This is a genomic window from Granulicatella sp. 20925_1_28 (genome assembly GCF_041433575.1).
Taxonomy (GTDB): domain Bacteria; phylum Bacillota; class Bacilli; order Lactobacillales; family Aerococcaceae; genus Granulicatella.
On record NZ_JAPWBS010000001.1, the window covers coordinates 288358 to 345746 of the forward strand.

Annotated in this window: 55 protein-coding genes (1 of these 55 running past the window's edge); 2 read left to right on the top strand and 53 right to left on the bottom strand. The window is 39.9% G+C overall.

Annotated features, from left to right (window positions below; translation table 11 throughout):
* From O3793_RS01310 to O3793_RS01480, 35 genes are all read right to left on the bottom strand, one after another.
* Positions 1-5: the 5' end (the start) of a Cof-type HAD-IIB family hydrolase gene (locus tag O3793_RS01310; RefSeq protein WP_371445012.1), read on the bottom strand. The gene continues 817 nt to the left of window position 1, outside the view; 5 of the gene's 822 nt are visible here — the first part of the coding sequence; its start codon is at positions 3-5; its stop codon lies off the left edge, out of view.
* A 130-nt stretch (positions 6-135) separates the two neighbouring features.
* Positions 136-3705 carry a chromosome segregation protein SMC gene (gene smc / locus O3793_RS01315; protein WP_371445014.1) on the bottom strand — a complete coding sequence of 1190 codons (3570 nt, stop codon included), beginning with the start codon at positions 3703-3705 and terminating at the stop codon, positions 136-138.
* Positions 3706-3722: 17 nt separating this feature from the next.
* A complete protein-coding gene (rnc, locus tag O3793_RS01320) occupies positions 3723-4433 on the bottom strand; it encodes a ribonuclease III (RefSeq protein ID WP_371445016.1) in 711 nt (236 codons plus the stop codon).
* Between the two features lie 114 nt (positions 4434-4547).
* Complete coding sequence (hflX, locus tag O3793_RS01325) at positions 4548-5750, bottom strand: GTPase HflX (RefSeq protein WP_048713784.1); 1203 nt, start codon at positions 5748-5750, stop codon at positions 4548-4550.
* A gap of 1 nt (position 5751) precedes the next feature.
* Positions 5752-6693 carry a tRNA (adenosine(37)-N6)-dimethylallyltransferase MiaA gene (gene miaA, locus O3793_RS01330; RefSeq protein ID WP_371445018.1) on the bottom strand — a complete coding sequence of 314 codons (942 nt, stop codon included), beginning with the start codon at positions 6691-6693 and terminating at the stop codon, positions 5752-5754.
* Positions 6683-7411 carry a glycerophosphodiester phosphodiesterase gene (locus O3793_RS01335; protein WP_371445020.1) on the bottom strand — a complete coding sequence of 243 codons (729 nt, stop codon included), beginning with the start codon at positions 7409-7411 and terminating at the stop codon, positions 6683-6685. The genes miaA and O3793_RS01335 overlap by 11 nt, the downstream gene beginning before the upstream one ends.
* Positions 7408-9129, bottom strand: coding sequence for a DNA repair protein RecN (recN, locus tag O3793_RS01340; RefSeq protein ID WP_371445022.1), 1722 nt, complete (start codon positions 9127-9129; stop codon positions 7408-7410). Before recN ends, O3793_RS01335 begins: the two co-directional genes overlap by 4 nt.
* Positions 9130-9132: 3 nt before the next feature.
* Positions 9133-9948, bottom strand: coding sequence for a TlyA family RNA methyltransferase (locus O3793_RS01345; protein WP_048713769.1), 816 nt, complete (start codon positions 9946-9948; stop codon positions 9133-9135).
* Between the two features lie 9 nt (positions 9949-9957).
* Positions 9958-10836 carry a polyprenyl synthetase family protein gene (locus O3793_RS01350; protein ID WP_371445024.1) on the bottom strand — a complete coding sequence of 293 codons (879 nt, stop codon included), beginning with the start codon at positions 10834-10836 and terminating at the stop codon, positions 9958-9960.
* Positions 10837-10840: 4 nt separating this feature from the next.
* Positions 10841-11053: an exodeoxyribonuclease VII small subunit gene (xseB, locus tag O3793_RS01355; protein WP_371445025.1), complete on the bottom strand. Its 213-nt coding sequence runs from the start codon at positions 11051-11053 to the stop codon at positions 10841-10843.
* Complete coding sequence (xseA, locus tag O3793_RS01360; RefSeq protein ID WP_371445027.1) at positions 11053-12387, bottom strand: exodeoxyribonuclease VII large subunit; 1335 nt, start codon at positions 12385-12387, stop codon at positions 11053-11055. The genes xseB and xseA overlap by 1 nt, the downstream gene beginning before the upstream one ends.
* Positions 12388-12390: 3 nt before the next feature.
* Entirely contained in the window at positions 12391-13239 is an 849-nt protein-coding gene (gene folD, locus O3793_RS01365) for a bifunctional methylenetetrahydrofolate dehydrogenase/methenyltetrahydrofolate cyclohydrolase FolD (RefSeq protein ID WP_371445029.1), read from the bottom strand.
* Between the two features lie 637 nt (positions 13240-13876).
* Positions 13877-14338, bottom strand: a complete 462-nt coding sequence (nusB, locus tag O3793_RS01370; RefSeq protein WP_371445031.1) for a transcription antitermination factor NusB — start codon at positions 14336-14338, stop codon at positions 13877-13879.
* Positions 14338-14727 carry an Asp23/Gls24 family envelope stress response protein gene (locus O3793_RS01375; protein WP_371445033.1) on the bottom strand — a complete coding sequence of 130 codons (390 nt, stop codon included), beginning with the start codon at positions 14725-14727 and terminating at the stop codon, positions 14338-14340. The genes nusB and O3793_RS01375 overlap by 1 nt, the downstream gene beginning before the upstream one ends.
* 100 nt (positions 14728-14827) lie before the next feature.
* A complete protein-coding gene (locus O3793_RS01380) occupies positions 14828-15892 on the bottom strand; it encodes a M24 family metallopeptidase (protein WP_371445099.1) in 1065 nt (354 codons plus the stop codon).
* Between the two features lie 86 nt (positions 15893-15978).
* Complete coding sequence (gene accA, locus O3793_RS01385) at positions 15979-16746, bottom strand: acetyl-CoA carboxylase carboxyl transferase subunit alpha (protein WP_371445035.1); 768 nt, start codon at positions 16744-16746, stop codon at positions 15979-15981.
* Complete coding sequence (gene accD, locus O3793_RS01390; RefSeq protein WP_371445037.1) at positions 16743-17603, bottom strand: acetyl-CoA carboxylase, carboxyltransferase subunit beta; 861 nt, start codon at positions 17601-17603, stop codon at positions 16743-16745. Before accD ends, accA begins: the two co-directional genes overlap by 4 nt.
* Positions 17604-17628: 25 nt before the next feature.
* On the bottom strand, positions 17629-18999 hold the full coding sequence (locus O3793_RS01395) for an acetyl-CoA carboxylase biotin carboxylase subunit (RefSeq protein WP_371445039.1): 1371 nt from the start codon (positions 18997-18999) through the stop codon (positions 17629-17631).
* 4 nt (positions 19000-19003) lie between these two features.
* The gene (gene fabZ, locus O3793_RS01400) at positions 19004-19426 is read right to left on the bottom strand and encodes a 3-hydroxyacyl-ACP dehydratase FabZ (protein WP_192831712.1); all 423 of its coding nucleotides are present in this window, start codon (positions 19424-19426) and stop codon (positions 19004-19006) included.
* A 33-nt stretch (positions 19427-19459) separates the two neighbouring features.
* Entirely contained in the window at positions 19460-19918 is a 459-nt protein-coding gene (gene accB / locus O3793_RS01405) for an acetyl-CoA carboxylase biotin carboxyl carrier protein (protein ID WP_371445041.1), read from the bottom strand.
* Between the two features lie 3 nt (positions 19919-19921).
* Positions 19922-21157, bottom strand: coding sequence for a beta-ketoacyl-ACP synthase II (gene fabF / locus O3793_RS01410; protein ID WP_371445042.1), 1236 nt, complete (start codon positions 21155-21157; stop codon positions 19922-19924).
* A gap of 20 nt (positions 21158-21177) precedes the next feature.
* Entirely contained in the window at positions 21178-21909 is a 732-nt protein-coding gene (fabG, locus tag O3793_RS01415) for a 3-oxoacyl-[acyl-carrier-protein] reductase (RefSeq protein WP_285252242.1), read from the bottom strand.
* A 4-nt stretch (positions 21910-21913) separates the two neighbouring features.
* Positions 21914-22867, bottom strand: a complete 954-nt coding sequence (gene fabD / locus O3793_RS01420) for an ACP S-malonyltransferase (RefSeq protein ID WP_371445045.1) — start codon at positions 22865-22867, stop codon at positions 21914-21916.
* Between the two features lie 81 nt (positions 22868-22948).
* Complete coding sequence (gene fabK / locus O3793_RS01425) at positions 22949-23902, bottom strand: enoyl-[acyl-carrier-protein] reductase FabK (RefSeq protein WP_048783962.1); 954 nt, start codon at positions 23900-23902, stop codon at positions 22949-22951.
* Positions 23903-23924: 22 nt separating this feature from the next.
* Complete coding sequence (locus tag O3793_RS01430; RefSeq protein WP_048712258.1) at positions 23925-24155, bottom strand: acyl carrier protein; 231 nt, start codon at positions 24153-24155, stop codon at positions 23925-23927.
* A gap of 25 nt (positions 24156-24180) precedes the next feature.
* Positions 24181-25131 (bottom strand): beta-ketoacyl-ACP synthase III, encoded by a 951-nt coding sequence (locus O3793_RS01435; RefSeq protein WP_371445048.1) that lies wholly within the window; start codon positions 25129-25131, stop codon positions 24181-24183.
* A gap of 5 nt (positions 25132-25136) precedes the next feature.
* Positions 25137-25598: a MarR family winged helix-turn-helix transcriptional regulator gene (locus tag O3793_RS01440; protein WP_048783958.1), complete on the bottom strand. Its 462-nt coding sequence runs from the start codon at positions 25596-25598 to the stop codon at positions 25137-25139.
* A gap of 246 nt (positions 25599-25844) precedes the next feature.
* On the bottom strand, positions 25845-27431 hold the full coding sequence (locus O3793_RS01445) for an amidohydrolase (RefSeq protein WP_371445050.1): 1587 nt from the start codon (positions 27429-27431) through the stop codon (positions 25845-25847).
* Position 27432: 1 nt separating this feature from the next.
* Entirely contained in the window at positions 27433-28521 is a 1089-nt protein-coding gene (locus O3793_RS01450) for a spermidine/putrescine ABC transporter substrate-binding protein (protein ID WP_048712267.1), read from the bottom strand.
* A 72-nt stretch (positions 28522-28593) separates the two neighbouring features.
* Positions 28594-29553, bottom strand: a complete 960-nt coding sequence (locus tag O3793_RS01455) for an ABC transporter permease (protein ID WP_371445053.1) — start codon at positions 29551-29553, stop codon at positions 28594-28596.
* A 6-nt stretch (positions 29554-29559) separates the two neighbouring features.
* Positions 29560-30618: an ABC transporter permease gene (locus O3793_RS01460; RefSeq protein WP_371445055.1), complete on the bottom strand. Its 1059-nt coding sequence runs from the start codon at positions 30616-30618 to the stop codon at positions 29560-29562.
* A 1-nt stretch (position 30619) separates the two neighbouring features.
* Complete coding sequence (locus O3793_RS01465; protein ID WP_371445057.1) at positions 30620-32170, bottom strand: ABC transporter ATP-binding protein; 1551 nt, start codon at positions 32168-32170, stop codon at positions 30620-30622.
* Positions 32171-32274: 104 nt separating this feature from the next.
* Positions 32275-33336, bottom strand: coding sequence for a BMP family protein (locus tag O3793_RS01470; protein WP_371445058.1), 1062 nt, complete (start codon positions 33334-33336; stop codon positions 32275-32277).
* Positions 33337-33454: 118 nt separating this feature from the next.
* Entirely contained in the window at positions 33455-35902 is a 2448-nt protein-coding gene (locus tag O3793_RS01475; RefSeq protein ID WP_371445060.1) for a DNA translocase FtsK, read from the bottom strand.
* Positions 35895-36209, bottom strand: coding sequence for a DUF1033 family protein (locus O3793_RS01480; protein WP_371445062.1), 315 nt, complete (start codon positions 36207-36209; stop codon positions 35895-35897). Before O3793_RS01480 ends, O3793_RS01475 begins: the two co-directional genes overlap by 8 nt.
* 98 nt (positions 36210-36307) lie before the next feature.
* Between O3793_RS01480 and O3793_RS01485 the strand changes: the two genes are divergently transcribed.
* Together O3793_RS01485 and yidC are read left to right on the top strand one after the other, a co-directional pair.
* The gene (locus O3793_RS01485; protein ID WP_371445064.1) at positions 36308-36580 is read left to right on the top strand and encodes an acylphosphatase; all 273 of its coding nucleotides are present in this window, start codon (positions 36308-36310) and stop codon (positions 36578-36580) included.
* Positions 36581-36648: 68 nt separating this feature from the next.
* Positions 36649-37578: a membrane protein insertase YidC gene (gene yidC, locus O3793_RS01490; protein ID WP_371445065.1), complete on the top strand. Its 930-nt coding sequence runs from the start codon at positions 36649-36651 to the stop codon at positions 37576-37578.
* Between the two features lie 250 nt (positions 37579-37828).
* On the opposite strand, the gene O3793_RS01495 is transcribed toward yidC, so the two are convergent.
* The 18 genes from O3793_RS01495 to O3793_RS01580 form a co-directional block, all read right to left on the bottom strand.
* Entirely contained in the window at positions 37829-39556 is a 1728-nt protein-coding gene (locus O3793_RS01495; protein WP_371445101.1) for an ABC transporter ATP-binding protein, read from the bottom strand.
* Positions 39543-41309, bottom strand: coding sequence for an ABC transporter ATP-binding protein (locus tag O3793_RS01500; RefSeq protein WP_371445067.1), 1767 nt, complete (start codon positions 41307-41309; stop codon positions 39543-39545). Before O3793_RS01500 ends, O3793_RS01495 begins: the two co-directional genes overlap by 14 nt.
* Positions 41310-41422: 113 nt before the next feature.
* Positions 41423-42760 (bottom strand): MFS transporter, encoded by a 1338-nt coding sequence (locus O3793_RS01505; RefSeq protein WP_371445068.1) that lies wholly within the window; start codon positions 42758-42760, stop codon positions 41423-41425.
* 98 nt (positions 42761-42858) lie between these two features.
* Positions 42859-44295 (bottom strand): signal recognition particle protein, encoded by a 1437-nt coding sequence (ffh, locus tag O3793_RS01510; protein WP_371445069.1) that lies wholly within the window; start codon positions 44293-44295, stop codon positions 42859-42861.
* Between the two features lie 17 nt (positions 44296-44312).
* Positions 44313-44651 carry a putative DNA-binding protein gene (locus O3793_RS01515; RefSeq protein ID WP_371445071.1) on the bottom strand — a complete coding sequence of 113 codons (339 nt, stop codon included), beginning with the start codon at positions 44649-44651 and terminating at the stop codon, positions 44313-44315.
* Between the two features lie 143 nt (positions 44652-44794).
* The gene (locus tag O3793_RS01520) at positions 44795-45211 is read right to left on the bottom strand and encodes a hypothetical protein (protein ID WP_371445072.1); all 417 of its coding nucleotides are present in this window, start codon (positions 45209-45211) and stop codon (positions 44795-44797) included.
* Between the two features lie 91 nt (positions 45212-45302).
* Complete coding sequence (locus O3793_RS01525; protein WP_371445073.1) at positions 45303-45839, bottom strand: TIGR00730 family Rossman fold protein; 537 nt, start codon at positions 45837-45839, stop codon at positions 45303-45305.
* Between the two features lie 53 nt (positions 45840-45892).
* On the bottom strand, positions 45893-46672 hold the full coding sequence (locus O3793_RS01530) for an inositol monophosphatase family protein (protein ID WP_005605229.1): 780 nt from the start codon (positions 46670-46672) through the stop codon (positions 45893-45895).
* Positions 46672-46953 (bottom strand): UPF0223 family protein, encoded by a 282-nt coding sequence (locus O3793_RS01535; RefSeq protein WP_048711176.1) that lies wholly within the window; start codon positions 46951-46953, stop codon positions 46672-46674. The genes O3793_RS01530 and O3793_RS01535 overlap by 1 nt, the downstream gene beginning before the upstream one ends.
* Positions 46954-47759: 806 nt before the next feature.
* Entirely contained in the window at positions 47760-48674 is a 915-nt protein-coding gene (locus O3793_RS01540) for a pseudouridine-5'-phosphate glycosidase (protein ID WP_371445075.1), read from the bottom strand.
* Entirely contained in the window at positions 48671-49624 is a 954-nt protein-coding gene (locus O3793_RS01545; RefSeq protein ID WP_371445076.1) for a carbohydrate kinase family protein, read from the bottom strand. Before O3793_RS01545 ends, O3793_RS01540 begins: the two co-directional genes overlap by 4 nt.
* A gap of 248 nt (positions 49625-49872) precedes the next feature.
* A complete protein-coding gene (lpdA, locus tag O3793_RS01550) occupies positions 49873-51279 on the bottom strand; it encodes a dihydrolipoyl dehydrogenase (RefSeq protein ID WP_371445078.1) in 1407 nt (468 codons plus the stop codon).
* A gap of 78 nt (positions 51280-51357) precedes the next feature.
* Positions 51358-52983, bottom strand: a complete 1626-nt coding sequence (locus O3793_RS01555) for a 2-oxo acid dehydrogenase subunit E2 (protein ID WP_371445080.1) — start codon at positions 52981-52983, stop codon at positions 51358-51360.
* Positions 52984-53065: 82 nt separating this feature from the next.
* Positions 53066-54043, bottom strand: a complete 978-nt coding sequence (locus tag O3793_RS01560) for an alpha-ketoacid dehydrogenase subunit beta (RefSeq protein ID WP_048709580.1) — start codon at positions 54041-54043, stop codon at positions 53066-53068.
* A 2-nt stretch (positions 54044-54045) separates the two neighbouring features.
* On the bottom strand, positions 54046-55152 hold the full coding sequence (gene pdhA, locus O3793_RS01565) for a pyruvate dehydrogenase (acetyl-transferring) E1 component subunit alpha (RefSeq protein ID WP_371445081.1): 1107 nt from the start codon (positions 55150-55152) through the stop codon (positions 54046-54048).
* A gap of 308 nt (positions 55153-55460) precedes the next feature.
* Positions 55461-56519: a DNA polymerase IV gene (gene dinB / locus O3793_RS01570; protein WP_371445083.1), complete on the bottom strand. Its 1059-nt coding sequence runs from the start codon at positions 56517-56519 to the stop codon at positions 55461-55463.
* A 94-nt stretch (positions 56520-56613) separates the two neighbouring features.
* On the bottom strand, positions 56614-57054 hold the full coding sequence (locus O3793_RS01575; RefSeq protein WP_371445085.1) for a hypothetical protein: 441 nt from the start codon (positions 57052-57054) through the stop codon (positions 56614-56616).
* 137 nt (positions 57055-57191) lie between these two features.
* Positions 57192-57389, bottom strand: a 198-nt coding sequence (locus O3793_RS01580) for an LPXTG cell wall anchor domain-containing protein (RefSeq protein WP_371445086.1), incomplete at its 5' end; no start/stop codon positions are given.

Genomic DNA, 57389 nt, shown 5'->3' on the forward strand with positions numbered 1-57389 from the left:
ATCAACTATAAAACTCCTTTAAGCATTTCTGCTTTCATTATACGCTCATTGTACATATCTAGTATATTATACCACAAAACACATCATTTCGTATTGAAAAATAAGAGGCAGCACGCATTTGCCACCTCTTATTTTCTATTTTGCTTCTTCTAATTCATCGAAGTCTTCAAACTTAACTGAAGCAAGTTTTGAGACCCCAGATTCTTGCATCGTTACTCCATACAATACATCGGCTTCTTCCATCGTACCACGGCGGTGCGTAATTACGATGAATTGCGTACGGTTTGTAAATTCTTTTAGGTAACGACCATAACGCGCTACGTTTGCCTCATCCAGTGCTGCTTCAACCTCATCGAGTAAGCAGAACGGAACTGGCTTCACTTCTAAGATTGCAAATAGTAATGCAATCGCAGTAAAGGCACGTTCCCCACCAGAAAGTAGACTGAGTGATTGAAGCTTCTTACCAGGTGGTTGAGCGATAATCTCAATCCCTGTCTCAAGTAAGTTATCCGGATCCGTTAACTCAAGCGTTGCACGTCCACCACCAAATAAGCGTGGGAATGTGCGCTCAAACTGAGTACTTACGGCATCAAAGGTTGTCTTGAAGCGTGTAGTTACTTCTTCGTCCATTTCCGTAATCGTTTCTTCTAGCGTTTGTTTGGCTTCTAGTAAATCCTGTTGTTGCGCTGTTAAGAAGGTAAATCGTTCCTGTACCGCCTCAAACTCTTCAATCGCTAACAAGTTTACCGCACCCATTTGTTCGATTTGTTGTTTTAAGCTACGAACGAGTTTCGATGCTTCTTCAATCGACATGTCTAGTGTTGTTTTAGCAATTGCTGCTTCAAACGTCAATTCGTATTCTTCACTCAAGTACGTTAATTTTTGGTCAATCGAGATTTCAAAACGATTTGCTTTCGTTTCTAATCGTGTTTGATTTTTCAACTGGTCTTGTAATTGATGTTGCGCTTGAGTTCTAGCAGCTTCTGACTGTTTTACATGAATTTCAAGGGCAGCACGCTCATCACGTAATTCCTTAATCAGTGCATCTAATTCATCCACTTGACCTTTTAACGTATCAAACTCTTCTTGAATCTTCGCATAAATTGCTTCGTCTTCCTCTTGATTACGAGACTGCTCCGATTTCTTAGAATGTAATAATTCAATTTGATCTTCTAAGCGAGTTTTTTGAAGTTTCGTTTGATGAATTTCACGCTTTTCTTGGTTAAATTGCTCTTGAACACGAGCACGATTCGTACCAAGTTCTTGCAATTCTTTTTGTTTTTCTTGAATTTGTTGAGTCTTATCTTCATTCGATAATTGAAGGTAATCCAATTCTTTCTTCAAGGATGCATTTGCTTTTTGAAGAGCCACCAATTTCTCATGGTTTTCAACATATTGCTCTTCCAATTGCTCATATGCTTCAATGAGTTCATCCATTTCAAATTGGTTTGCTTGTTGAATACGTTCGTGCTTTTGAACTTCTTCAAGTGCAAATCTTGATTGGAATTCTAATTGGTTGAGAGTTTGTTCCAATTGAGTATGACTCGCATTTAATTCGCGATACTCTTCTTCTAACTTGTTCTTTTCAGCTGTCACTTTTTGGAACTGTGCTGATAATTTTTCGTATTCAGCCTTTGCTTCTTCAAATTGCTTTGTCACTGTTTCTAGTTGACTGTTACGACGAACGAGTGACTGTTGACCAGAGTTCTTAGAAGCTCCCCCTGTCATCGAACCTCCCGCGTTTACGACATCCCCTTCAAGTGACACAATACGATAGCGATAACCGAGTTGTTTCGCTAATAGTTGTGCTACTTGTAAGTTTGTCGTTACAAGAGTTGTTCCAAGTAAATTTTTGATAATAGAAACATATTTTTTATCTGATGAAACAAGTTCGCTTGCAATACCAATAAATCCGTCGACTTTTTTCGCTTGGTTCAGAACTGTATCTGGTACTTGTTTTTCTTTAATAATTGATAATGGTAAGAACGTTGCACGTCCTAGACGATTCGTCTTCAAGTACGTAATCGCTTTGGCAGCAGCCTTTTCATCCGTTACTACAATATGCTGGCTCGTCGCTCCTAGCGCGATATCAATAGCTGTTGTTAATTGTTCATCTACACGGATCAGTTCCGCTACAGAATTGACAACACCCGGTAAATCCGTTTTGTGTTTAAGAACTTCACGAACCCCTTGATAGTAACCAGCGTAGTCTTCAGAAACTTGTTTTAAGCTTCGAACCGTTGCTTGTAATTGTTGAAGGTGGCGTTCTTTTTCCATCCCTTCGCTAGAAAGAGTTGCATGTTTCTCATTCACTTTTGCTAATTTTTCTCTTAGCTGCGAAAGTCGTTTTTCAGAAGCAGCTTCTTCTTTAGTGAGTTCTTCAATTTTCTCAACAAAATGATTTGCTTTTTCTTCTAAAGCACGATGTTCTTCATCAAAAGAATCAAAACGCTCTGTCATTTTCTCTTGAGTGTTTTGGTTTACTTCCATTGACTTCTCAAGGTTTTTTTCTTGGTTGAGTAAACGTGAGATTTCTTGTAATTGCTCAATATAACGATTTTGAAGCTCTTTAACGCTTTCCTCGTTACTTTGACTTAATTGGTCTAACTCTTCTACTAATTGGCTCCAAGCCTCTTCTACGTTCTTTAATTCAACCTTACGCTCGACTTGATTCTTTTCAAGAACTACTAATTTTTCTTCTACTTCTTCTAACTCACGAAGAGCCGCAGCCAGTGCTTCTTGATTTTCTTCATCACTTCGTTCAGCGAATTGACGACGTTGCTCGAAGACTTTCCGTTGACCATCCAATTGTTCAACTTTTTGGATTAATTCCACGTATTCTTCTTGCTTTGCATCGAGTTCTTCATTACGAGCTTCAAGTTTGATTTGGTTTTCCTCAATGTCTACTTGAAGGCTTTCTAATGTTGCTTCCGTTTGCGCTAATTGCTCTTGTAATTGTTCTACTTCTTGAAGTGCTACTTTCCACTGAGCATTCAACGTTTCGATTTCAACTGCTAAAAGGGCTGTTTCGACATCTTCTAACTGTTCTTTCTTAGAAACGTACGCAATCGCCTTTTCGCGTTGTTCTTTCAGTGGTGCTAATTGCCCTTCAATCTCATGGAGAATATCTTCCACACGATTCAAGTGATCTTGTGTTTGATTCAATTTGCGTTGTGCTTGATTCTTACGGTCTTTGTATTTTAATACTCCAGCCGCTTCTTCGATAATCATTCGACGTTCTTCAGGTTTTTCGTTAAAGATTTGCTCTACTTTCCCTTGCGAAATCAAAGCAAATGAGTCTTTCCCTAACCCTGAGTCCATCATTAAGTCAGTAATGTCTTTCAAACGAACTGGTTTCTTGTTAATTAAGAAATCACTTGCCCCATTACGATTCAAACGACGCGTTAACACGACTTGTGTTTGATCCGTTGCCAACACTTTGTCTTCGTTGTTGATATACAGATTCACTTCGGCGATATTCACTGGCTTTCTTGTTTGAGAACCTGCGAAAATAACATCATCCATCCGTTTCCCACGTAAACTCTTAGCCGATTGTTCCCCAAGAACCCACTTAATCGCTTCAGAAAGATTAGACTTTCCACTACCATTAGGTCCCACAACCGCAGTCACGCCTTTATCGAATTCAATTGTTGTCTTATCGGCAAATGATTTAAATCCCGACATTTCAATTTTCTCTAATTGCATGCTTTAATCCTTTCTTTCTATGAAAGTGAACTCTGTGTTAGTTCTTCCATAGTCAATTTTGCGGCCATTTGCTCGGCTGCCTTCTTCGTTTTACCACTCGCAGTTTTGTATTTCTTCCCATCCACAGTTAATTGAACGGTAAATACTTTATCATGCGAAGGTCCTTCTTCTTTAATCAATTCATAACGAATATGAACTGTCCCATTTTGTTGCAAATACTCTTGTAACTCTGTTTTGAAATCAGTAATCAGTTCATAACGTCCATTTTTAATTTTAGGAACAATTACTTGGTCTAAGAAGCGTTGCACTTCTTCCATCCCTTTATCAAGATAAAGAGCACCGATAAACGCCTCGAACACGTCACATAAAACAGCTGGCTTTTCACGGCCACCGCTAAGTGTTTCTCCCTTACCTAGTAATAAATACTCGTTCAGTGAACATTCCTTTGCAAGCATCGATAAGCTATCTTCGCAAACGATTTGAGCTCTAAGTTTTGTTAATTGTCCTTCTTTAAAATGAGGAAATTGTCTAAAAAGCCAATCTGAAATATTCAGTTCTAAAACCGCATCTCCAAGAAACTCGATGCGCTCGTTATAGATTCCCTTCATTTCTTTATGCTCATTGGCATACGAAGAGTGAGTCATCGCTTCTACGAGCAATGCCTCGTTATTAAACGAAATATCGAACTTCTCTTTTAAAATTGCTGAGAGTGCTTTTATCTCTTTCATGATGGCCTCCTGAAAAATTCCTTATCTTCAATATTATACGCGTTTTGGGGTTAGATTACAAATTTACGCCACAAAAAACGGCTTGAATTCAGAGTTTCAAGCCGTTTTAAAATATTATTTACGATATCCTTTTACGCAATATTGATTTTTCTCTTCGTCATAGTTTAATGACTCGACGAGAGTACGCTGTTGCAACTGATTCAACTCTTTTGTCTGCGTCACGTCTAACCACTCTTCATAGTATGTCATTTGCGCTTTTACTTGTTCTTTCAAGAAAGCCTTTAATCGTTCCACATCTGCTTCATTTACTGCAGAAATTTGAATCGATGGATAAAGGTTAGGCTGGAATTCGCCTTCGATTAAGTCTGTCTTATTATAGACTGTCACCATTGGAATTTCTTGCATTTCCAAGTCGTTTACTAAATCGATAACCGTCTTTTCATGTAGGGAGAACTGCACGTTTGACGCATCCACCACATGAACTAATAAATCGACATCGGCACTTTCTTCGAGAGTTGATTCAAACGCATGAATCAATGTTGTTGGTAACTCTTGGATAAAACCTACAGTATCTGTTAAAGTCACTTCAAAATTCGGGAACAAGTCTACCTGTCTAGTTAACGGATCCAGTGTCGCAAACAATTGGTCCATTTGATAAGTACCCGCATGTGTTAATTGATTTAAAATCGTAGACTTTCCAGCATTCGTATACCCGATTAATCCCAGTTGGAATCCATTAGAACTCTTTCTCTTCTCGCGTGAACGTTCACGGTGTTTTTTGATCTGTTCTAGCTGTTCTTCGATATCTTGGATTTGCTTACGAATATAACGTCTATCAGTTTCCAAGCGAGTTTCCCCTGGACCACGAGTACCAATTCCCCCACCTTGACGAGACAAGCCTTCACGTTGACCCGAAAGACGTGGCAGTAAGTAGTTTAATTGCGCGAGCTGAACTTGAAGTTTCCCTTCTTTAGAGCGAGCACGCATTGCAAAAATATCTAAAATCAATTGCACACGGTCAATGATACGACAGCTAATCGATTCATTAAGATTTTTCACCATCGAGCCTGTGAGCGATTGATAAAATACAACAAGGTCCACTTCTAGTTCGTCGACAAGATGGCTGATTTCTTCAACTTTCCCTTTCCCGACAAGGGTACGTCCACTAATCGACTCACGTTTTTGAGTAACGGTCGCCACCACTTCCCCCATCGCTGTATCGACTAATTGCGCCAGCTCTTGGTTAGCATATGCGAAATCTTCATCGGTTTGCATCGTTTGTACGCTTACGATTAATACGCGTTCTCTTTGTTCCATTCTATCCCTCCTCTACAAAAGCTGATAGTTCTTCTAATAGTTCTTCTTTATCTTTTGGATTCTCTAATAAATTCACCCAACAAATTTGCGGCAGTCGATTTCTAAACCACGTTAATTGTCGTTTGGCGTATCGTCTTGAGTTTTGTTGAATGTTTGCAATAATCGCCTCACGCGACTGTTCTCCTTCAAAATACGGAATCCATTCCTTATATCCAATTCCACTAATCGATTGGATATCTAGGCCTTTTGATTTTTCATATAACTCCCTAGCTTCTTCTTCAAGACCTGCCTCACTCATCAATTCTACACGCAAATTGATCCGCTCATATAGAAGTGCTCTATCTGTATTTAATCCAATAATAAACGCATCATAGTGCGGCGTCTTTTGAATTTCTAGGCTTGAAAACTTCTTACCTGTCGCATGAATCACTTCTAGCGCACGAATCACGCGTCTAGGATTATTGACCGAAATCTTTGCAGCGGCTTCTGGATCTACGGCATTTAATTCATTCCAAAGCACTTCTGAACCTTTTTCTTCCAGTTCTTTTTCTTTTAATAAACGAAAGGCCGGATCATTCGAGCCCTCACCGCTATAATGAAATCCATATAATAGACCTTCGATATAGAGTCCTGTTCCACCTACGATAATCGGAAGCTTCCCACGACTCGTAATCTCTGTAATTGCTGCTTCGGCCTTTTCTTTAAAGTCACTTGCAGTAAAAGGTTTATCCCACTCACAAATGTCTAGTAAGTGATGACAAACGCCTTCTTTTTCTTCCTTAGTAACTTTTGCAGTTCCAATATCAAGCCCCTTATACACTTGAAGCGAATCTCCATTTATGATTTCGCCGTTGAAGTGTTTTGCAAGTTCAATACTGAGAGCTGTTTTTCCTACCGCAGTTGGTCCCACGATAATAATAATTTTTGGTAGCTTATCGCTCATAGTTCTCCTTTAATTGTAACGCCTTTTCCGGATAGTCCGTAAAAATAGCTTCAATCTGTAGTTCAAAGCAACGGTTAATGTCTTTTTCTTCATTCACGGTCCAAACACGTAAAGGCAACCGATTCGTATTCCATTCAAGCGTCCAATCGAGCAACTTCAAATCAGGATGATACGATTCTTTTTCAAGCATGGCATCCCCTTTATTTGCCCACTCCTTAGATTCAAAGAGAAGCCCAATTTCTTGAGAAGGATTTGCTTGTTTCAGTTCAACTAGTGTATAAGGATTAAAACTTGAATAGACAATGGCAAATGGCCAATCCTTAGTACTTTGCAATGCTAGACATTTCTCAACGAGACCTTCATATTGAATAACATCTGTTTTTAACTCAATATTTAATTGACCATTGAAACCTAACCCTTTCAGCAATAGGAGTACTTCTTCAAGAGTTGGAATCTTCTCACCAGCAAATGTCGCATTAACCCAACTTCCTGCATCTAGCTCTTTGATTTCTGCTAGTGTTAAGTTTCTGATTTCTCCAGTTCCATTAGTTGTACGGTCGACCGTTTCATCATGAATAACAACTAAATGTCCATCCTTTGTTAGGTGGACATCGAGTTCAATGCCGTCACTACCCACACGCACTGCTTCTTTGAACGATGCGAGTGTGTTTTCTGGATGTGTCCCTTTACTCCCTCTATGTGCAAAGATTTTTGTCATTTGCGTTCACCTTCTGCTCGTGTATCATTTTCTTGTTTAATTGCGTTTGAAATTTGTAATAGTTCTTTTGCATTTTCAAGTGTTAGTGCGGTAATCGTTGTACCTGAAAGCATGCGTGCGATTTCTTCTATACGTTCTTCTTCGTCCATCACTTTAAGAATCGTATGCGTACGTTCGCCTTCTTCTACTTTTTCAATATGAATATGCGTATCCGCCATACTGGCCACTTGTGGTAAATGCGTAATACTCAACACTTGAGCATATTCAGAAATGTAGTGCATTTTTGAAGCAATCGCCTGCGCCACACGTCCGCTAACTCCTGTATCCACTTCGTCAAAGATAATCGTTCCAACGATTTGTTCTTTCGTGAAGATGGACTTCATCGCTAATGTAATACGCGACAACTCCCCACCAGAAACAATCTTGCTTAGAGGCTTCAATGGTTCCCCTTTATTCGTTGAAATATAAAACTCAACAAGGTCAATCCCTGTTTCGAGTAAGGCTTCCGAAGTCTTAAATTGGATGGCAAATTGCGCATTCTCCATATAGAGTCCATGCAATTCACTCACAATATCTGCTTCTAAACGTTTAGCCACTTCACGACGAATACTTGAAATATTCTCCGCAATCGCGAAGGCTTCAAGAGTGGCCTGCTTCAACACTTTTTCTGTTTCAGCAATCAATGCTTCTTTATTTTCAATCTTATTCAAAGCATCTCTTGCTTTATCTTGGAAGGCTAGAATCTCTTCTGCATCATCCCCATATTTACGTTTCAATTGATAGTAAACATCAAGACGTTCTTCAATAAAGGCAAGGCGTTCTTCATCAAATTCAGCATTTTCGATTTCATGACGAATCGCACTCGCAGCGTCTTGTAATTGATAGTAAGCCTCGCTCATTTGCGTAGAAAGTGTCTTGAAGCTTGTTGAAATTGACTCTAGGCTTTCCACTTCACGTGTCGCTTCTCCGATGGCATCGACGCTTGAATATTCTTCCCCTTCAAGAGCAGCAAGAGCTGTTTGAAGTGCCGTTTGGATTTTTTGGAAGTGCGTGAAGTATTCTTTTTCTTCACTTAATTGTTCTTCCTCACCCACATAAATATTGGCTTCTTCGATTTCTTGCAATTGAAATTTCAACATATCTACGCGTTGTGCATCTTCTTTTTCTGCTGTTTGAAGCGCTCTGAGTTCTTGTTTTGCAGCAACCACTTTGGCGTATGCCTCGTCATATTCAGCTATTAAATCTCCCATTTGATGGTGTGCGAACTCATCTAATAGCCCTAAGTGTTTCTCTTCATTTAATAATAAGAAGTGCTCATTTTGGCCATGAATATCGATTAAATAAGGGCCGATTTGTTTGAGGAGCGCAACAGTTGCTAACTGTCCATTAATACGGCAGTTTGATTTTCCATTTTGCAATAATTCACGTTGAATCATTAATTCATCTTCAACGACTTCAACACCGAATTCTTGCAGCTTTTCAACAACGGAAGGATCCTCAATTCGGAATACCCCTTGAATCAAGGACTTTTCTTCACCATAACGAATCATTTCGAGCGATGCACGTTCACCAATTAATAGTCCCACCGCATCAATAATAATCGATTTACCAGCGCCCGTTTCCCCGGTTAATACAGTCATCCCTTTTTCAAACGTACACTGAACTTCTTCGATAATGGCAAAATTTTTAATGTAAATCTCTTGAATCAAGTTCGTCACCCTTTACTTTTTTAATCGTTGCGCTTCTTTAACCGTCTCACGCGCGAGTTCTTCAAACGAATGAACTTCGCTTGGAGCCGTATTTTTTAAATGCGCTAAAAATTCAATATTCCCACTTCCACCAGTGATTGGCGAATACGTTACTTTTTCAACAGTAAATCCAATTTGTTCGCTGAAGCTTAAAATATCTACTAATACATCTTCGTGGACTTTTGGATCACTCACAATCCCTTTTTTTCCGATGCGCTCACGACCTGCTTCGAATTGTGGTTTAATCAACACGAGCACGTCTCCGCCTTCTTTTAGAATTGGTTTTAATGGCGGTAAAATAAGCTTTAATGAGATAAACGATACGTCGATTGACGCCACATCTGGTTGTCCTTTTGTGAAATCATCTGGAGTTGCGAAACGGAAATTCATACGCTCCATCACAACAACACGCTCATCTTGGCGAAGTTTATAGTCTAATTGGTTATACCCTACATCGAGCGCATAACTTTGTTTAGCACCATTTTGTAAGGCCGCATCTGTAAAGCCACCAGTAGAGGCACCAATATCTAATAAAATCTTCCCATCAACACTGACATCGAATTCTTTTAAGGCTTTTTCTAATTTCAAGCCGCCACGAGAGACATATTTTAACGGTTCACCTTTAATCATCAATGAACTCGTCACAGGAATTTTTTCCCCTGGTTTATCGTATCGGTTATGATTCACTGCATCCACAATCTGTCCTGCCATAACAAGACGTTTGGCTTTTTCTCTGGAATCTGTCAGCCCTTGTTGGACGACAAGAATATCCACACGTTCTTTTTCCATTTGTTACTCCTATATTTCTAAATACGTTAAAAATTCAACGAGTAGCGCCTTTGTTTGTTGATTTGCTGGTGTAAACTCAACTTCCTCTAACGTACGCTTACAAGACGAAATTTCGCTTGCTAAGGCATCTTTTGCGCCTTCTACTCCTAAGAGACTAGGATACGTATTTTTACTAAGTTCTGAATCCTTACCTGTTTCTTTACCAGTTTGCTCACTTGTCCAGCACACATCTTGCAAGTCGTTTTGAATTTGGAATGCTAGGCCAAAGTGAGTCGCATATGAAACAAAAGCTTCTTTCATCTTCGCATCATCGATAAATAGATTTCCAAGACGAACAGCAGCTAGTAATAACTCGCCTGTTTTCTCACGATGGATTTCTTTCATTTGTTCCAAAGTAATCGTCACTTCTTCACTAGCAATATCTTTCATTTGCCCTGAAATCATGCCACTCATACCAGAAGCTGTTGATAAAATCTTCACGGCTTCCACTAACTGATTCGCTTCTAAATTAGCATTCGCAGCAACCTCAAATGCTAATGTAAGTAATGCATCCCCTGCTAAAATCGCAGTCGCTTCGTCAAACGCCTTATGCACAGTTGGACGGCCACGACGCAGGTCATCATCATCCATTCCTGGTAAGTCATCATGAATGAGTGAATACGTATGAATCATCTCTAAGGCACAGGCCAAGTCTAACGCTGCTTCATTTGACGAAGTTCCAGCTGAACCAACCGCAAGCGTCAAGAGCGGTCTAATACGTTTCCCACCGGATTGAACCGCGTATAGCATCGCTTCTTTTAGGCGTGAATCTGAAGTTCTTTTTTCAATCAGCTGCGTTAAATGAAGTGCTACGTCTTGTTGAAGTTGTTGAATAACATCCTTCACCATACGACTATGCCTCTTTTCCTTCTGCATTCACTGTAATCATTGCACGAACGGTTTCTTCGGCTTTTGTCAATGTTTCATTACATAACTGGCTTAATTCCATTCCTTCTTTAAATTTATCAAGCGCTTCGTCTAAAGGAACATTTCCGCTTTCTAATTGGCGCACGATTTGTTCTAAGGCACCCATTGCTTCTTCGAATTTCATTTCTTTTTTAGCCATTATAAACTCTCCTTATTTTTTGCTGTGACAGTAGCATTCACTAAACCATCACTGAGTCTGATTTCAATTGGTTGTTTTTCTTCAATTTGGTCAATAGATTTTACGATATCGCCGTCTTTAAATACGATACCGTAACCACGTGTCATAATCTTTAATGGACTGAGTAAATCTAATTTCTCCACTAATTGTTGGAATCTGATTTGCTTATCTTGCAAGTAATTTTGATTGCTATCAACTAATTGCTTATGCAACCATTCGAGTTTTTGCTTTTGTTGAATTAAGATTTGTTCTGGCGACACTAATTGCAGGCGGTGCGTAAATTGCATCGACTGTTGTTTTGCCAAGTGAAGTCTTTGTTGCATGCCTTGCATTAGTTTTAATCGCAGTTGATCGACTTGTTGTGCATAGACTTCATACATCCGCTCTGGTTTTACGAAAATACCCGACTTTTCTAGTTTACTTAATAACTCTTTACGAGTATTCAACTGGTTCAGCATCGTCGTTTGCAAGCGCCCTGTTAAATTTCCAAGTTTTAAATGAATCTCATTTAAAACCGGCGTTGCAAGTTCTGCTGCGGCAGTTGGTGTAGCTGCGCGTTGGTCAGCAGCAAAGTCTGTTAAAGTCGTATCTGTTTCATGTCCTACACTGGAGATAATAGGTAGTGAGAATGAAGCGACACGTCTTACAACCGGTTCCTCATTAAAGGCCCATAAATCTTCGATGGAACCTCCACCACGACCAATGATAACCACATCGGCATCCGACTGTTCGACTAAGTCTAAGTTTTTAAGAATACTTGGAACCGCGTGTACTCCTTGCACCACGGTTGGATATAACACGAGTTGCGCGATTGGGAAACGACGTGCAACCGTTGTTTGAATATCTCGGATAACAGCACCTGTATCACTGGTTAGAATCGCAATTTTCTTTGGAAATACAGGAATTGGTTTCTTCGGTCCAGCAAATAAGCCTTCTTCCGTTAATTTCTTTTTCAACTGTTCATAGGCTTGATAAAGAGCTCCAACACCATCTGGTTCCATGTGCTCGATAATCATTTGGTATTTCCCAGATTTCTCATATACCGTTACGCGCCCAATCACAAGAACCTTCATTCCTTCTTCTGGTTGGAATTGAATTTTCTTGTACGCTCCTTGGAACATCGTTGCAGCGATAATGGCATTTTCATCCTTCAAGTTGAAATACTTATGCACACTATTTTTATTAAAGTTCGAAATTTCTCCCGTCAAGTAAACGCGGTCTAAGTGCGGATCACGGTCAAATTTAGTTTTAATATACTTCGTCAGCGCACTGACGGTTAAGTATTCTTGTTCCATGTCCTACTCCTTCTTACTTTTTGCATTTTTTACGGTTTGCGCTAGTAACATTGCTATCGTCATTGGGCCCACCCCACCTGGAACAGGTGTGATTGCACTTGTGAGTGGTGCCACTTCATCGAAGAGGGCGTCACCACAGAGTTTTCCTGCTTCATTACGGTTAATGCCGACATCGATCACAACGGCTCCTTCTTTCACGAAGTCTTTTGTAATGAGTCCAGCTTTTCCGACTGCACTAATCAAAATATCAGCACGTTTAGCAACTTGGGCTAAATCTTTAGTACGGCTATGGCAAACTGTAACTGTCGCACCATGATTCAATCCTAAAAGTGCCATTGGACGGCCGACTATCGTACTTTGGCCGATAATCACCATCTCTTTTCCAACAAGATTAATATTATATTCTTTGAAGAATTCCATGATTCCTTGCGGTGTACACGGAACAATCGATTCATCCTTTTGCAGTAACTTCCCCAAGTTCACTGGATGGAATCCGTCCACATCTTTTTCAGGAACAATCGCTTCTAAGACAGCATCAGTATCGATATGTTTTGGCAAGGGCAATTGCACCAAAATTCCGTGAATGCTTGCGTCATGATTGAGCTTATTCACGTATTCTAATAACTCTTCTTGTGTCGTTTCTTCGCTGAGTCGAATCACGTTTGAATGAATGCCTACTTCTGTTGCTGCACGTTCTTTGTTACGCACGTACACTTGGCTAGCTGGGTCTTCTCCAACAAGAATTACTGTTAGTGAAGGTGTGACTCCACTTTTAGAAAGTTGTTCTACTTCCTGTTTTAGTCCTTCTCTTATTTTTCCAGCTAATGCTTTCCCATCTAGAATTTGCGTCATAGAAGTCTCCTTTTTCTTAAAATAATGTTGTTAAATTGATAAAAATAAAATATGTATGGTGAAATTAACAAATGTGTGAATTATCATATATGATAATTTTTTAGTGCATTCAATGGGGTGTGACATGACTTAGGCGCGGTGGTTTATTACTGCAAATAATTTATATTGTATTGTCTTATAGATTAACCATTCAATATCATTTGCAATGCCCACGACCCAAATCCTTCGCACTGTGAAGGATTTTGCAACGTTCCATTTCTGAACTCGATTGCTCGCATCCTGTAGTTGAGTTCGGGCTCGTAGCTTTCGACCTCACATCCTATAGTTGAGTTCGAAAAGGCATAGGCTCAAGCCTTTCGAGGTTAGTCCGCACGACTGTAGACAGTCCTTTGCTGCTAACCTGCGAACCGTCATCGCCTATGACCGCCTTTTCTCACATCCTGCTTTTAGTTGAACTCGGGCTCACAGGCCCGACGTCCATTTCCTGATATGTCCGCACGACTCGTCCCGAGTCCCTTGCGTCATATCAGTCCAACGACCCACAATTCGCACTGTGAATTGTGGCCAAACGTTCGCCCTCGTATCCTTTAAAAAAGAGTCTGAAACTGTTGCTTCAGACTCTTCGTGTAGTAGAATCTTACCCGTTTACTAAGTTTGATAAGATACCATTAATAAATTTCGCTGATTTTTCGTCACTGTAAGTTTTTGCGATTTCAATTGCTTCGTTTAACGCTACAGTTTGTGGAACTTCTAATTCTGGAGAAGTCATTTCGAAAATAGCCACTCGCATGATGATTAAGTCTAAACGAACGATACGGTTTAGCTTCCATCCTTTTAAGTACTTTTCGATTAATGCGTCGATTTTCTCGACATTATCTTGAACTCCTCGCACTAATGCTATGCTGTATGCAATCTCTGGAACTTCGTTAAGTAACTCTTCTTCAGTAATTGCTTCGATAGAATAAGGTGAATCTTCTGAGCATTCCAACGCAAGACTAAGCGCATCTACAATGTGCATTTCAGGCGACACATCTAGTTGGTATAAAGCTTGAATGGCCAATACTCGTAGTGCTCGTCTTTTTAATGGTTTACGACTCACTATTCATCCCCCAATTCAAATAATTCTGCATCCGCATGGTGCACTGGTAAAATTTCTTGAACGTGAACATTCACTTGTGAAATGACTAATTCACAGCTGAATAATAATTGTTCTTTAATTTTATTTTGCAATACTAGAGCTGTTTTTGGAATTGAAACACCGTAATCTACATTTCCGTAAATATCAATTACGAATGATCCGTTTTCTTCTGTTAAATAAGCTCCTTTAGATAATTGTTTTCCACCAAAAATAGTGTTTAAGAATCCAGGAACTGGATAGAAGCCTTCCACTTGTGCAGCTACAATACCTGCAATACTTTCGATAACTTCAGGAGCAATTTCGATTGCACCTAGTTCTTGATCTTTAGAATATTTTTTGATTTGTTCCATTTTGTAACCTCCCTGTTTGATAGAAAATTACTCATAAAAAGATTTTCCAATTCTCATTTAGTTTACCATGAAACAGCTATTCTCACAACTACCGTCTATTTTAGAGAATAATGAGTTCGCGAGGAACTTTTTGAATCACTTCGCCGCCTGTTTCAGTAATAATAATGTCGTCTTCGATACGTACACCACCAACACCTGGAAGGTAAATTCCTGGTTCATTTGTAATCACGTTACCTGGTACAAACGCTTGTGTCGCAATACGAGAAACATTTGGTGCTTCATGGATTTCAAGACCGATACCATGACCTGTTGAGTGAGTGAAGTATTCGCCATAACCACGACTAGCAATGTAGTCACGAGCAATCTTGTCTAATTCAACTCCTGTTTTACCAGGTCCTGCTGCTTCGCTCACTTTTAATTGAGCTTGTAGGACAACATCGTGAATCTCTTTTAATTGGTCAATTGGTTCACCAACAGCAATTGTTCTAGTCATATCAGACACATAACCATTGTAGTAGCAACCAAAGTCAAGCGTTACTAGATCTCCAGTTTCAATCACTTTTGCACTCGCAACACCGTGAGGCATTGAAGAACGAACTCCACTAGCAACGATTGTATCAAATGAAACTCCAGTTGCTCCAAGTCCACGCATATAGAAGTCTAATTCATTTGCCACTTGGATTTCGCTCACACCTGGTTTAATGAAATCTAAAATGTGTAGGAATGCAGCATCTGAAATACGGCAAGCTTCACGGATTGTTTGGATTTCACCTTCATCTTTGACTTCACGAATTTTTTCTACAATGTTTTGCGTTGGAATTAATGCTGTATCAAACGCATCTTCGAAGATTTCTAGTTGAGAAACTGAAACATGGTCTGCTTCAAACCCAACAAATTTTAAGTCGTTTTCACGAATAATTTTTTCAAACGCTGGAACCCAACCTGTCTTATGTTCAATCACATGGAATCCTTTTGCTTGTTGTTGTGCTTGTTGTGTATAACGTGCATCTGTTACAAAATAAGCATCTGTCAACGTGATTAATGCAAACCCTGTTGTTCCAGTAAAGTTTGCTAAATAACGCAAATTGTATGGGCTATAGACGATAAGTCCATCAATTTCTTGTTCTTTCATGGAATTTCTTACTTTTTCTAAACGTGTCATAATTGTTCCCTCCAATGAAAATGGTAACTCTAGTATAACAAAAAAGAGCCTAACAAAAAAGTCAGGCTCCTTGGAATTTTCATCCAATTCTAATATTGATTAAATCGCTCTAAACGTTGGCTTACAATTTCTTCTTTCGATTTCTGTGACCACTCATTCAATTGAACTTCTAATTGTTCTCTCATATCTAAAGCAATCTCTTCATTTGTCTTTTTCTTTTCTGGAATAATGCGGTCTACAATCTTTTGCGCCAACAAATCCTTACTTGTAAATTTCATGAGTTCAGCGGCTTGACTGGCCTTAGAACCATCTTTCCACAAGATGGATGCAAATCCTTCTGGAGAAAGAATCGAATACATCGCATATTCCATCATCCATACTTCATTGGCAACGGCAAGTGCTAATGCACCACCGCTTCCTCCTTCACCACAAAGGATGGCAATAATCGGAACTTTCAAGTGGCTCATAATACGAAGATTATCTGCAATAGCTTCACCAATTCCACGTTCTTCTGCAGTGGCCCCGCAGAAAGCACCAGCCGTATTGATAAACGTCACAACGGGACGATTAAACTTCTCGGCTTGTTTCATTAAACGTGCACTCTTTCGATATCCTTCTGGATGGACTTGACCGAAGTTTGTCTTCAAGTTTTCTTGAAGTGTATGCCCCTTCTCCATCCCAATCACCGTAACAGGCTTGCCGTTTAATGTCGCAATTCCACCTACAAGGGCTTTATCATCGGCGTAGTAACGGTCACCGTGTAATTCAATAAAGTCGTCAAATACGGCGTTAATCCATTCTTTTGTGGTTGGACGTTTCACATCACGTGCCAACGCAACAATTTTCATTGGTTTCATGCATTCGACCCCTTTCCATGAAGGACAAGTAGACGATGAATCATCTTCTTCATTTCTTTACGGTGAACAACCGCATCGATAAATCCTTGTTCAAGAACTGTTTCCGCTTGTTGGAAATCATCTGGAAGTTTTTGGTTCATGGTTTGTTCCACAACACGTTTTCCAGCAAATCCAACGATCGCTTTTGGTTCTGCTAAAATAATGTCGCCTTGCATCGCAAAGCTTGCAGTGACGCCTCCTGTAGTTGGATCCGTCAATACTGTTAAATAGAATAATCCAGCTTGATGGTGTTCTTCCACAGCTCCTGAGATTTTCGCCATTTGCATGAGAGAAAAGATCCCTTCTTGCATTCTAGCACCACCTGAAGCGGTAAAAATCACAACTGGCAATTGGCGTTTAATTCCCTCTTGGAAAGCCTTCGTGATTTTCTCACCAACGACTTGTCCCATTGACCCCATCATGAAGAATGAGTTCATGACGCAGCAAATAAAGGATTCTTCCCCAATCGTTGCCACACCGACTGTCACAGCTTCATTTTCTTTGGCTACTTTTGAGGCTTTCTCCAATTTCGCTTCGTACCCAGGAAAGGCTACATCCACTTTTGGTTTTTCATCCTCAAAGAGTTCTTGGAAAGTATCTACCGTAATGGCTAATCGTTCAGCCGCATTAATTCTAAAATGAGCATCACAGTGCGGACAAACTTTTAAGGATCCTAAATCCTCTTTGTAGACAATCTTGTCACAAGAAGGACATTTCACCCATTTCCCATCCGGAACTGTAGGTAACTCAGACTGTTCAGATAAGTCTACTTTGGTACGATTAATAGTGATATACGACCGTTTTCTAAACAGACCCATCTAATCACTCCTTTATTAAATCATTCTATTTCTCTTTTGGTTGATTCCAGTGTTTCAAAAATTCAGTTTCAACATACGCAGTTGTATAATCTCCGCGTCTAAATGCTGGTGAATCTAATAAATCTTCAACGAATTCTTGGTTGGTATCGACACCTTCTACCACGAGTTCAAAAAGCATACGTTTCATGCGAAGAATCGCTTCTTCACGTGTTTTACCGTGCGCAATCAACTTCGTTAACATTGAATCGTAGAATGGTGGGATTTGATACCCTGTATACAATGCGGATTCAATACGAACGCCCATACCACCAACAGGTTGGTGTAAGAATGTTACTTTTCCTGGAGAAGGACGGAAGCCTTCAAATGGATTTTCAGCGTTTAAACGACATTCAATCGCATGACCTTCGAAGGTAATATCCTCTTGCGTAAATGGTAACTCTTCTCCTGCAGCAATTTTAATTTGTTGTTGCACAAGATCCACATTCGTAATCATTTCTGTAATCGGATGTTCTACTTGAATACGCGTGTTCATTTCCATGAAATAGAAATGTTTTTCTTCATCCACAAGAAACTCAATCGTTCCTGCGTTTTGATAGCCGACTGCTTTAGCAGCACGAACAGCTGCTTCCCCCATTTCTCTTCTAAGCTCGGGAGAAAGAGATGGACTTGGCGCTTCTTCGATAATCTTTTGATTTTTACGTTGAAGTGAACAGTCACGCTCTCCTAGGTGAACCACATTTCCATGTTGGTCGGCTAAAATTTGAATTTCAATATGTTTGGCTGGATAGATAATACGTTCCATGTACACATCGGCATTTCCGAAGGCTTGTAAGGCTTCTTGGCGAGCTGTGACAAATTGATGTTCAAATTCTTCAACTGTTTCAACACGACGAATTCCTTTACCACCACCACCAGCAACCGCCTTAATTAAGAGCGGGAAGCCGATACGCTTTGCAAGTTCAATTCCTTCTTCAACGGTTGCAACGACATCATCACTACCAGGAATTACCGGTACGTTTGCCGCAATCATTTGCTTACGAGCTTCTGCTTTATCCCCCATTTGAGAAATCACTTCGCTTGAAGGCCCAATGAAAGTGATATTGCATTCCGCACACATTTTGGCAAATTTGGCATTCTCCGATAAGAATCCAAATCCAGGGTGAATCGCTTGTGCGCCTGTTATAACAGCTGCGCTCAAAATATTTTCAACTTTTAAGTAAGAATCTTTTGAAGCAGCAGGTCCGATACAAACGGCATGGTCAGCTAATTGTACATGAAGAGCATCTTTATCCGCTTGGGAATAGACTGCCACCGATTCAATTCCTAACTCGCGACAAGCACGAATAATGCGGCAAGCAATCTCTCCACGGTTTGCGATTAGTACTCTATTAAACATAGGCTTAACGTCCAATAATAAAGGTTAATTCAGCTTCTGCGACTTTCTTACCATCGACATAAGCAACGCCTTTACCGATTCCTGCATATTCTTTTAATTTCACGATATCCACTTGAAGTGTTAACACATCTCCTGGAGTTACTTTTTGACGGAATTTAACATTGTTTAATCCACCTAAGTAAGCTGTTTTTCCTTTGAAAGAATCTAATTTCAATAATGGAATTGAACCCGCTTGTGCTAATGCTTCAACGATTAACACACCAGGCATTACAGGTTCACCAGGGAAATGTCCTTGGAAGAAGCTTTCGTTAAATGTCACGTTTTTACGTGCCACAACGTGCTCACCTGGTACTAATTCATCTACACGGTCAATAAATAAAATTGGGTAACGGTTAGGGATTAACTCAGCTACGTCTGTTACAGTCATAATGTTCATCTTAATTTCCTCCTAAAATTGGGTTTAGCGAATCGCAAATAGTTTTTGTCCGAAATCAACCATTTGGCCGTTTTCTACTAGGACTTCTACAACTTCACCATTGAAGTCGCTCTTAATTTCGTTCATGATTTTCATTGCTTCGACAATACATACAGTATCGTTTGAAGTGATTTGTTTACCCACTTGTACAAATGGATCTGCATCTGGTGAAGATTGTAAGTAAACCACCCCAACGATTGGGCTTGTAATGTATTTTGCATCTGTTGCTACTTGTGGAGCTTCTTGAGCTTCTGCAGAAGGAGCGGCCACTGGAGCAGCTTCTACTACTGGACTTGCCACGTTTGCAACGGCATTAGAAACGACTTGAGGATATTCCTCGCGTTTACTAAATTGCACTTCGAACTCTTCGTTTGATAAATGAAACTCAGTCATGTTTGAATCATTGAACAAAGTCATTAGTTCTTTAATTTCTTCTACATTCATGTATTAATCCTTCCATTTCTTCACGCAGATTACGGCATTATGTCCGCCGAAACCTAACGAATTACTAATTGCTACATCTACTTTTGTAGAAACTCCAACGTTTGGAGTTACGTTTAAATCACACGCTTCGTCTTGCTCTGTTACATTAATCGTTGGTGGAACGAAGTCTTCCTCAACTGCTTTCACACAGGCAATCGCTTCGATAGCACCAGCAGCCCCTAATAAGTGTCCAGTCATTGATTTTGTACTTGAAACATGAACCTTATCAGCAGCTTCTTTTAACGCATAACGGATTGAAGTTGTTTCCGCTGAATCGTTAGCTGGTGTACCTGTACCGTGAGCATTCACATAGTCCACTTCGCTTGGAGCTACTCCTGCTTCTTCGATGGCTTGTAAGATTGCTTTACCAGCACCGCTTCCATCAGGATTTGGAGCCGTCATATGATAAGCATCTCCTGTAGCACCGTATCCAACAACTTCTGCATAAATTTTAGCACCACGTTTTTGAGCGTGTTCTAGGCTTTCAAGAACAAGAACCCCTGCTCCTTCACCCATTACGAATCCGCCACGTTTTTTATCAAATGGTAATGAAGCTGCATCTGGATTGTCACTGCTTGAAAGGGCCGTTAAAGCAGCAAATCCTGCAATTCCGATTTCACAAATAGAACCTTCAGCACCACCGGCTAAAATCACATCTGAGTAACCATGTTTAATGTTACGGAACGCTTCCCCGATGGCATGTGTTCCTGTTGCACAGGCTGTTACTAAAGATGTACATACGCCGCGTGCACCAATCTTCATTGAAATATTTCCTGCAACCATGTTTCCGATTGCCATTGGAACGAATAATGGAGCTACACGTGTTGGGCCTTTATCATGCATTTTGATGATTTGGCTTTCCATTACTGTTAACCCACCAATACCAGAACCAACCATGACACCAAAACGGTCGTAGTCTGTATTTTCTGGAGTAATGCCGCTATCTTCAACGGCTTGGATTGCTGCAGCTAGTCCGTATTGACAGAATAAATCCATACGTTTTGCTTCTTTACGATCCATGTATTTTGTAGCATCGAAGTCTTTTACTTCAGCCGCCACATGAACATCTAAGTCTTTTTTATCAAATTTTGTAATTGGAGCAATTCCGTTCTTACCTTCTTTGAGGCCTTCCCAGAAGCTATTAACATCATTTCCTAAAGGAGTGATTGCTCCCATTCCTGTAATTACTACTCGATTCATTGTTTTCCTCCTTTAAGAGATTACATGTATAATCCGCCGTTAACGTTTAACACTTGTCCTGTAACGTATTTTGTTTCCGCTAAGAACACACAGGCTTCCGCAATATCTTCTACTGTACCGAAACGACGTAATGGAATTTGTTTTTCCCATTCATTACGAATCTTTTCAGGTAATGCTTGTGTCATATCTGTATCGATGTATCCAGGAGCAATAGCATTCACTGTAATCCCACGAGAGCCGATTTCTTTAGCAACAGATTTTGTTAAACCAATGATTCCGGCTTTACTTGCGGCATAGTTTGCTTGACCTGCATTCCCTGTAACCCCAACGATACTTGTAATGTTAATAATGCTTCCTGATTTTTGTTTTACGAAAACTGGAGTCGCAAAACGAATCATATTGAAGTATCCTTTTAAGTTAATATTCATTACATCGTCAAAATCAGATTCACTCATACGCATTAATAAACCATCACGCGTAATTCCAGCGTTATTGACTAACACGTCGATACGTCCAAAACGCTCTTTTACTTCGTTAATAAAGTTTTCAGCTACGTCGAATTTCGAAACGTCTCCAACAAATGTCATTACTTCACCAGGATAAGCATCAAATTGTGCCAGTGTTTCTGCATCAATTTCACGAGTACCATTTAAGACAACGTTAGCGCCAAGTTTAGCGAATTCTAACGCGATTCCAAGTCCGATACCACGACGACTACCTGTTACAACAACTGTTTTATCTTTAAATTTCATTTCGTTATCCTTTCAGTTCCTTTACTTTTTCAATTGTTTCTGTCACCGCTTTAAGGTTATCTGTGTGGAATAATTGAACAGAAGCACCTTTTGCTTTGGCAATTTGTTTCACCATTTGCGTCAATGTTTTTCCAGGACCTACTTCAATAAAGACATCTACGCCCTCTTGAAGCATCCACTCAACATTTTGTTTCCATTTCACGGCATTTGTAATTTGATCACAGAGAACGTCTTTTGAAGGAATCCCTTCATGTGGTGTGCCAAGCGTATTGCTTAATACAGGGCATTTGCTTTCATGTAACTCGGCTACCTCCATCACAGGAGCAAAACGAACTTTCGCCTCTTCCATTAATGGTGTATGGAAAGGTCCAGACACTACAAGTGGTACGGCTCTTTTTGCGCCAGCTTCTATGCATTTTTCGCTTGCTACGTCTACTGCTTCTGCATGACCACCAATGACTAATTGGCCTGGTGTGTTGTAGTTTGAAGGAACTACTAGGGCTTCTGGTGTTGAAACTTCACGACAAATGTCTTCGATAACATTGTCTTCAAGACCTAAAACGGCCACCATTTTCCCTTCGCCTTCTACAACCGCTTCTTGCATATATTGACCGCGTTTTGCGACTAAGTTTAGAGCTTCCTTGAAGTCAAGGACTCCTGCTTCAACAAGTGCTGAATATTCACCTAGAGATAATCCAGCCGTCACATCAGGTGTGATGCCTTCTTGTTCTAAGACGCTTGCTAATGCATGAGAAACCGTTAATAACAACGGCTGTGTATATTCTGTTTGATTGATACGTGCGGCAGGTTCTTCCAAAAGAATGTCAGCCACACTGTATGGCAGAACGCTACTAGCTTCTTCAAAAACAGCTTTTGCCACTTCGAAGTTGTCAGCAATTTCTAAGCCCATTTGTGCTTTTTGACTCCCCTGACCTGGAAATAAAAATGCGATTTTCATGAGTTTCCTCCTATTGCGCTGTAAAAAAAATGGTGGAAGTATGCTAAATAAGCATATTTCACCATTCCCTTTTTCATTTAATTAAAAACGTGCAAGTTGTTTTTGGATTACTTCATGAGATTCTGCCATCAATTCTTGGATAATTTCAGAACAGCTTTGTTCTTTTGAAATTAAACCAGCGATTTGACCAGCCATCATTGATCCCATTTGAGTATCCCCTTCAACTACGATTCTACGTAGTGCTCCACGTCCAATATCTTCTAAGCGTTCGAAGTCTGGATTTTCTTTACCAGTTTCTTCTTTTTCAGCTTGTAAGTAGATTTTTGTTAATTTATTACGTAACACACGTACAGGGTGCCCTGTAATTTGTCCTGTAATCACAGTATCGATATCTTTAGCTTTTAATACAGAAGCTTTGAAGTTATCGTGTGCAGTACATTCAGTTGCAACAAGGAAACGAGTTCCAAGTTGAACTGCATCGGCACCAAGCATCAAAGCCGCTGCCATCCCGCGTCCGTCACCAATTCCTCCAGCACCAATAACTGGAATGTTTACCGCATCAACTACTTGTGGTAAAAGTGCCATGGTCGTAGACTTACCAATATGTCCGCCTGCTTCCATCCCTTCTACAACAACTGCGTCCGCGCCTTCTTTTTCCATTCTTTTCGCTAGAGCAACTGAAGCTACAACTGGAATTACTGTAATTCCTGCTTCTTTAAATTTCGCCATGTATTTGCCAGGATTACCAGCACCGGTACAAACCACTTTCACGCCAGCCTGACAAACGACATCCACAACTTCATCAACAAATGGACTTAATAGCATAATATTTACACCATATGGTTTGTCTGTTAAACGTTCCATCTCTTCGATGAATCCTTTAACGACATCGCCAGGAGCGTGTCCACATGCAACGATTCCTAAACCGCCGGCATTGGACACTGCACTTGCAAGCGCAGGATTTGCAACCCATGCCATCCCTCCTTGGATAATCGGATATTCAATTCCAATCATGTCGCAGATTCTTGATTTCATGTGTTACCATCCCTTTTTAAAATTATTTGTCAGCTAATTGAGCATCAACGTAGTTTACTAAGTCTTGAACTGTTTCTAGTCCTTCTTCAGTATCGATTTTCACATCGAATTCATCTTCGATATCGTTGATGATTTGGAATAAATCTAAGCTGTCTGCATCTAATTCGTCTTTAAGACGAGTTGTTAATTGTACTTCTTCTTCCTCTTTACCTAATTGATCTACGATAATTGCTTGAATTTTTTCAAATGTCATTGTGTTTTCCTCCAATAGTTTAAAATTATAATGTTATTGTGATACTTCCCCAGGCAAGGCCTCCGCCAAAACCTGATAAAAGTAATTTTGTATTTTCTCCAATTTTCAATGTTCCGTTTTCTACGAGTTCATTGAGTAAAATCGGAATACTTCCAGCCGAAGTGTTTCCAACGTGATCGATATTCATTGGGAATTTTTCGATCGGTTGTTTTAATTTCTTAGCCACTTGTTCGACTAAACGACGATTTGCTTGATGTAACAAGTACAAATCAATATCGTCGGCAGTATATCCAGCCTTTTGTAAAGTCTCTTGGATATTGACTGGAACAGTTTTGCTGACTAATTCATAAACGCCTCGACCATCCATTGTCATGGTTGAAAGTGTTTGATTTGTCATTCTTTTTCCAGCGACTAATGCCTCAGATTTCTGTCCATCATTTTGTAATGTTTCCGCCAATAAAAATGGCTCTTCATCTTTTTGTAAAAGAACAGCTCCAGCGCCATCTCCAAAGAGAATAGCCGTTGAGCGGTCTTCCCAATCGAGTGAACTGAGCATTGTTTCTGCTCCGATGACGATTCCGTATTTTCTTTGACCATGTTCCAACATTTTTAAACCTGTTGATAAGGCAAAGACAAATCCGCTACAAGCAGCACTGATATCAAATGCGAATGCATTCGTTGCTCCGATTGCTCCTTGTACCAGTGACGCGCAAGAAGGACTTGCTGCATCTGGTGTCATCGTTGCTACAATGATAAATTCAATGGATTCAGGAGAGATATTGCTCTTTTCAACTAAGCGTTTAGCGGCAATTGTCGCCAAATCACTAGTTGTCTGTTCTTTTGCCCAATAACGGGTTTTGATTCCTGTTCTCTTAACGATCCATTCATCAGAAGTATCTACTCGTTTCGCCCAGTCATCGTTTGTGATCACGGACGTTGGGAGATAGGAACTTGTCGCTATCACTTGAACCCCCACAATGTCTACTTCCCTTCTTGATTTGCTAGTACAGCCTCGTGTAAGAAATCATATAAATTATGAAGTCCTTTAACAAGAACTGCCATTTCTTCAGCATTCATTCCCTCGATAGTTTTTAAAACTAATTTCTCGTGGAATTTACGATGAAGACGATAAAGTAAGCGACCTTTCTTGGTCAGACCTAAAATTACAATTCTTCGATCGGTTTCACTCTTCAAACGAACAACATAGCCTTTTTTCACTAAAGCATTCACTGCAACTGTTAGCGTCCCAACAGTAACATTTAATTTATTAGCGACTTCTGTTGTCGTATGTTCGTTATACATTCCAATCGCTTCAATGGCATGCATCTCTTTAATGGATAAATCATTAAATTGGCTTTGCGCCAGCGAAGATTCTTCAATGTCGAGCATTTGATTAAAGACGTCCACCAAATACCCGTTTATGGTCTCTAGAGTTGGTTCCATAAAAGATTTCTCCTTTTTGTTTGAATATCAAATCATTTGATAATCAAAGTATATACGAGAGATAGTTTGAATGTCAAACCTTTTTTAAACATTTATTTTGAATTTCAAACTATTTTCAAAATTTAAAAAGCTTACATTCCTTTTAAATTAGGAATTATTGTTTGTAATTTTCATAAAAAGAACAATTTTTAAAAAGATTAAAACACATAAAAAAAGCTAGATAGACTGCTCTATCTAGCTTTCTCATTATTGTTTATAGACACATTTACCATTGACGTATGTCGCTTCTACGTTCGTGTTTAACAATTCCATTGCGTCACTTTCAAGAATATTCTTATCTAGAATTACGAAATCTGCTAACGAACCGACTTCTAGTGTGCCAATATCTAAACGACTGAGTGCTTTTGCTGCCCCACTCGTGTGTGCCTTTAATGCTTCACCAATCGAAATACGTTGTTCTGGCATTAAGCATGGCACTGGTAGCTGCTCTTTTGTTTGGCGGGCTACTGCGTTAAACATCGATTCAAACGGCGTCACATCTAGTACAACTGGCGTGTCTGTTCCAAATCCAAGCGTTGCACCCTCTTCTAAGAAAGATTTGAACGGGAACATATGACGCGAACGTTCTGCACCCACCTCTTCATCTAAAGTCTCGTATCCTACTAATAAATGACTTGGTTGCACTGAAACAATTAATGAAGGCTGAGCCGTTAATGGAAGGTCTGTTGGATCCATCACTTCCAAATGTTCAATCGTATTGAATTTATTCGGAGCGTCAAACGGAGTCTCTTCTTGCGCCTTTTTGAAGTTTTGAAGCGTTAACGCAATCGCCTTATCCCCAACCGTATGAATACGCATTGGCCATCCTTCTTTATTGGCAAGAAGTGTTAAGCGTTCCATCTTCTCTTCCGTTAAAAGCGGTCCACCGACGTCTCCTTCGAAGAACGGCATCGGATACGGCTCTTTTAAATACGCCGTATGCGAACTGGTCACTCCATCGTAAAATTGCTTCACGCCCCCCATTTGGAGCATGTCAGAGCGGTATGTCTTGTAGAGTTCACGGTTACGTTCCACTTCTTCACGCATCGCTGGAAAGAAGCTCACACGAACTGTGGCATCCTTTTCTACTTTCGAGTAGAGTTCGGGATACACGATATCATCAGGGCTTTCTCCCGTTAAGGCAACATCCCCTACAGCCGTCACACCCATTTTGTTTAAATAAGACATATAATCTTTTAACGCTTGCTCTTCGTCGTCTTTATATACAGACAAGACTTTTGATAAATAATAGATGGCTTTTGCTTCAAGGAACACCCCTGTAAGTTCGCCGTCTGCCACCACTGCTTCTCCGCCGATGTTTTGCGGAATCGCATCTGGCGTTAATTCAAGCACTTCTAGCGCTTTTGAATTGAGCCAAATCGTATGAGCATCCCCTGCGATTAAGCAGATAGGTACGTCTGTTGATGCTCTATCTAAATCTTCTTTTGTCGGTAAGACTTGTTGTCCGAAATCACTCGCATACCAACCAATTCCGATTTTCCAACCATTATATTCAGGAATCGAACTTGCTTGAAGAACTACCTCATCAATTGTTGGTCCACCAACTGCCTTCATTTTTCCTAAATGAATTAAGGCAGATAAGTATAAATGCACATGTGCATCAATAAAACCAGGAACGACTAGTTTGTCTCCTGCATCTAAGATTTCTCCTTCAACAGGCGTATTGTAATCGAAGTGGCCAACAATTCGACCATCTTTAATTTCTAAAATTCCAGAAACTGCCTTCGTTGTATCTCCAATAAAGAGATGTTTACTTTTTAAATAGTAATGCATATTATAACTCCATCTTGAAGTCTAAGAAGGCTTCGTTATATTTTTGAATCCAGTCATTTCCTAGATATTCATAATGCTCTAATGAATTGATAATTTCTTCTGAAGGATAGTATGTTTCATCAGAAGTCACTTCAGGATCCATTAACTCTTTTGCTTTTTCGTTTGGTGTTGAGTAACCCACGTATTCGGCATTTCTAGCTGCATTTTCTGGTCGAAGCATAAAGTTAATAAAGGCATACGCACCATCGATATTTACAGCTGTGTGAGCAATCGCAAAGTTATCTGTCCAAACTGCACTGCCGTCTTTTGGTAAGATATATTGGACGTTTGGATTTTCTTCTGCAACTGCCGCCGCGTCTCCAGAATACCCCATTCCGATTGGAGCTTCTTCAAGTTTCATCATTGTTTTGATTTCTTCATTAAGAACCGCACGAACATTTGGTTTTAACTCTTTAAGTTTTTGCTCGGCAGCTTTTAATTCATCTTCATTTTTTGAATTTAATGAATAGCCTAATGATTGAAGCGCCATCCCTAGTGCTTCACGGTTTCCATCTAAAACAAGCACTTTATTTTTGAAATCTTCTTTCCATAAATCATTCCATGTTTGAATGCTTTCTGGATCGATATATTTCGTATTGACCATAATTCCTACTGTTCCCCAGAAATACGGAATCGTATATTGATTTCCTTTATCCACTGGACTATTTAATAAGAACGGAGAAATATTTTCTAGTCCTTTAATCTTTGAATGGTCTAGCTTTTGAAGTAAATTTTGATTCACTAATTTGGTAATACTTGATTCACTTGGAAAGACGATATCATAACGCGTTCCGCCTTGTTTTAGCTTGGCTTCCATCGCATCATTTGAATCAAATGTTTCATAGACAACTTGAATGCCTGTTTCTGCTTCAAATTCCTTAATTAATTCTGGATCGATATAGTTCCCCCAGTTAAATAGGAACAATTGCTGTTGTTCTGATGAAGTTTCTACTTCCTCTGTAGATTCTTTTGCTTGAAGCATGTTCTTTACTCCAAATAAAATAGCAACCATTGCGAGAATTGCAACAATTAAAGAAACTAATTTTTTCATTTATAACCCCTTCTCATTAAAAATACTGCTTTTAATACAGTATGGCACCTAGATTAAAAGCAGTTCTCATTCTTATTTAGATTTTACGTAGTTCTTACCGTTAGCGGCTGGTCCTTCCGATTTTCCAATGAATCCTACCAATACAATGATAGTAATCAAATATGGCGCAATCGTCAAGCCAACTGATGGAATATCTTTAATTACTGGGATGTAGTTTCCGATAACCCCTAAACTTTGAGCAAGTCCAAAGAGTAATGCTGATAGCATGACGCTCACTGAATTCCACTTACCAAAGATCATCGCAGCCATCGCAATGAACCCTTGACCAGCAATCGTTGTCGCTGAGAAGTTCAGTGTAATCGATTGAGCAACGATGGCTCCTCCGATACCTGCCAAGAACCCTGAGATTAATACTCCTGCAAAACGCATATGGTAAACGTTAATTCCTAATGTATCTGCTGCTTGAGGATGTTCCCCTACAGAACGTAATCGTAATCCAAATTTTGTCTTATTTAAAACCGTCGCACAAACAAATGCTAAACCAATCGCTAAATAAGCCGGAACAAATGTATCTGTAAAGAAGATTTTCCCAATGACTGGAATCGAACTTAATACTGGAATCGTTGTTTTACCAAAGTAGTTTGTAATGATTTCCGTTTGTCCGATTTCGTTATACATCAAGCGACATAGGAATACGGTTAAGGCAGGTGCTAGTAAGTTTAACACTGTCCCTGAAATAATATGGTCTGCACGCAGATAAACTGTTGCGAACGCGTGAATCGCTGAATACAACATTCCAGCAACTGCCGCGACAATTAGAGCAACCCATGGCGTCCATGAACCAAATTGTGATGCGAACGCTAAGTTAAAAACGGCTGAGGCAAAGGCACCGATGACCATTGTTCCTTCAAGACCGATATTTACAATCCCGCTTCGTTCTGAGAAGATACCCCCTAAAGCTGTTAAAATCAGCGGTGTTGAGTAGATGAGCATGTTCCCGACAACTACTTGTAAAAGTGTTACTAAATCCATTTCTCATTACCCCTTTCTCTTCCCAAATTGAGGGAATTTATCAACAATAACTTCCATTAAGTAGTTCGCACCCACAAAGAAGATAATAAATGCCACCACAATAGATACGACTTCTGTAGGAATCTTCGCTAGTAGTGGCATAGAAATCCCACCGATACGAAGGATGGCAAATACTAATGCAGAGAATAGAATACCGATTGGATTATTCAAACCAAGAAGCGATACCGCCATTCCGTCCCATCCAATACTTGGAAGACTTTCTGAAGCGAATGCGTTTTGGAAAGTTCCTAACCCTTCCATTACTCCACCAAGACCTGCTAAGGCACCAGAGATAACCATCGCAAGAATAATCGTCTTTTTCGCACTCATCCCTGCATATTCTGCAGCATGTTTATTTAATCCTACTGTTTTTAATTCGAAACCAGTTGTTGTTTTATTCATAATTAACCACACAATGAAGACAGCCAGAATCGCAATAAAGATACCTCCATGCAAGGTTGATTTTCCTGTCAATTGATACAAGAATTGCATTCTTAAGCTTGCTGCTTCTGGAACTGAAGCTGTGATTTCTGCTTTTTCTGTTAAAACTTCACGAATCACATAGTTTACGATATGAAGTGCTGTATAGTTCAACATAATCGTTACAATGACTTCACTCGCGTTAAAGTACGCTTTTAAGTAACCAGCAATCCCTGCCCAAATAGCACCGGCAAGCATCCCCATAAAAATACATAATGGTAATAGAATGATCTTAGGTAAATCTGGTAGTAAGAGACCTGTTGCAACGGAAGCAAACCAACCGACTAACGCTTGACCAGCAACCCCAATATTGAAGAAACCAGCGTAACTTGCAAATGCAAATCCGAGCGCTACTAGAATTAAAGGTGTGGCTTGTCTTAAGGTTTCACCAATATAAAATGGTTTTCCAAGCGATCCTTTGAGTAATGCGGAATATCCTTTAACAACATCAAAGCCGAATACCCACATAATAAGAGCTCCGACTAATAATCCAAGCACAACTGAAAGGACCGGAATAAGAATCTTTTTGTATTTTGAATTTTTCATCTTATAACGCCTCCTGTTCCTTTGCTCTTACTTGTTCTCTTGTCGAACCCGCCATTAATAATCCTAATTCAGTTTCATTTGTTTCTTTTGTATCTAACACATCTACGATTCGACCTTCATACATTACTGCGATACGGTCCGCAACGTTTAAAATTTCATCTAATTCAAAGCTCATCAGTAATACGGCTTTACCTTTATTTCGTTGATCGATTAAACGCTTATGAATGTATTCAATCGCACCAACGTCAAGTCCACGGGTTGGTTGTGCTGCAATGAGTAAACTTGGGTCACGGTCGATTTCACGCGCGATAATCGCTTTTTGTTGGTTCCCCCCAGAAAGAGCCCCAGCTGCCACCGTTGGACTAGGAGTACGCACGTCAAATTCTTCGATTAAGCGTTCCGCTAAGTCCACAAAAGCTTTCTTATTTAAGAAGCCGTTCTTCGATAATGGTTCTTTATAGTATGTTTGAATACCGATGTTTTCATCGAGTCCCATTTGAAGAACAAGACCATGTTTATGACGGTCTTCTGGAATATGCCCGAGTCCTCCTTCTGTCCGCTGTCTTGTTGGCACCTTCGTGATGTCTTTTCCATCCAATTGAATCGAACCACTTTCGATGGCACGTAGCCCAGATAATGCTTGAATGAGTTCTGATTGTCCGTTTCCGTCAACCCCTGCAATCCCTACAACTTCACCATGTCTTACAGTTAAATCTAATCCTTTCACCGCTTCGATACCACGGCTATCTTTCACAACAAGGTCTTTAATGACTAATGCATCTGTTGTTGGTTTAGCAGGTTCTTTTTGCGTCTTGAAAGATACGGAACGTCCGACCATCATATCTGCTAATTCTTGGTCCGTAACATTACCAATCTCAACAGTTCCAATCACATTGCCTCGACGAATAACCGTACAGCGGTCAGCAACCGCTTGAATTTCCTTAATCTTATGAGTAATTAAGAAAATCGATTTCCCTTCTTTAGTTAATTGCTTCATGATTACAATAAGCTCTTCGATTTCTTGAGGAGTTAGTACTGCCGTCGGTTCATCAAAAATCAAAATATCGGCACCACGATATAAAGTTTTTAAGATTTCAACACGTTGTTCCATTCCAACTGTAATATCTTCTACTTTTGCATCAGGGTCTACAGCTAGATGGTATTTCTTAGAAAGTTCCAAAATTTCTTCTTTTACCGCATTTTTATCGATAAAACCGAACTTTGTTTGCTCCTTACCCAGGATAATGTTCTCCACTACGCTGAATTTCTTCACAAGCATAAAGTGTTGGTGAACCATTCCAATTTTTAAGCGATTCGCTGTATTTGGCGAATCAATTTTTGTTGGAACACCATTTACTTTAATTTCTCCTTCCGTTGGTTCTAATAACCCTGAAAGGATATTCATTAATGTCGATTTCCCCGCTCCGTTTTCTCCAAGAAGCGCATGGATTTCGCCTTTTTTCAATGTTAAATCAATCTGATTATTGGCTACAAAATTACCAAACTTTTTTGTGATGCCTTTCATCTCAATCACAAATGTTTCTTCTACCAATCGTCTCACCCCACAAAGTGTTCTATGTATAAAAAAGTAGGAGCGAAGAAATTCGCATTCTCTTCAACTCCTACTCCTCTCAATTCAAGTTCGTTTATTTAAAATTAAGGTTTCGCAGGAACTTCTTGTTTTCCTTCGATGATTGCTTTTTTGAATACAGCAATTTTTTCCTTAACTGAGTCTGATAATTGACCATCTGTTAAACCAACACCGTTATCAGATAATCCGTAAAGTACTTGTTCACCACCGTGGTAGTTTCCTTTAGCAGCATCTTCACTAAATTTGATTAGTGCTTGTTTTACACCTTTAAGTGTAGATGCCAATGTTACGTTACGAGAGTCGTTCACTTTACCTTCTGCTTGTTGGTCTTGGTCAACCCCGATTACCCAAATTTGACGATCTGGATTTGCTTCAACGATTGATTTAGCTGCTGCGAATACTCCAAGTCCTGCACCACCAGCTGCTGCATAAATAATGTCAACATCTGAAGCGTACATTGCTTCTGCAAGAGATTTTGCTTTAGCACCATCTGAGAATGATTCAGCATATTGAATTTCAACAGTTGCTTTAGGGTTAACTGCTTGAACCCCTGCTTTGAAACCAGCTTCGAATTTGTCTAATGCTGGACCGTGCATACCACCGATGAAAGCTACTTTGTTTGTTTTAGTTGTTAAACCAGCTGCAACCCCTGCAAGGAATGCTGCTTCTTGGTCTTTATAGTTGATTGAAGCCACGTTTGGTTGTTCAACCACGCTATCGATAATCGCAAAGTGTGCATCTGGATTTTGTTTTGCTGCTTCATCAACAGCTTTTTGTAATTTAAATCCGATTGCGAAAATAATATTGTACTCATTTAAAACCGCAGTGTTAAGGTTTGTAGTATAGTCAGATTCTGCTTTTGAAAGAATGTAATCAATACCATTCCCTTTTGTTTTACCACCGTTGTTTTTACCCCATTCTTGAAGGCCTTCCCAAGCGCCTTGGTTGAATGATTTATCGTCAATACCACCAGTATCAGATACCATTACCGCTTTAAAGTTGTCTGAAGAGCCAGCGTTTTGAGAAGATGCTTGTGAGCTATCAGATTTTGATCCGCCACACGCTGCCAATACAGCAGTCGCACCAAGTGTCAATGCAAATAAAGCTAAATTCTTTTTAGTTTTCACGATAAAAAACCTCCAATAAATGATTTACTACAGTCATTCTATCATAAATAGAATGAAAATCAAGCTAAATCTTTTCATTGGAGGTAATTTTTATGAAAAATGTTCGGTTTTTACATTTCTATGCGTTAGTTCCACCTGGTTCGGAAGCGTCATTTTCATTGAAAACATGAACATTTACTTTTCTTCCTTTACTTCCATCAGCAGGTCCAACATAACCACGCGCTTCTAATTCATCAATCATTCGCGCTGCACGGTTGAATCCGATACGGAATCGTCTTTGTAAATAAGACGTACTAATCGTTTCTTGTTCTTTTAATAGTTCGATGACTTCGTAGAATAGTTCGTCTTCTGGTTCACTTCCACCAGCAGAAGCGGTATTTTCTGAAGGCATCATCGCTTCGTCATACTCTACTTCTTGTTGATTCTTCACGAAATCAACGATACGTTCGACTTCTTCGTCCGTTAAGAATGCGCCTTGCACACGAATTGGTTTATTTTCACCCATTGGCATATATAACATATCCCCGCGTCCAAGAAGTTTCTCAGCACCATTGGCATCGATAATCGTACGAGAGTCTGTACCACTCGATACCGCAAAGGCGATACGAGAAGGAACGTTGGCTTTAATAATCCCTGTAATAACGTCAACGGATGGACGTTGTGTTGCTAGAATCATATGAATTCCGGCAGCACGCGCCATTTGAGCTAGACGAATAATCGCATCTTCCACTTCATTACTTGCCACCATCATTAAGTCTGCAAGTTCGTCTACGATTACGACAATATAAGGTAATGTTGGGTTATTTTCGCCAGTTTCACGGTTATATTGTTCGACATGAGCGTTATATCCATCGATGTTACGCATTCCCATTGAAGCGAATAATTCGTAACGTTTTTCCATCTCAGCAACAACCTTTTGTAAGGCTTGAGCGGCTTTACGAGGGTTCGTTACAACCGGAGTTAATAGATGCGGAATGCCATTATACACATTCAACTCTACCATCTTCGGATCGATCATCATTAATTTCACTTCATGAGGTTTTGTCTTCATTAAAATACTAGTGATAATGCCGTTAATACATACGGATTTACCAGAACCGGTTGACCCGGCGATTAACATATGTGGCATTTTTGTAATATCGCAAAGACGAACATTACCAGAGATATCTCTCCCTAATGGTACGTCTAATGGTTTTGGAGATTGAAGAGCCGATTGAATCACATCGCTAAACGACACAAAACTTGTTTGGCTATTTGGAACTTCAATCCCTACATAAGGTTTTCCTGGAATTGGAGCTTCAATACGAATATCTTTTGCAGCCAGTGCTAGCGCAATATCATCACTTAAGTTTACAATCTTACTTACCTTCACCCCAATTGCTGGTTGAATTTCGTATTTTGTAACAGCTGGCCCCATCATTGGGTTTGGCATCACTTTGGCGTCTACCCCAAAACTTGCAAAGGTACGCTCTAAAATATGCATATTACGTTCAACAATCGTACGTTCATTCGATTGATCTGAATGTTGTACGGGATTGAGTAATGTCACTGGTGGTAATTGATAATCTTCATCATCTTGTTCCCCACTCATTGAAAGTTCCCCGATGTCTTCCCCATCATCTTCAAACTCAGGCTCTTCTGGCTTTTGAACTGAAACAGGAGCAACAGGTGCTACTGGTTGCGTTGGCATCACTGGCGCTACTGGTTCCACTGGAGGAATCGGTTCAATAGGTTCTACCATTGGAGAAGTTACGTACTCTTCCTCTGTTAAGGTTTCATCTTCATATTCATCAAAGAACACATCTTTCATTCGGTCTAATAATGAATGATGTTTTCTTGGTTCTTTTGGTGTTTCAGGTGTTTCTGTTTGTACTGGAGCTGGTGCTGGTGCTACAGGTGTTGCCACAACATTCTCCGTTGTTTCTTGTTCTTCTTCCAAACGTCGTGCTTCACGTTCGGCTTTACGCTCGGCTAACTTTTCAGAAGCATTCGCTGTTTGCGTACGAACAAAATCCATCACGTCACTTAAATGAACGTTGAAGATTAAAAGTCCGCTACATACTATTAATAAGAAGACGATTAAATACGTTCCCCATTGCGAAACAAGAAAATATGTACATGAATATAGAAGCGTTCCGAACAGCCCACCACCGAGACGTTGAGAAACAGTATTCGATGTAAAGTCCACCATAAAGCGACTCATCATCTCTTGGAAGACAGGAGAACCTGAACTTGTAAAATTACTATAGGTCATCACAGACACGAATAAGAGGAGTGCCACACTTGAAGAGATTGCAGCTGCAGTCCATCTCCACATGATTTTAGGCATTCTTCCACGGAATAACATTCCAAAACCAGCTAGAACGCCACACACTCCACCGAAAGCAAATAAATCCCCGATAAAGAAACGAATCAGATTCGCAAAGAATTTTCCTAAGAAGCCTAATTGAAAAATTGCTAATAAACTATAGACAATAATAAATACGGCAACAGCTTCAATGGATAAAAACGGATTTGTATTCTTTGAATTTTTTCGTTGTGTTTTTTTCTTCGTTTGTTTAGCCACGTTCTTCTCCTTCCAACTCTACTAATTGATTCTTCTCATCGACTAAAATCAGTCCATGGAAAATTTGAACATCACATTCACACGCCACACAATAATCTTGTTCTTTCTCATCCCAAAAGGCAATGGCGCTTGCTCCTTTTGATCGTTTTTCTGGATAGTTTGCAGCAAGTCTTGCTTCATGCTGTTGGAAACTATTTTTCGCTTCTTCTAAAGAAGAAAATTCTTCAGTCGAAACAATCATTTTTTTCCAGTCATCGAAAAACCACCACGGTTCATCTTGACCTGCTGTCTCAATTACTTTAAACATGTTTTCACCTCGTTTATTAGTATACCAAATTTTGCGAAATCATGGTAATCTTGTTTCATAGAGATGACAAATATTTTATGATTTTAGGAGGTCTTTCTATGATTACAAGACAAATTCGTGTCTGGGGACGTGTTCAAGGTGTCGGATTCCGCTTTTTCACGCAGCAACTCGCGATTCAATTAGATATTTGCGGCACTGTTCAAAATAAAATGGATGGCTCTGTATTTGTGGTTGCACAAGGCGAAGAAAAAGCCGTCACTCGTTTTATCGAAAGAGTTAAAGCTTCCGTTTCCCCTTACGGACGCGTTGATCGCTATGAAGAAAGTGAAGTCCATGACGCACCTCTATACACAAAGTTTCAAATTATATAAAGAACGTTGCTATTTCAACGAAACACGTGTACAATAAATCATGTTATTAAATGAAAAGGAAAGTGATTATGAAACTAACTAAAAAAGCTCAACTGCTATTAGTTGCAACAGTTCTTCCCCTACTACTTGCGGGATGTACCGTTCAATTTAATGAAAATAAGGAACCTATTGGTTGGCTCTATAATTATTTAGTAGTCCCAACACAATGGTTATTAAACCAAATTGCTTCCGTATTTAACGGAAACTACGCGATTGCAATTGTGATCGTATCAATACTTGTTCGTGTCTTATTGATGCCAACACAATTCCATCAAATGAAAGCAATGCTTGTCCAACAAGAAAAAATGGCAGTATTAAAACCATATATTGCTGAGATTACTGCTCGTGCAGAACAAGCATCAACTCCTCAAGAGAAACTTGCGATTCAACAAGAACAAATGGAGTTATACAAATTAAACAATGTCTCACTAATGGGCGGTATCGGTTCAGGATGTTTACCAATCTTGATTACACTTCCAATCTGGAGTGGATTGTATAACGCGATTCTTTTATCAAACGAAATTTCAAGTAGTGATTTCATGGGAATCAACCTTGGAGCACAATTCTTACCAATTGCCCTTGCTACAATGGTGGCTTACTATGTTCAATCAGTAGTCAGCCAAATGGGAATGGACGAAGAAACGAAAAAACAAAGTCGTTCAATGAACTACATCCTTCCAGTAATGATGTTCATGATGACCTTCCAATCACCAGCTGGGGTTGGTATTTACTTCTTCATCTCTGCCCTTATCCAAATTTTACAATCATGGATTCAAAACACTTATATTCGTCCAAAAATTAAGGCTCAAATCGACGAAGAATTAAACCATGAAAACATTGTGTTACCAGAACGTACAACACCACGTAAAACAGCTCAAAAAGCGACTCAACAAGAAACGTTTGCACAACGTCAAAACAAACCTGGTGGCCGTAACGCTGGTAAACAAAACCGCAAATAATAACGCAAAATACCTTTGAGAATTTCTCAAAGGTATTTTTTTGATGCAATGTGTATCATGCATGATACGTATCACAGATGATACATCTTAAATTTAAAAACTCCTTTTGTATCAATTTTTATACGTATCATTTTTGATACATTTTAGTTTTTTCAACGGAAGATGTAACAATTATGTTACGTAACAAAAATGTTACACTCGCAAAAAAAGACATAGCGATTCGTTATCGCTATGTCTTTTCTAATAATTGTTATTCTTGCATCATCCCTGCTTGGAGTTGATACATCTTATAATAGAGCCCTTCTTTTTCTAGAAGTTCTGTATGCGTTCCGCTCTCTACGATTTCTCCTTTATCGAGCACAAAGATTTGGTTAGCATCTTGAATGGTCGATAAACGGTGCGCAATCGCTAAGGTCGTTCTTCCGTTTCTCATTTTCTTCAGAGACGTTTGAATGACTTCTTCGGTTTGCGAATCGATATTAGCAGTTGCTTCATCCAGAATCAGGATTTTTGGATTGGCCGCAATTGTTCGTGCAAAGGCGATTAATTGACGCTCTCCACTAGAGAATGTTGAGCCCTTTTCAGAAACTTTATTGTCATATCCTTGTGGCAGTTGCTCGATAAAATGATGCGCATCCACGAATTCACTCGCTTGTTTCACTTCTTCGTCTGTAACATCTTGGTACATACGAATATTGGAAGCCACTGTTCCATGGAACAAGAATGGATCTTGAAGCACGAGTCCGATTTTATCGCGAAGGACTTCCTGTGAATAGTGTTGAATTGGAATATCATCAATCAAGATTTCTCCTTCTTTGAAATCATAGAATCGTAAGAAGAGATTCATGATAGACGACTTCCCTGACCCAGTCGAACCAACAAAGGCGACAGTCTCTCCAGGATTCACCACAAAGTTAATATTCTTTAATACATTCCGTTTTCCATCATAAGAGAAAGTGACATTCTTAAATTCAATCTTCCCGTTCTTAATCTCATTAACCTTCCCAAGTTGTTCAGGTTCGTAATCCGTATTATCAATCACGTCAAAGACACGAGTCGCCGCAATCATCGACGTTTGAATAATCGAGAAGTTTTGCGTCACATCGATTAATGGATTAAATAACTGATTGGAGAATTGAATAAAGGCATACATCACCCCTGCTGTCACTCCGGCTACTTCCCAAGTAAGGCCAAAGTATAAAATAATGACCGCATAGGCAACAAGCTTTAACAGCGACATCGCAGGGCGAAGGAACAGACTATTCACATTAATCGAACGATTCGAGAATTGTACATGCTCCTCGTTAATTTGTTCGAATTCTTTTCTTAAACGTTCTTCTTGGTTAAACGCCTGAATCATCTTCATCCCATCAATACTCTCTGCTAGCTTCACGTTAATCTCGCTGAGCTTCTCACGCGTCTTACGAATCACGCTATGGGAGAGACGGTTATAGACTTTAACGGATGCAAACATCACCGGAATAAAGAGAATCATTAATATCGTAAGGCCTACATTCATACTAAACATCGCAGATAAGGTTGCCACGACGATAAATAAAGTACTTAAAAACGTTGAGAAAATCGAGCTAAACATATCGCTGACTGCTTGTGTATCGTTCGTTAAACGAGAAACGATGGCTCCAGCTGGTGTTGTATCAAAGTACGTCATATTGAGTTTTTGCATATTCGAAAAGGCCTCTTGACGTAAATCTCTTACGACACTATTGGATACATAACTAAAGGCATAGGTCCCAATATACGTTAATAACACTCGCAGTAAGAATAGTGAGTAGTACACAATAAGGAGCCAGTATCCTTCATTCCATGTGCCTTTTTCAATATACGTATCAATATAATAACGAGCCATCAACGGAATCACTGTTGCAGTCACACTGGATAAGAGGATAAATAAAATCGCAATCGTACTCGACTTCTTATATCGCCATAAGTAGGCAATGAGTCGATTAAAGGTCTTCATGTTCAACTGCACTACCCCCTTCCTCAAGTGTCGCTTCAAGCTGTTGACGGTCGTAGGTTTTGGCATACCAACCACCAAGCGCCATCAATTCTTCATGCGTTCCTTTTTCAATAATACGTCCATCTTGGAGCACGATAATAAGGTCCGCATGCACAATCGCTGATAGACGGTGCGCTGTAATCATCGTCGTTTTGTCGCTGCGTTCACGTTTCAAGTTTTCTAAAATTAAATGCTCTGTCTTTGCATCAACAGCCGATAACGAATCATCGAGCATTAAGATTTCAGGGTTCACAACCAGCGCGCGTGCCATCGATAGACGTTGTTTTTGCCCGCCTGATAAAAGCACACCCTTCTCTCCGATTAACGTATCGAACCCTTCCGGCATCGCCATGATATCATCATACAATCCGCAAATTTTAGTCGCTTCTATAACAGCTTCGTCAGGAAGAGTTGGATTTCCAAAACGGATATTGTCTTTAATCGACATCGCAAATAGAATCTGTTCTTGTGGAACATAACCCATAAGCGCACGCAAGTCTTTAATGCGATAGTCTTGAATGGAACGTCCATTGATCAAAATCTCTTCTTTTCCTGCATCATATTGACGAAGGAATAATTTTAAGAGCGTTGATTTCCCAGAACCTGTTGGGCCCACAATCCCCAGCGTTTGCCCTTGGTGAAGGCTAAATGTTACGTCTTCTAATGTTGGCACATCTTCGTATTGGAAGTTGTGAATTGAAACAACCATCTCACGAGCTTCTGTAATCGGCAGTACGTTAGGGGCTTCTTTGACTTCGCTTGTTTCTTCCATTAATTTTTCAATACGACGATATGAGATACTTGCACGTTGACCGATATTCAAGAGCCAACCAATGGCTTGAAGCGGCCACACTAGCATATCTAAATACGTCATAAAGGTAATCATTTCCCCAACGGTGAATTCTCCGCGTTGGATTAAATATCCACCATATCCCAAACTGATTAAGTAGCTGAGACCCACGAAAATCAAAACGATTGGATCGAATAGATTATTATATTTTGCAGCGTGATTATTCTTCTTCCATGCATCTTCGTTCGTTTTCCAAAACGACGCTGTTTCTTTTTCACCATAACCAAAAGATTTCGTCACTTTTATTCCAGAAACACTCTCGTTCACATGATTATTCAGTAAGGAGAAGGCTTCTTGTGATTCCTTATAGCTCTGATGCTCTGCACGAACGACGATATTCGTTGCAATCGCAAGTAGTGGCAATGGAATAATCGCAACGAGTGTCATTCGCCAATCCAGCATAAAGAACATCGTCGCTAGCGTCACTAACGCTGTAATCGAGGCATCAACAGCCGACATCACACCTCCGCCTGCAGTCATGACAATAGCACTCACGTCATTGGTCGCATGCGCCATTAAGTCTCCAGAGCGATACTTTTGATAGAAGCTTGGAGACATGCTTGTAAAGTGTTCGTATAATTGATTTCTCAGTCTCTGGCCTAACGAGTTCGCAGTCCCGAAGATAAAGAGCCGCCATACAAAACGAAGCCCGTACATGGCTACTGCTGAAAGGAGCAATAGCAGTAAGTTCCATAATAAAGACGATGTTGTGAGCGTCTTAAGGTCAATAGAATCGACAACTTCCCCAATCACTCTTGGCGGAATAAGATTGAATACACTGACTAGCGACAATGCAATAATTCCAATCGTGTATCGTTTCCACTCTAATTTAAAAAACCACGATAATTTCTTTAATAAATACATATCTCTCTCCTTTCACGCGTCAATCTATTGTACTATAGTCGTCTTTCTATTTCATATGATACGTTCTAAAAAAGACAACCCTTCTCCAAGTAGAAAAGGATTGCCTAAGGACTTTAATTTTTCTTTTGTGTTTGCGGATAAATCCATAAGAAGACAACTAATGCAATGACTGCAAGTGTCGTTACAAAAAGGATACTTGTTCGTCCTGCTGTTACTAAATTCGAATCAAACGAGCTGAAAATACGAGCGATAATCGTTGTTGAAATCGCACCAGTGAACTGTTGTAAGGTATTCACAATACTATTTCCGTCCGCTTGAATTTCTGGTTTCAACTGAGCTAACGAATACGTGACGTTACTTCCCATTACAAATCCAATCCCTGTCATAAAGATGACGTTGAGGGCTAATAAAGGATAAATCGTCAAACCTGGGAAGAAGAAGCTGATAGAAACTCCCCCAATCACTGCAAAGATTAACCCTGTTAAGATTGGTTTTAGCGGACCTGATTTATCATACCAGCGACCAGATAAGGCTGAAAGAATGGCTACCATCGCAGCCCCTGGGAACATAAAGAGTCCTGCCACTGTAGCTGTTTCGCCCCACGCCAGTTGAATGTAGTTTGGATAAATAAACGATAATCCAAGTACAATTCCTTGGAAAGCCAAGACGATATATAATGTTGCGTTGAACGTCGCAAACTGGAACGGTTTAAACGACAAGAGTGCATTTTCTCGGTTAAAGTAGAAGAACGCTGCAAATGCCACGACCACTACTCCAAGATAGAGGACTGATAAATGTTCAATCGCCATTAGTAGGCTTGCAAGTCCAATCCCTAATGTCACAAACGCCATAAAGTTGAATGGTTGTTTCTTCGGAGATTCTTCTGTTGGAATCGCCCAAAGTCCCATCACTAACGAGAATACTAAAAATGGAATCAATGCGTAGAAAATCGCACGCCATCCAAATGCGCTTGAGACAACCCCACCAAATGTTGGTCCTATTGGTGGAGCTAGTGCAGTTGTCATTGCACCAATCCCAATGACGGTTCCATGTTGATGCAGCGGTACTTTTGATAATACGATATGGAACATTAACGGAAGTGCAATCCCGGTTCCAATCCCCTGCATAAAGCGTCCGAGTAATAAAATCATTAAGTTTGGTGAAATACAGTCGATTAAGACTCCACCAATAAATAAAAGGTTTGCTGCCAAGAAGAGTTGGCGAATCGTGTAATTTCGTGTTAAATAAGCCGTAATTGGCACGACAATCGCAATGGCTAGTAAGTATCCAGTTGTTACCCATTGAATCCCTGAAGAATCCGTATTGAATTCTGTCATCAGTGTCGGGAAGGTAACGTTCATTGCGGTTTCAATCAACACGCCACAAAAGCTCATAATCGCCGTTGCGACTACTGCTGGAATGACATGCCATGTTTTTGTTTTGTTTCCCATTGAGTTCTCCTTTCTTTGCGTTATGATCGCCATAAAAAAACCGCAACCTTACTCGAGAGTAAGATGTTGCGGTTTAAATTATTTTATAACGCTGTTTCCTAACGTTTTTTCTTTAATTTTTTCAATTTATTTTGTTTTTGACGGCGTGCGTATTGTTGCATACCGATTTGAGCGAGTTTGTTTCCACGTCCGCCCATGCCCATTTGGTTCATCATGCCTTCTAGGCCTTTCATATTCCCGTTGGACATTTGGTTCATCATCTTCTTAGATTCGTTGAACTGTTTAATTAAACGGTTTACCTCTGCTAAAGGACGAGCCGAACCTGCCGCAATCCGTTTACGACGAGCTTGTGATAAGATATCTGGATTTTCACGCTCTTGTGGAGTCATTGATAAGACGATAGCTTTCATACGAGCTGTATCTTTTGGATCCACTTTTAAGTCGTTTAGACCAGCCATTTTATTTAACCCTGGAATCATCTTCAAGATGTCTTCTAGCGGTCCCATCTTATTCACTTGGTCTAATTGGTCGATAAAGTCATTAAAGTCAAAAGTGTTGGCTTTAATTTTATCTGCCATCTCTTGCGCTTTTGCTTCATCGAAGTCTTGTTGCGCCTTCTCGATAAGGGTCATCATATCCCCCATACCAAGAATACGAGAAGCCATACGTTCTGGGTAGAAGATTTCGAAGTCTTCTAATTTTTCCCCACGACCTGTAAATTTAATTGGTTTTCCAGTAACAGAACGGATAGATAGAGCCGCACCACCACGAGTGTCCCCATCAAGTTTTGTAAGAATAACCCCTGTGATGTCCAAACGTTCGTTAAATGTTTGAGCTACGTTTACGGCATCTTGCCCTGTCATGGAGTCGACAACGAGTAATATTTCGCTTGGATTTGCGACTGCCTTGATGTTTTGTAATTCTTCCATCAAGTTTTCGTCAATATGCAAACGACCGGCCGTATCGATAATCACTAAGTCGCGACCATCAATTTTCGCTTTTTCAATCGCTTGTTTGGCGATTTCCACTGGGCTTACTTGATTTCCAAGTGAGAATACTGGGAAGTTTAATTGTTTCCCTAATGTTTGTAATTGGTCAATCGCGGCTGGACGGTACACGTCGGCAGCAACTAGTAATGGGCGTTTCTTTTCATGTTTTGCCATGAAAGAAGCGAGTTTCCCAGCAGTCGTTGTTTTACCGGCCCCTTGAAGACCGACCATCATTACTACCGTTGGCGGTTTTGCTTCGAAACGGAATGGCGCTTGTTCGCCACCCATTAATTCTGTTAATTCTTCGTTAACGATTTTAACGACTTGTTGTGCTGGTGATAATGCTTCAAGCACATTGGCACCTAATGCACGTTCGTTCACTTTACGTACGAAGTCTTTTACAACTTTGAAGTTAACGTCGGCTTCTAAAAGCGCAAGACGCACTTCACGCATCATTTGTTTTAAGTCAGCTTCCGTAATTTTTCCTTTTCGTGAAACGGAAGTCATCGCATTTTGCAGGCGATCTGATAATCCTTCGAATGCCATAATTTCACTCCTTGAGTTTATTTATTCATCTCTTGTAATTTTGAAACGATTGAAGCAAGCAGTGTTGCCTCAGGATAGTTCTTTTGAATCTCTTTTTCTAATTCATCATAGTGCTCTTGGCGTTTATAGAAATCAGCTACGAGATGTAATTTCTCTTCGTAGTTTTCTAATAACTTTGCCGAGCGGCGGATATTATCATATACTGCTTGACGGCTCACGTCAAATTCTTCGGCGATTTCACCAAGCGAATAATCATCCCCATAATAGAGCTCCATATATTCGAGTTGTTTATCGGTTAAAAGGCTGCCATAGAACTCTACAAGCAAGTTCATTTGCGTTGTTTTTTCTAATTCCATTCGTTGCCCTCCCTTAAACTCATATCCTTTATTATAGCAAAATTAGGGTTATTACGCTAACAAAAAACGGAGTAGAACTTCCCCCAGAACTTGTATCATTCCGGTTTGTTTTCTACTCCAAAAATAGAACTACATTCGATTTATTACGTTGTCACCCTTTTTACACGGAACATTCTACCCATCTGAACCAATAGTTGAAGAATACTCCACCCCATCATCAAAAGAACTAGTTGACTACAAATCCCAAAAGCTCTTTGTAAGAAAAGTGGAAGGTTACTATCCACAAATGCATCCACAATCATAATAATACTGGCATTGATTTGATAAAATAGTAAAAGAAGGATTAAAGCTTCCCCTACTCCAATTAGCCAATCGTGTTGCTTGTTACTTCGTTGCACTATTCCAACCACCAACAGTCCAATCAAGGATTGAAACAGTATTAGTACTCCTTCTTCAAAAAATACACCACTTTGATTATAGAAATAGATTGAAAAAAGAAATTGAATCAATAAACAGATAAAAGACAAATACTGGTAGACCTTACTTAACGACTTCATCATTAACTCATTCTCCTTTCTATTCAGCTATTCACTAAGTAAATTATACAAAACATAAAATCGATTTTTAAGTAAATGCACTCGAAATTTAAACTTATACCAACCCAATAAGTGCTTCAATTTCCGCCAAAGTTTTCGCAAAATGAATTTGGCTTCTGTCTTCTGCGCTCAGTAAGTTTGTTTCCACCATTTTATCGAAAAAGGCTTCTAAATGGTCATAATAGCCTTCCATATTATAGAAAATACAAATGCCATTCGTTTGGCCTACTCGTACCCAAGAAACCACCTCTGCAATTTCTTCGAGGGTACCAGGACCTCCAGGAAGCGCAATGTACACTTCACTGAGTGCGATCATCTGATTTTTACGCTCGGACATCGTATCGACAATATGAAGTTTCGTGATATCTTGTTTTGCAATTTCACGGTCTACAAAGAACTGTGGCATCACGCCAATCACTTCTCCGCCTTCATTCATTACGGAAGTCGCAACGACTCCCATTAGCCCTGTATTTCCACCACCATAGACAAGCGTGTGGTGATTTTGGGCCATCCACTTGCCTAGTTCTTCTGTTTTCTTATCAAATGCAGGGCAATTACTTTGGCTTGCCGCACAATAAACTGCAATATTCATATGCTCTCCTTTAAAAGAAAGAGGCGTAAAATCTTACGCCCCTCCACTCATTTTTATTTAAATGCTGCGATAATTTCATCAGCAATATTTTTAGAACAGATAACACCTGTTGTCTTTTTGTTAGGAACTAAGAAGTCCACTTCTTTTCCGTCCACTGTACTGTAGTGTAATCCTAATTCTTTAGCAATCACCATTCCTGGTGCGATATCCCAAGGTGCTAATAATGTAGAAACATACGCTACAGATTTTCCTAAAATTACTTGGATATGCTCGATTGAAGAAGCCCCGTAAGTACGAGTAACCATTGCTTTACGAATCATTTCTGCTTCTTTTTCAGTCGCTTCTAATAACATAAATCCATTCACGTTAATGGAACTGTCACCAATGCTGTGGATTTCAGGAGTTGAAAGACGACGACCGTTGCAGTATGCACCGTAATCTTTAATACCATATACGAAGCGATCACGCATCACATCGTAAATGTAACCTAATAGACCTACGCCATCTTTATATAAAGCAATCATAATACCGAAGTCTTCTTGACGTTTCACGAAGTTTAAAGTGCCATCGATTGGGTCGATTAACCAAACGTAACCGTCCATTGAAGTTAATTCGTCACCGAAACCTTCTTCTCCCATGATTTTATGTGTTGGGAATTGTTCGCGAATTTTAGCGATAAAGAATTGTTCGATTTCTTTATCCACGTTTGTTACTAAGTCGTTACGGCTTGTTTTTGTATCAACTTTTAATGGTTCACCAAAGCTGTGACGAATTTTTTGTCCAGCCTCCATAATCCAGTCATTTACTAATAAGTGTGTTGCTAATAAATCCATTATTTTTTCAATCCTTCCATACGAATAATTTTTGTTGCGTTTTTACTTGCTTGGACCACACGATAAAGGCTATATCCAGATGCTTCCTCGAATTCACGACCGAGTCTCTTCTCTTCACCGATACTACGGACTACCGTTTTAAATTCTTGGTACGCTTTTTTAAAAGCTTCTACTTGAATCCCTTTTTCGTAAGCCTCTTCGACCGCATTCCAAAGTTTGATGACTTTATTCATCTCTTCATGCGACCATTCCAAATCAATTGGATAACTATAATTGGCCATCTCGCCACCTCACAATCATACCTATTTAGTATACACTTTTTCTGCAAGAGTTTCCATTTATGCATAACAAATTTTTTTTAAAAAAGAAGATGATTCCTGCGAATCCTGGCGGATTATTTCATTGCCGTTGTAATGGGGCACCGGCTCAAGCCTTTTGTCTTTGGCCTTTAAAGCCTCAAAGCAGGAGTAAGAAAAACTCCTAACTCCTGTTCATTCGCATTTAATGCACTTTCCCATTACTACGACAATAAAATCCACCAGATTCTTCGTCATCATCTTCTTGGTGCTATATATGAATTAATACAACTCTTCCAGAATTTACTAAATAGGTTGATTCCTCGAATATTAGACAAAACCGCTCTAACTTCATCACTGCTTTTCAGTTTAATTTGTTTAAAGCACTCTTCTAAACTAAGTTGCTGCACTCTCTAACTCGAGAAGCACCAGTCCCTTTCTCTTGGGCACAAATCCCAAAAGAAAATTCTATGGATTACAGAGAATCCGCGGATTTTGTAGTTGCAGTGACAGGAAGTGCATCAAAACGAGGGAGAAAGACAGAAATGCCATAGATACATTGTATCTATGGCATTTCGTTTTCTTTCCCCCACAAAGTTGAATAGGAATGAGATAGCTGTTTACAGCGAAACTCATTCCATTCAACCACTGTGCTAAGAGGGCGTAGGATTTTGAATCCATACGCCCTCTTTGAGGCTTTGAAGGTGAGAGACATCGGCTCGAACCGGTGCCTTGTCACAGCAACTACAAACAAATCCGCAAGGATTCGTCGTAATCCATAAAACCTTTGATTATTTTCCTTCTTGGTATTCTTTTGCGATTTGCGCACCAAGTTTCGCGTTATTGTAAACAAGCTGAATGTTTGTCTTCAAGCTTTCCCCGCCTGTTAACTCAACGATTTTCGCTAATAAGAATGGTGTGCTGTCTTTACCACGAATCCCTTTTTCGTCCGCTTCACGAACTGCTTGATCGATAATCGCATCGATTTTTTCGTGTGGAATTTCGTGTTCAGCTGGGATTGGGTTTGTGACTAAGATACCACCTTTAAGGCCTAGTAATTCAGAGTAACGAATCATTTCCGCTACTTCTTTAGCAGAGTCTACACGGCTGTTTAATTTATACTCAGAAGTACGAGTGTAGAATGCTGGTAAGTAGTCTGTTTGATAGCCTACAACAGGAACTCCTTTTGTTTCTAAATATTCAAGAGTACGTGGTAAATCAAGAATCGCTTTTGCACCAGCGCAGACAACTGTGACTGGAGTTTGTCCTAATTCATCTAAGTCAGCTGAGATATCCATTGTTTCTTCAACACCACGGTGAACTCCGCCGATACCGCCAGTTACGAATACTTTAATTCCAGCTAAGTGCGCACCAATCATTGTTGTCGCTACTGTAGTTGCTCCTAAAACACCCTTAGCAAACACTTCTGCTAAGTCACGGCGAGATACTTTTGCAACTGGTTTTTCTTTTGCAAGACGTTCTAAGTCCGCTTCTTCTAAACCAATTTTGTATTTTCCATCCATGATAGCGATTGTCGCTGGAACAGCACCATTGTCGCGGATAATTTGTTCTACTGTTTTAGCCATTTCAACGTTTTGTGGATATGGCATTCCGTGTGAAATGATTGTTGATTCTAACGCAACGACTGGTAGGTTGTTATCTAATGCGTGTTGCACTTCTTTACTGATTGATAATAATGGATTCATGATAAACCTCTTTCCTTTAAATGTTGATATTCTTTTTCAAATGACTTAGCGTTTAAGTCTTTTCGAACGGTTTCAATGGCTTGGACTGTATAGTACGAATTCGTTAATCCGTATCCAATCGACTCTTCCAAGCTTGCTCCTTTAAGAGCTCCGTAAAGCACTCCAGAAGAAAATGAATCTCCTGCTCCTGTCACGTCACAGACTTGCTCTGCTTTTATAGGTGTAAAAGTCTTTACGACTCCTGTAGCATCTGCAAAGACACCACATTTGGTTCCTTTAGTAATCACAATATTTTCTACGCCGTCTTTTTGCCATAAAGTAGCTAATTCAGCTAGCGTATGTTCTCCGTACCTCGTCCTGGACTCGTCCGCATTGACGACAATCCAAGTCACTCCTTGTAAATCGTCTGGGATTCGTTTCATCTTCGGTCCACTCACTGGAATAATGGCCAGTGGAATCTTCTCAAGACTTGTTAACTGAATGAGCGCTTGTAATGTTTCTTGCGGAAGATTCAGATCCGCAATCACTAGAGATGCTTGTTTCACCGCTTCATCATGCGAAAAAAGCCAATCAGGCGTCATTTCCTCACAAATGGACATATCGGCTAAAGCTAGACACATATCTCCTTGAAGATCCAAAATCGCTGTATAGTTCGACGTTGTTTTCCCTTTTAAGTGTTCTACAAGCGAAAAATCGATAATGCCTTCAGTCTCTTTTTCAAGCCACGTAAAACTTTCATCATCGCCTGCAACTGACAACATCTTAACAGGTACTCCTAGACGTCCCAGATTTTCGGCAATGTTTCTTGAAACACCACCGGCACTCAGCGACGAGACCACTGGATTACTCGTCTCAAGCACGAGATTTTCGAGCAATTGAACTTTCTTATCCACGTTTATTCCGCCGATACAAAGTACGTAGGAATCTTTAAATTTCTTCTCTTCTGACATGAAACATCCCCCTTCATTTACAAAAAGGTTCGATGAATGGAGGTTGATGAATCTTTTCCTTCATTCGGTCTTATACGCTTCATTATACGCGATAACCCCTACTCCAATCAAGCTATCCAGGAGAAAACCACAAATATTTCAAAGTTCATTTACATAATTGTTCGGATTTAAAGCATAAACTGTGTCGTCTTTCCTTTTGCAACAAAAAAGGACTCGAAAACTCGAGTCCTCTGTCGTATTCTTTAGAATTATACGTGAATTGGCATACCTAATGCTAATTCAGCTGTATCCATAACTACTTCTGATAATGATGGATGTGAGTGGATTGTTAATGCGATATCTTCCGCATTCATTCCAGCTTCAACTGCTAAACCTAATTCAGCAATAATGTCTGAAGCGTTCACGCCGGCAACTTGTGCACCAACGATTACGTTATCTTCTTTAGTAGTGATTAAACGAACGAAACCTTCTGTAGCGTTCAATGATAATGCACGACCATTTCCTGATAATGGGAATTTAGAAGCTTTTACTTGTAAACCAGCATCTTTAGCTTGTTGTTGAGTGTAACCAACTGAAGCTAATTCTGGATCAGTGAAGGCAACAGATGGCATTGCACGGTAGTCAACAGCCACTGGTTTACCTGAGATTGCTTCTGCAGCGATTTTTCCTTCGTAGCTTGCTTTGTGAGCAAGAGCTGGTCCAGGAACGATATCACCGATTGCAAAGATTGATTTAACGTTTGTACGTCCTTGGTTGTCAACTTTAACTAAACCACGGTCAGTCATTTCAACACCAGCAACGTCTAAACCAATTTCGTCTGTGTTAGGACGGCGACCTACAGCAACCATTACGTAGTCAGCTTCAACAGCTTCTTCTTTGCCATCTACTGTGTACTTAACAGTTACGCTGTCACCATTTTCAACAGCTTCTTTAGCCATTGCGTTAGTTACGATAGTAACACCTTTTTTAGCCATGTTATCTTCAACAAGTTTAACCATGTCTTTATCAAACATTGAAAGGATGCTTGGAGCACCTTCAAGGATTGTCACTTCTGAACCTAAGTTAGCGTATGCTGAACCTAGTTCTGAACCGATAACCCCACCACCGATAACAACTAATTTTTTAGGAACTTCTTTAAGACCTAAACCACCAGTTGAATCGATAACGCGTCCACCAAATTTGAAACCTTTGATTTCGATTGGACGGCTACCTGTAGCTACGATAGCATGGTTGAAAGAATAAGTTTGAGCGCTGTCTTCAGTAACAACACGTAAAGTGTGCTCATCCACTAAGAACGCTTCCCCTTTAATAATTTCAACTTTGTTTTTCTTTAATAAGTACTCAACACCAGCAGTTAATTTCTTAACAACTTGGTTATCTTTCCATTCTTGAGTTTTAGCGAAGTCTAAAACAACTTCTTTAGCAGTCACACCAAACACTTCTGAGTGTTGTGCTTCTTGGTAATGATGTCCAGCTGAAATTAACGCTTTAGATGGAATACATCCAACGTTTAAGCAGACACCTCCAAAATATTCTTTCTCGATAATCGCAACTTTTTGACCTTCTTGAGCTGCACGAATAGCTGCAACATATCCACCAGGGCCGGCACCGATTACGACTGTATCTAGTTCAATAGCGAAATCGCCTACTACCATTTTTTTCACCTCTTAAAAGTTTTCAAATAAGGAACCGACGTAAACCCATGTCTACGCCGTTCCTAACAATTTAATGAATTAAGCTTCCATTAATAATAATTCTGGATCATTCAATAGACGTTTCAATTCGTTCATAGCTTTTTGAGCAGTTGCTCCATCCACGATACGGTGGTCAAAGCTTAATGATAATTTCATGTTACGTCCGATTACGATTTCATCGTTTTCGTTGATAACTGGTTCGCGAACGATTGTACCAACACCTAAAATCGCAACTTCAGGGTAGTTGATAACTGGAGTGAACCAACCGCCACCTACTGAACCGATGTTAGAGATTGTAATTGTTCCTTGTCCCATTTCTGCAGCTGTTAATTTACCTTCATGAGCTTTTGCAGCTAATGCATTAATTTCATCTGCAATACCAAACATGCTCTTAGTATTCGCATCTTTGATATTTGGAACGAATAAACCTAAATCTGTATCTGTAGCGATACCGATGTTGATGTAGTTTTTGTAAACAATTTCTTGAGATGCATCGTCGATAGAAGCATTCAATACTGGGAATTTCTTCATTGCTACTGCTAAAGCTTTAACAACGTAAGGTAAGAATGTTAATTTAGTACCTTGTGCAGCTGCAACATCTTTGAATTTCTTACGGTGATCCCAAAGTTTAGAAACTTCAACTTGGTCATGTAATGTAACGTGTGGTGCAGTGTGTTTGCTGTTAACCATTGCTTTAGAGATTGCTTTACGCATTGGAGTTAATTTAACGCGTTCTTCACGTTCAGCTGATCCAACGAATGGTTTAGCTGGAGCTGGAGCCGCTGCTGGTGCAGGTGCTTGAGCTGGAGCTGCTGGTGCAGATGCTGCAGGAGCTTCTACTGCTGCTGGAGCTGCTGGTGCAGCTACTGGTGCGCCACCGAAGTTATCGATGTCTTCACGAGTGATGCGTCCGCCTTTACCAGTTGGAACTACTGCTGTGATGTCAACGCCTTTTTCACGTGCATATTGACGAACTGAAGGCATTGCTAATACTAATTTACCAGGGTTGCTTGCTGCTGGAACTCCTGTTGGAGCTGCAGGTGCCGCTGGTGCTGCTGCTGGAGTTGGTGCTGCAGGTGTTGCTGGAGCCGCTGCTGCAGGTGCGTGAGAACCGCCTTCTGTTGCGATTTCAACGATTACATCACCAACGTGAGCTACTGTTCCTTCAGATACTAAAACTGCTGTTACAGTTCCAGCTACTGGAGAAGGAATTTCTTCTACAGATTTGTCGTTTTGTACTTCGAATAAAATGTCATCTTCAGCAATCTTGTCGCCTACTTTGATGTCGATTTTAACGATTTCACCTTCTGCAATTCCTTCACCGATGTCAGGTAATTTGAATTGGAAAGTGCTTGATGCTGCTGGTGCAGCTGGTGCAGGGGAAGCCGCTGGAGCCGCTGCCGGTGCAGATGCTTCTGCTGGACCAGAACCATCGTCGATAACTACGATGACGTCGCCTACGCGAGCTACTGTACCTTCTTGAACTTTAACTTCTAATACTTTACCACTCACTGGAGAAGGAATTTCTTCTACAGATTTGTCGTTTTGTACTTCGAATAAAATATCATCTTCTTGAATTGTATCTCCGACTTTAATGTCGATTTTTACGATTTCGCCTTCTGCGATACCTTCACCGATATCAGGCATTTTAAATTGGAAAGCCATGCTTGTACATCCCTTCTTATTTTTATAAAACTCTAAAGAGCACACTCAAGGGAGAGGCTCTTTAGAATGAAAATTTGTTGAATTAGAAGTTCACTGTTTCGCGAACTTTAGCTTCAATATCGCTAGCATTTGGTAACCAGTCGTTTTCTGCTTGACCAAATGGGAAGATTGTATCTGGAGCTGCAACACGTCCGATTGGAGCTTCTAAGTTTAAGATTGCGCGCTCAGCAATTTCAGACATAACCATTGCGCCGATACCAGCTTGACGTTGTGCTTCTTGAACAACAACTACGCGACCAGTTTTTTCAACTGATGCTAAGATTGTGTCTAAGTCTAATGGAGAAACAGTACGTAAGTCGATAACTTCAACTGAAATTCCTTCTTTTTCTAAGTTCTCAGCAGCTTTAACTGCTTCACGAACCATTGCACCGTAAGTAATTACAGAAACGTCTTTACCTTCACGAGTTACTGCAGCTACTCCTAGAGGAACTGTGTATTCTCCTTCTGGAACTTCTTCACGGAATGAACGGTATAGTTTCATGTGTTCTAAGTAAACAACTGGGTCGTTGTCACGAATAGCTGAGATTAATAACCCTTTTGCATCGTATGGGTTTGATGGGATAACCACTTTCAAACCTGGTGATTGAGCTACTAAACCTTCTAAGTTATCTGAGTGTAATTCTGGAGTATGTACCCCTCCACCCATTGGTGAACGGAATACGATAGGCATTTGACGAGTTCCACCCATACGATAACGTGTACGAGCTGCTTGAGCTACCACGCTATCCATTACTTCGAATACGAATCCGAAGAATTGGATTTCAGGAACTGGACGGTAACCTTCTAATGCTAAACCGATTGCTAAACCACCGATACCAGATTCTGCTAAAGGAGTATTGAACACGCGGTCTTCACCGAATTCATCTTGAAGCCCTTGAGTTGCACGGAAAACCCCACCGTTTTTACCAACGTCTTCCCCGAAAATTAGGACATTTTCATCACGTTTTAATTCAACAGCCAATGCATCAGTGATGGCTTGAATCATTGTCATTTGTGCCATAATTATTTATTCTCCTTTGCTTTAAAGTATTCGATTTGTTCCTTAATAACGTTTGTTGGTTCTTCAAACATTGTTTCTAAGAAGAATGAAACTTTTTGTTTAGGTTGTTTGTCAGCCTCTTTAATTGCTTCTTTGATTTCTTCTTTAGTTGCTTCAATTACTTCGTTTTCTTTTTCTTCTGACCATAAGCCTTTAGCTGTTAGGTAGTTACGGAAACGAATTAATGGATCTTTTTTAGCCCATTCGTCTTGAATTCCTTCTGGTTGGTAACGAGTTGGGTCGTCACCTGATAATGTATGAGGACCATAACGGAAGCAGATTGTTTCGATTAACACAGGACCGTTTCCAGCAACTGCGTATTCACGAGCTTTTTTAGTTACAGCGTAAACTGCTAATGGGTCCATACCATCTACTTGGATACCAGGGATACCAGCAGCAACTGCTTTTTGAGCTAATGTTGGAGCAGCAGTTTGTAACTCACGAGGAGTTGAAATTGCCCAACCATTGTTTTGAATGAAGAAGATTGCAGGAGCTTGGTATGCACCAGCGTAGTTAATACCTTCATAGAAGTCCCCTTGTGAAGATCCTCCATCACCAGTATAAGTCACTGCAACATTTTTCTTACCACGTTTTTTAAGACCTAAAGCAACACCGGCTGCTTGAACATATTGTGCACCAATGATGATTTGTGGTGGTAAAGCTTTTAATGATTCTGGGTACATGTTACCTGCAACATGTCCACGAGACCATAAGAATGCTTGTGATAATGGTAAACCGTGTTTTACTAATTGTGGTACATCACGGTAACCTGGTAAAAGAACGTCGTCTTTCTCAATAGCTTTGATTGAAGCTAATTGTGAAGCTTCTTGTCCAGCTGTTGGAGCGTAGAAACCTAAACGTCCTTGACGGTTTAATGCAGTTGAACGTTCGTGTAAGATACGTGACCATACCATGTCAGTCATTAATTGAACTAATTCGTCATCAGACAAATCTGGTACTAAGTCAGGATTTACAACTTTTCCTTCTGCGTCTAACACTTGAACCATTTCGAAGTTCGTGTTATTTGGTGTGAAAAGTGCATCGAGATTGAATTTTTTCTTCGTTGCCATACTTCTTTTTTCCCCTTTTCTATAAGAAATTGTGCTTAACAGACAAAACAGGTAGTTAAAACTGTACTATTCCCTCTGCTATCGTATAATAATTTAACAAACTTTTGTGAAATATGCAAGCAAAGAAGACTTTATAGAGCGTTTTTGTAAACTTTGTGAAAAAACTACCACTATCTTACGCTAAATAAAGTCTTCTTTTATTCTGATTTGTTCATTCAATTTTCTGTTTTCACGTTTTTTCAGTAAATGAATTCTTAATTTTCACAATGAAACTGTACTAGTCTGTTGGTGAAAACTGTACTAATATTTTAAAACAGTTTTAATTGTTTATATAGTCTATTTGTATTTTCCAGATGCGAAACGGTGAGTCCTATCAGTCTTATCGGGCGTTCTTGCATCATTTCTTCAAAAAGCTGAAGTGCAATCGAATAGATTTCCTCCTGTTTATTCAAATAATCACGCATTGTAACACTCTTCGTCATTGTATTAAATTCCAAATCTCTTAATTTAAGCGTGACGGTTCTTGCGGCAAGACTTCTCTTCTTCAACATCCGTTCTAATTCTTCTGAAAACTCCTCCAAGTATCCCGTTAGAATACCATGGTCGGTCGTGTCCTTTATTAAGGTTCGCTCTGTCCCGATGGATTTACGTTCCCTGTGAAGCGTCAGTTGGTCATTTGACTCCCCTCGTACTTGCAAGTACAATCGTGGACCAAGAGTGCCAAACTTCTTCTCCAGTTCTTCCTTAGACAATGGAAAGAGATCTTCTCCTGTTAGAATACCCGCTTGTTTCAATTTCTCTGCGCTCACTTTTCCTACTCCATAGAAATCTTCGATAGGAATTGTTCGAATAAATTCTTTGGCATTTTCTGGTGTAATGACGGTTACTCCAGAAGGCTTATGATAACCTGATGCCATTTTCGCGAGAAACTTATTAAAGGATACTCCAACTGAACAAGTGAGTCCTGTTTTTTCGTAGACGTCCTTTTGAATCGAATGAGCAATCACTGTTGCAGAGTTGATTCCTTTCTTATTCTCTGTAACATCTAAATAGGCTTCATCAATCGAGAGCGGTTCGATTAAATCAGTGTAGGTTCGAAACACTTCATGCACCTGGGCAGAAACTTCTTTATATAACTGATATCGCCCAGGCGTGAGTATGGCTTGTGGACAGAGTTTCATGGCTTTGGCTGTAGGCATCGCAGAACGCACGCCAAAAGCTCTCGCCTCATATGAACAAGTAGACACAACACCTCTTTGGTTAGGTTTCCCACCGACAATCACAGGCTTTCCTCTCCACTCAGGATGGTCCCTTTGTTCCACCGATGCGAAAAACGCATCCATATCTACATGTAAAATTTTCCGCATCGATTTCCCTCTCTTTCTATCAACGTTTCTTCTCTATCTTATCGATTTTTGATGAAAAATAAAAACGGAATGCACATTGGCACTCCGCTTGCGTCTATTCATTGTTTGCTATGAATCTTTTTCTTGCAAAATATCGAATGATTTTTGCAACCACGATTCCATTTGTGATGGCAAAGATGACTATCTGCACAACGCCTGCTCGTTGGATGACTTGCTGCATCCATTCATCAAGTGCTAAATCTGTTGCGTATTTTAAAACAGTAACACCAAACGCTCGAACGACTAATGTAAGCCATGCGATACAAAGTAGCCCCGCATTTTCAATAATAAATTCAAAGAAATCATCCGGGAATTTCTTCTTCGCAAATTCCATTCCAAATACAATGACTAAAATCAGTATACTGAGAATGACAACATGCCATCCTTGAGTTGTAATAAAAGCATTCCCTAAGTTCATTAAGGTTGCTGTTAGCACTAAATAGAGAATGGTTAAAACAGCGACGATATTATAGTAAATCAACATCAGTTTTTTCATCATTATCCCTCCATTTCAACTCTTCTATCTACTTCTATTGTACTCCTCCTAAAAGCGGACTTCAATCATTCATTTTCTTATTCATTTTGGAAATAAAAAAAGACTGACAGAGAACCTGCCAGTCTTACTTATTTAAATTAATTTTTGCTTTCTTCGTCAGAATCTTTTTTCTTAGCGAATACTAACACTCCAACTGCTGCAACTACTAAAAGTGCACCAATCACCATATAGATTGTTTGGTTGCCAGTACCTGTGTTTGGAAGTTCTTCAGTTACAGTTGTTGAAGTTTCTTCAACTGTTGTAACTGTTGTTTCTTCTGTTGTAGAGGTAGTTGT

Excerpts from the sequence above, each read along its gene's own strand:
- smc (WP_371445014.1), bottom strand. The coding sequence starts at position 3,705 with ATGCAATTAGAGAAAATTGAAATGTCGGGATTTAAATCATTTGCCGAT.
- rnc (WP_371445016.1), bottom strand. The coding sequence starts at position 4,433 with ATGAAAGAGATAAAAGCACTCTCAGCAATTTTAAAAGAGAAGTTCGAT.
- hflX (WP_048713784.1), bottom strand. The coding sequence starts at position 5,750 with ATGGAACAAAGAGAACGCGTATTAATCGTAAGCGTACAAACGATGCAA.
- miaA (WP_371445018.1), bottom strand. The coding sequence starts at position 6,693 with ATGAGCGATAAGCTACCAAAAATTATTATTATCGTGGGACCAACTGCG.
- O3793_RS01335 (WP_371445020.1), bottom strand. The coding sequence starts at position 7,411 with ATGACAAAAATCTTTGCACATAGAGGGAGTAAAGGGACACATCCAGAA.
- O3793_RS01345 (WP_048713769.1), bottom strand. The coding sequence starts at position 9,948 with ATGGAAAAAGAACGTGTGGATATTCTTGTCGTCCAACAAGGGCTGACA.
- O3793_RS01350 (WP_371445024.1), bottom strand. The coding sequence starts at position 10,836 with ATGGTGAAGGATGTTATTCAACAACTTCAACAAGACGTAGCACTTCAT.
- xseB (WP_371445025.1), bottom strand. The coding sequence starts at position 11,053 with ATGGCTAAAAAAGAAATGAAATTCGAAGAAGCAATGGGTGCCTTAGAA.
- xseA (WP_371445027.1), bottom strand. The coding sequence starts at position 12,387 with ATGGAACAAGAATACTTAACCGTCAGTGCGCTGACGAAGTATATTAAA.
- folD (WP_371445029.1), bottom strand. The coding sequence starts at position 13,239 with ATGACGCAAATTCTAGATGGGAAAGCATTAGCTGGAAAAATAAGAGAA.
- O3793_RS01375 (WP_371445033.1), bottom strand. The coding sequence starts at position 14,727 with ATGGAACAAATCAAAAAATATTCTAAAGATCAAGAACTAGGTGCAATC.
- accA (WP_371445035.1), bottom strand. The coding sequence starts at position 16,746 with ATGAAACCAATGAAAATTGTTGCGTTGGCACGTGATGTGAAACGTCCA.
- accD (WP_371445037.1), bottom strand. The coding sequence starts at position 17,603 with ATGGGTCTGTTTAGAAAACGGTCGTATATCACTATTAATCGTACCAAA.
- O3793_RS01395 (WP_371445039.1), bottom strand. The coding sequence starts at position 18,999 with ATGTTTAATAGAGTACTAATCGCAAACCGTGGAGAGATTGCTTGCCGC.
- fabZ (WP_192831712.1), bottom strand. The coding sequence starts at position 19,426 with ATGACTGTAACAGACGTAGCTGAGTTAATCCCTAACCGTTACCCAATT.
- accB (WP_371445041.1), bottom strand. The coding sequence starts at position 19,918 with ATGAATGTAGAAGAAATTAAAGAACTAATGACTTTGTTCAATGATTCA.
- fabF (WP_371445042.1), bottom strand. The coding sequence starts at position 21,157 with ATGAATCGAGTAGTAATTACAGGAATGGGAGCAATCACTCCTTTAGGA.
- fabG (WP_285252242.1), bottom strand. The coding sequence starts at position 21,909 with ATGAAATTTAAAGATAAAACAGTTGTTGTAACAGGTAGTCGTCGTGGT.
- fabD (WP_371445045.1), bottom strand. The coding sequence starts at position 22,867 with ATGAAAATCGCATTTTTATTTCCAGGTCAGGGGAGTCAAAAAGCACAA.
- fabK (WP_048783962.1), bottom strand. The coding sequence starts at position 23,902 with ATGAAATCAAGAATCTGCGACATGATTGGAATTGAATATCCGATTATC.
- O3793_RS01430 (WP_048712258.1), bottom strand. The coding sequence starts at position 24,155 with ATGACATTTGAAAAAATTCAAGCAATTATCGTAGATCAATTAGGTAAA.
- O3793_RS01440 (WP_048783958.1), bottom strand. The coding sequence starts at position 25,598 with ATGGAACCAACTCTAGAGACCATAAACGGGTATTTGGTGGACGTCTTT.
- O3793_RS01445 (WP_371445050.1), bottom strand. The coding sequence starts at position 27,431 with ATGCATTACTATTTAAAAAGTAAACATCTCTTTATTGGAGATACAACG.
- O3793_RS01450 (WP_048712267.1), bottom strand. The coding sequence starts at position 28,521 with ATGAAAAAATTAGTTTCTTTAATTGTTGCAATTCTCGCAATGGTTGCT.
- O3793_RS01455 (WP_371445053.1), bottom strand. The coding sequence starts at position 29,553 with ATGGATTTAGTAACACTTTTACAAGTAGTTGTCGGGAACATGCTCATC.
- O3793_RS01460 (WP_371445055.1), bottom strand. The coding sequence starts at position 30,618 with ATGAAAAATTCAAAATACAAAAAGATTCTTATTCCGGTCCTTTCAGTT.
- O3793_RS01480 (WP_371445062.1), bottom strand. The coding sequence starts at position 36,209 with ATGTTTAAAGTAATTGAGACAGCAGGTCAAGATGAACCGTGGTGGTTT.
- O3793_RS01485 (WP_371445064.1), top strand. The coding sequence starts at position 36,308 with ATGATTACAAGACAAATTCGTGTCTGGGGACGTGTTCAAGGTGTCGGA.
- yidC (WP_371445065.1), top strand. The coding sequence starts at position 36,649 with ATGAAACTAACTAAAAAAGCTCAACTGCTATTAGTTGCAACAGTTCTT.
- O3793_RS01495 (WP_371445101.1), bottom strand. The coding sequence starts at position 39,556 with ATGAAGACCTTTAATCGACTCATTGCCTACTTATGGCGATATAAGAAG.
- O3793_RS01500 (WP_371445067.1), bottom strand. The coding sequence starts at position 41,309 with ATGTATTTATTAAAGAAATTATCGTGGTTTTTTAAATTAGAGTGGAAA.
- O3793_RS01505 (WP_371445068.1), bottom strand. The coding sequence starts at position 42,760 with ATGGGAAACAAAACAAAAACATGGCATGTCATTCCAGCAGTAGTCGCA.
- ffh (WP_371445069.1), bottom strand. The coding sequence starts at position 44,295 with ATGGCATTCGAAGGATTATCAGATCGCCTGCAAAATGCGATGACTTCC.
- O3793_RS01515 (WP_371445071.1), bottom strand. The coding sequence starts at position 44,651 with ATGGAATTAGAAAAAACAACGCAAATGAACTTGCTTGTAGAGTTCTAT.
- O3793_RS01520 (WP_371445072.1), bottom strand. The coding sequence starts at position 45,211 with ATGATGAAGTCGTTAAGTAAGGTCTACCAGTATTTGTCTTTTATCTGT.
- O3793_RS01525 (WP_371445073.1), bottom strand. The coding sequence starts at position 45,839 with ATGAATATTGCAGTTTATTGTGCGGCAAGCCAAAGTAATTGCCCTGCA.
- O3793_RS01530 (WP_005605229.1), bottom strand. The coding sequence starts at position 46,672 with ATGGATTTATTAGCAACACACTTATTAGTAAATGACTGGATTATGGAG.
- O3793_RS01535 (WP_048711176.1), bottom strand. The coding sequence starts at position 46,953 with ATGGCCAATTATAGTTATCCAATTGATTTGGAATGGTCGCATGAAGAG.
- O3793_RS01540 (WP_371445075.1), bottom strand. The coding sequence starts at position 48,674 with ATGAATCCATTATTATCAATCAGTAAAGAAGTGCAACACGCATTAGAT.
- O3793_RS01545 (WP_371445076.1), bottom strand. The coding sequence starts at position 49,624 with ATGTCAGAAGAGAAGAAATTTAAAGATTCCTACGTACTTTGTATCGGC.
- lpdA (WP_371445078.1), bottom strand. The coding sequence starts at position 51,279 with ATGGTAGTAGGCGATTTCGCTATTGAACTAGATACAGTCGTAATCGGT.
- O3793_RS01555 (WP_371445080.1), bottom strand. The coding sequence starts at position 52,983 with ATGGCTTTCCAATTTAAAATGCCTGATATCGGTGAAGGTATCGCAGAA.
- O3793_RS01560 (WP_048709580.1), bottom strand. The coding sequence starts at position 54,043 with ATGGCACAAATGACAATGATTCAAGCCATCACTGATGCATTGGCTGTT.
- pdhA (WP_371445081.1), bottom strand. The coding sequence starts at position 55,152 with ATGGCAACGAAGAAAAAATTCAATCTCGATGCACTTTTCACACCAAAT.
- dinB (WP_371445083.1), bottom strand. The coding sequence starts at position 56,519 with ATGCGGAAAATTTTACATGTAGATATGGATGCGTTTTTCGCATCGGTG.
- O3793_RS01575 (WP_371445085.1), bottom strand. The coding sequence starts at position 57,054 with ATGAAAAAACTGATGTTGATTTACTATAATATCGTCGCTGTTTTAACC.